The organism is Thalassospira sp. CH_XMU1420-2, from assembly GCF_037029325.1.
GTDB classification, from domain to species: Bacteria; Pseudomonadota; Alphaproteobacteria; order Rhodospirillales; family Thalassospiraceae; genus Thalassospira; species Thalassospira povalilytica.
In genome coordinates, this window is the sequence record NZ_JAYMEG010000004.1 from 288,357 (window position 1) to 343,123 (window position 54,767).

Sequence of the window (54,767 nt, forward strand, 5' to 3'; positions counted from 1 at the left end):
GTCCTATGCCAACGAACTGGTGGAAGCAGATCAGGCGATCTTTTCGATCGATGGCGTTGAAGTCACACGCAGCAGCAACACGGTTGATGATGTGATTGATGGTGTGACGCTTTATCTCTATGCCGAGGAAGAAGGCACGGAAATCACGCTTGAAATCGAAGAAGACGCCAGCTCTGCCTATAGCGCCATCGAGGCCTTTGTCGATGCCTATAACGAGCTGCGCAGCTTTGTCATTACCAACCAGGCCTATGAGGCCGGCGAAGGTGCGGACGAGGACGCGGTTCTGTTTGGTGACAGTCTTCTGAGTTCGGTTTCCTCGACCGTTTATGATGCCCTGTCCTTTACCAGTGACAGCGATACATATGCGTCATTGGCGTCAATCGGCATCACGCTTGATGACAGCAACTATCTGGTCATTGATTCAGAAGTGCTTGAAGAAGCGCTGGTGTCGGACTTTGACGCGGTGGCCGATCTGTTTTCCTATTCCGGGTCAACGGATTCTGATGACCTTCTGGTGTCGGAAGCTGACGGATCATACACCGGGACCTTTACGGTCGACATTGTTACCGACGCCGATGGCAATATCACGTCCGCCAGTGTGAATGGTGATGACAGCCTGTTTACCATCAATGGCAACAAACTGGTCGGGGTCGAAGGTGGTGCCTATGAGGGTGTCACGCTGTTCTTTGGCGGGGACAGTTCGCAAAGTGTCGAGGTGTCGATCACCAGCGGCCTTGCCTATGACCTGACCAATTCGCTCGACAAATATACCAACAGTTCCGATGGCCTGATTGCCAATCGCCTGGAACGGCTTGAAGAGCAGGTGGATGATCTTGAGGAAGAAGTCGAAGACATCACCGCCGATGCCGAAGAATATGCCGCCAAACTGACCGAACGATATTCCGCAATCGAAGCAGAGCTTTACCAGTTGCAGCTTTTGCGTGAACAACTTGATGCCTTGTGGGGTGATGATGACTAATAACAGTGCAACAGCCGCGCAGCAGGCATATCGTTATGCCGGGGCAAGTGCCCAGTATAACAACGCGTTGCGCACGACGTCACCGGTGGCAATGATGGCGATTGCCATCACGCGCACCCGTCAGCATTTGCGTTTGGCCGCGCAATATCGCAGCGAAAAGAAGTTTGATCTTGAAGGCCGCGAAAAGGCGGTGGTGGTGACCCGGCTCAAGGCGCTTCAGGCGTGTATCGCGCCAAAAAGTGCACCGGAACTGTCACGAGATCTCTTTGCCTTTTACGCAAGAATGATTAAATTGCTCGCACGTAATCGCAGGGACGCTTCCATGGAGGAACGTTACGAGGTCGTTGACCGCAACCTGCAAGAGCTTGCGCGCGAATGGGAAAAATTCTCGAAAGTCGATCCAAGTAGGACTGTTCAGGCCCAATCAGGGCAGACGATGATCGGAACAGTGTTGTGAGGGACATTTGAGTGTAGGTCTTCGCGGAGCAGTGCCGACAAGCTCTGATACGTCAGACATTCCAGCTGTCAGTGAGGTTCTGTCCGAACTTGATGACAACAGTCTTGTTGCCCGTATGGTTCAGGGCGACAAGCGGGCCTATCGCGTGGTGGTCGAACGGTATTACCGCGGGATTGTAGGCATCGCGCGTCGCATGGGCCTGACCGGCGGAGACGCCGAAGATGTGGCACAGGATGTCTTTGTACGTGTCTGGCTGCATCGGGAAAAGTGGCGGGCCGATGGCGGGGCGACTTTCAAGACCTGGCTTTACCGGGTTGCAGTGAACCGGGTTATCGACATCAAGCGCAAACCCCAGTTTGTCGATGGTGCCGAACTTGACGAGGTACCCGATGAAGCCATGTCGGCGGTTGACCGGCTTGCCCAGCATCAGGAATTCAAGCGTCTGCGACTTGCAATCAAGAAATTGTCCGACCAACAACAAATTGCCATTAATTTGTTTTACGACCGTGAATTATCCAATCAGGAAGCCGCGTCAATTATGGGGGTCTCGGTCAATGCTATGGAATCTCTGTTGAAACGGGCGCGCAAGCGTTTACGTGAAGAGTTGAAAACGATCTGATATACGATTAGTTTTACGTTCTGTTCGAACAGGTAAGTTCGTCCTATGAAAAAGCGGTGTGCTGTGAAAATCGAGCGTTTCGAAGAATTACTGGATCAGTACGGTTGGGATTTGGCGTCCTGGCCAGACGCGTTGCGTCGTGAAGCAAACGTTCTGATCGCACAGGATGCGCAAGCGGCAGAAATGCTGAAATCGCTGCGCTCTGTCGAAGATTTGCTGTCTGATGATCCGTTGCCGCTGGGCAAACACAAGGCCATTGACGATATTTTTGCCGCCATTGAGGCCCAAGAGGCCAAAAGTGGCGATGCCCGCGACAATTCGGAAACCGATCCCGCCCAATCCTTTGCGACAATTGATGATCGCCCGCGTTCGCGCGCCCATCTGAGTGCGGCAAGTGCTGCGCCCACCGGAGAAAGCCCGGCGCGCAAAACCTATCCCGCCAAGTCCGCAACATCGCCGGTTAATCAGGCGATCACAGGTGACGGTGCGCATTATGGCGGCCGGGCCAAGGGTACGCTTTATCAATTGGGGCGTGGTGTGTTTTCGGGTGTCGGGATGGTTGTCTGTGTGCTGGCCGGATTTGCATTCGGGGTCGCGATGACCGTACAGGAAGGTCAACAGGTCACCGCACAGGCTGACGAGGTCGAGATGATCGATCTTCTGGAAAACCATCTTTATGTGATTGATCAGATGACCAACCCCGATGACCTTCAAAAGCCGGAAATGACAAAATCCGATCAAGCACAAGGAGTGCAGCCGCAATGAGCTTTGCATTCCGCCGCGTGTCATCCATGCGCAAAGTGATGTGGGCGTCACTGGCGATCAATCTGTTTTTGGCTGGTGCGCTTGCCGGAAACCTGGTTAGCGGGTTTTCGATGTTTCATTTCTTCATGCCACCACCGCCCCCGCCTGCCTTTGAAAATGAGCCGCCCGGTGTGCGTATGCTCAAGAATGTGCGCAGTCGGCTTAGCCCGGAAGGCAAGGTTATTTTCGATGCTGAATTTGATGGTGTGATCAACGACATCAAAGGTCGGCCAAGCCCGTTCCTTTTGACGGTGGAACTGCGCGAGACGCTCGATCGTCCCGATGCCACCGAAGCCGAGATCAGGGAAGCCTATGCCGGGTTGCGCGAGGCGATTGGCGATGATTTGAGCGCGATCCTTGGTCATATGGCCAATGCGGCGATCAAGCTGTCGCCCAAAGATCGTCGGCAAATGATTTTGATGGGCCCTGGCGAATTGCCGCCGCCACCAAGACGGCAATAGAATACCGGTGAAAATCAAGGGATGCGATCGCATCCCTTTTTTTATTTCGTCAAAACGGAAACTTTCTGCGCCAGTTTTCGCGCCCCCCCCCCGTGCAATGAACATAGACGCCTTAAACTGTTCTTGCCCGGAGTTGGTGATGAGTTTTCTCAGTGGCCTGACATATGACAGCCTGACTTCCTCGACGTCATCGTCGGGCAGCAGCACGTCCAGCACGACGACGAGCGATGACTCGACGTATGAAACCTATATGACCTTGCTGCTGACGACGCTGCAGAATCAGGATCCTACCGACCCGGAAGACGTGTCGGATATCACAGATCAGCTTGCGACATTCGAACAGCTTGAACTGGCTGAACAGAATAACGCGCTTCTTTCCAATCTTTCTGAATCGCTGACGGCACTTCAGGGGGTTGTCGATGACAGTGCGGCACAGGCCTATCTCGGAACCGATGTTGTTGCCATTGGCGATACCGCCCCGCTCGAGGATGGCGAAGCCGAATGGTACTACGTCCTTGAAGATGACGCCCAAAGTGTCACGGTCACCGTGACCGACGAAGACGGCAATGTTGTCTATGAAACGACCGAAACCGGATCTGAAGGCAGCAACAACTTCATCTGGGATGGCACCACCGATGATGGCGCAACGCTGACATCGGGGACCTACACCCTGTCGGTCAGTGCCGTTGATTCCAATGGCAATTCCGTTGATTCCGAAATCCTTATGACCGGTGTGGTGTCGGCACTCGACCTGACCGGTGACGAAGCCGTTCTGTACGTAAACGGGGTCGATGTTTCGATCTCGGATGTACAGGGCACGCAAACAGTTTCCTGAAACAAAGGATCAAAACCATGAGCCTCAATAGCGCCCTGAATTCCGCCGTTTTAGGTCTGAATGCACAATCGACATCGCTTGGCATCATTTCTGGCAATATCTCAAACAGTGAAACTGTCGGGTACAAAGACAGCAGCGCGTCATTTTCATCGCTGGTGACGACACCGGGATCGACCACCCAGGGGTATTCCAACGGTGTAACGACCACGACCCTGACCAATGTTTCGTCGCAGGGCCTGATTGAATCGGATTCCACTGCAACCAGTCTTGCGATTTCGGGTGACGGCTTCTTTGTCGTGACCGATGGTAACGGGGATACCTATTACACCCGTGCCGGTGATTTTTCCGCGGACTCAAACGGCGATCTTGTGAATAGCTCGGGCTATTACCTGATGGGGTATGCGCTTAATTCCGATGGCGAGCCCGCATCGGGGACGGTGCCGACCAGTACTTCTGCCCTGACCACCATCAATCTTGAAAACCTGACCGGCACCGCCGAGGCTACGACAGAAACATCAATTGTCGCCAACCTGCCTGCGGATGCGGAAGTCGGTGACAGTTTCTCGATCGATGTTGAGGTCTTTGACAGCCTGGGTACCAGCCACACCATTACCTATGAATATACAAAGACTGCCGCGAACGAGTGGGAACTTGATTATTCCGATCCGGTGCTGACGTCAGACGGGACCACGGTTACGGGCACGACGTCTGGCGGGCCGCTGACCATTACGTTCAATTCCGATGGTGAACTGGAATCGATCGAAGATGGCGGTGGCAACGATGTGACCGACAGCGCCACACTGACCGTGACCGGCTGGACGACCGGTGCGTCTGACAGCACCATCGTTACCGACATGGGCACAGCCGGCAAAAATGACGGTTTGCAGCAATATGCGTCGGATGATGAAGACGGCGACATGACGCTTTATTCCGTCGATCAGAACGGATCGAACTATTCCGAGATTTCCGAAATCTCGATCTCTGACGATGGTGTGGTGTCGGTGACGTATGACAATGGTGTCAGCGAACCGGTCTATCAGATTGTGCTGGCCGACTTTGCCAATGCAGACGGTCTGACGGCTTATAGCGACACCGTTTACAAGGAAAGCAATACGTCGGGGACTTATGTTCTCAAGACGCCGGGCGATGGCGGTACCGGAACGATTGCGGACTATTCGCTGGAAAGTTCGACGGTTGATACGACATCCCAGTTTTCAAAGATGATTGTCGCACAGCAGGCCTATTCGGCCGCCGCCCAGGTCATTTCGACCACCAGCGACATGTATGACACCCTGATTTCTTCCGTGAACTAAGGCGAGGCCGAGATGACCGTACTTAACGCAAACCCGGCTGGCGATCTGTCGATGCCAAAGGATGATGACAAGATCACCAGCATAATGACCCGCCTTGGCGATCTTCTGGATGTGGAATGGCGGATCCTTGATCAGGCGCAATATAATCTTTTGCCTGATATCACGGCCGAAAAGACCCTTCTTGAAGAAGAATTGCACAGCGAACTTGCCAACCAGCGCACCGCCAAGGCAGGCCAGCCGCATGCCGGGGTGATCGTTGATTTTGAAATGGTCAAAGCGCTTCGCGAAAAGCTCAATCGCAATAACATTCGCCTTAAGGCAAAGCGCGAAGCGTGCCTGAAACGCATTCGTGCGGGCTGGGCGGCGACGGCCGGGGACGGGGCAACATCCTATGACCAGCAGGGGGACCTGCAGGGCAAGGCAACCCAGAAAATCTTCAGCATGAAAATGTAAGTCACCATTTTCGATCTTTTTATCAACCGATCAGATCCGATAGGTCACAGCCATGTCGATCCGTGCCGCACAATCAGCCGCGCTTAGTGCCCTGCAAACCAGTCAGGCCGGGATCAGTGTGTCTTCGGAAAATATCGCCAATGCGTCGGTCGACGGATACACAGCCAAGTCACTCAGCCTTTCCAGCAGTGTGACGACCGGTGCATCAACGGGTGTCACAGTGACGTCCGTCGGATCGACCGTGGACAGTTACCTTTTGAAATCGATCAGCGAAGCAGCATCTGAAAGCGGCTATGCATCGGTTTTTTCAGATCCGCTTAATATGGTGGCGAGCCAGTTCGGGGATGTCGGCGATGACGGGTCGATTTCGACCCTGATTGCGGACCTTGAAACCGCAATTGCGGCATTGGCCGTCAGTGCCGACAGCCAGTCCGAGAAATCAACCACGCTCAGCGAAGCCAACGCAATCGCAGACGAGCTGAACAACCTTTCACAGTCCGTGCAGGATCAGCGTGCGAGTGCCGACCAGTCGATTGAAGACACTGTCGATCAGATCAATGATCTGTTGAATGAAATTCATGCCTATAACAATCAGCTCAGCGGAACCGACGGCACCACGCTGACCACCAGCGAACTCGAAGATGCCCGCGCGCAGGCCATCAACGAGCTATCGGAACTGGTCGATATCAGCTACTACACCGACTCATCAAACACGACCCAGATCTATATCGGCGGGACGCTCGTGGTTGGCAGTCAGGTTCAGGAGCTGTCCTATAACGCGGTCGGAACCGTGACCTCGGACACGACATTTGCCGACATCACGGTAAATGGCACTTCGATCACCGACAGCATTTCAGGCGGCAGTCTGGGCGGTCTGATCGAGTTGCGTGATGAAACGCTTCCTGACATCCAGGAAGAGCTTGATAATCTTGCGACCACATTGATGGACAGCATCAACGCGGTTACCAATCTTGGCACAGCATATCCCGCGCCAAGCGAACTGGTCGGATCAGAAGAGGTTGATCTGACCGATGCGTTTTCGGGAACCGGTACGGTGCGCCTGGCAGCAACCGACGAGGACGGCAATGCCGTTGAAATCATCGAGATTGATCTGAGCACAATCACAACGGTTCAGGATCTGGTCGATGCGATCAACAGTTCGACCTATCTGGATGCGTCGGTCGGCAGTGACGGGACCCTTGAGATCGCGGCATCGGATGATGATTACGGTGTTTCGATTATCAATATGGATGCCAGTGTCGGTGCAGATGATCAGGGATTTTCGGATTATTTCGGACTGAACGACATGTTCACCGGAACCGATGCAGGCAATATTTCGGTCAATTCAGCCTGGCTTGACGATACCAGCAGGCTGCCGGTGGGGTCTGGATCGGACGATGCGACACTGGCAGTCGGTGACAGTGTCATTTCATCGGGCAGTTCCGATGTTGCCGAAGCACTGGCCGACCTTTTTGACGAGAATATCAGTTTTGACGCCGCAGGTAATCTTGGCTCGACCAAAACAACATTGTCAGATTATGCGGCTGAAATTCTGTCAGATGTCGCCCAACAGGCATCAAGTGCCGAGACCGAGGCCAGCGTTGCGACCAGTGCCTATGAGGAGCTGGTGGAAAGTTTTTCCAACCAGTACGGCGTCAACACCGATGAAGAGGCACTGACACTTAGCAATCTTCAAAGTGCATATGAGGCCGCCGCGGCGATTTTGGAAATTACCCAGTCGCTTATGGACACATTGCTTGAGGCGGTCAGTTAAGGGATCAGAAAATGCGCGTTTCCACAGCCGCAATGCAACAGAATATGCTAAGCCAGATCCGATCGGTACAGTCGCAACTGGCAGAGGCCACCGAACAATCCAGTTCGGGGGTCAAATCGGATTCCTATGCCGGGGTTGCGGATAATGCCTATGTTATTGCGACCCTGAGTGCGGAAATTTCCGAGGCCGCGGCCTATGCCGACATTGCCGAGGAAATCCAGACACGTGTTGAAGTCTATTATTCGACGTTAAATGACATGGTCGATCTTTTGACTGAAATGACGTCGGATTTGTCGGGTGCATTAAGTACCGGGACAGACAAAGCATACGGCATCAATGAGTCTGCTGGTGCCGCACTTGAGACATTTGCGTCGCTTTTGAACACCCAATATGAAGGTCGTTACATCTATGCCGGGTCGGCATCCGATACGGCGCCAGTTTCGGTTGATACCGCCGATTATGCGGTGATCACCAGCCCGTCGACCACAGATCTGAGCTATTATTCCGGTAACAGTGATATTGCATCGGCCAAGGTCGCGGACGGCACGACAATCGAATACGGGATTACCGCACAGGAAGATGCGTTCGAACAGGCATTGCGGGCCTTGAACCTTGCGGCAAATGCCAGCACCGATCCGGTGGATGAAGCCGCCCTGACCGAGGCGATGGAACTGATTGAATCAGCAGCAGCCGGTTTGTCAGAATTGCAAAATCAGGTGTCCTACACCCAGGATCAGCTTGAAGCGGTGGTCGATATGCATACCGATTTTCAACTGGCGGCCGAGGGAACGGTTTCCAATCTGGCCGATGTTGATCTGGCCGAAGCTGTTGTGACGCTTGAAACGCTTTCGATCCAGCTTGAAGCATCCTATTCGATCACAGCACAGATTACCGACATGTCGTTGTTCGAATACTTGCGTTAATTGGGGATTTCGGATTCTTGCACGGAATTCCGGATCAAATGTCGATTTTACTGCGATGCTTCGGACAATATCCCGTATTTCGCGAGGATTTTGTCATACAGGCCATTTTTGCGAATGGTGGAAAGCCCGACGTTAAGTTGGGCCAAAAGCAAACTGGCATGTTCGGTTGTACGCGAGATGCAGGAATAATACGGATCGTTTGACAGGATTTTGCTTTTGATTTTGTCGATATCCGTCGCACCACTTTTACCGACATTGAGCACATAATCCATTGGGGCCCGAAATGACAGGGCGGCGTCCAGTCGCTTGGACAGCAAAAGATTGACCAGTGTGGTTTCGCTGTTGGCCATGATGATATCAAGGCCGGCCTTGCGTGCCGCCGTTTCAAGGTTATAGCCGTTTACCACCCCGACGGTCATGTCGCGCGCATCGGCAAGGGTTTCAACAGATCCAAGAACCTCGTCCCGGGTGGAATAGATGGCAACGCGTACATGGCCAAGGATATCGGAAAACAGAAAGTCCGCTTCGCGTTCCGGCAGGTAGCTACAGGAACACAGTCCGTCGACCTGCCCCGTTCTGGCAAGGAAATAGGCGCGTTTCCAGGGGTAAAATGGCGTCAGCAACGTGATGTTGCGTGTGGCAAACGCGGCCCGAAGAATTTCAACGTCATAGCCGGGTTCGGTTGCCTTGTCGGCGATTTTGGCCGGTGGGAACGGATTGCAGGCAAGGGTGATGGTTTCGTGGTTGCCTGCCGGGGGGATTAGAGTGTTTTGCGCAGATGCAATGGTGCTGATCGATATCAGGGTCACGGCAAAAAGTGCAGTGATCGCATTGATCCAATTTTTAAGCCGGTCCTTGCCGGTGGCACAATCAGTGATCCGGTGACGTAAATTCTTGGGAAAATATGCTGCTATGCGCATGTAGATTCCGGTTTCAAAGATCTGCCATTCTTAAACAAGTTCAAGATGATATCACGCTTTGGGCGCAATGTATTATTTCTCTTGTCGGCAGGAATTGCGTTAGATCAGGCAGGTCAAATCAATCTGGAAATCAACATGGCAGATCGGCACGGAAATGAAAAAGGCCGGTGCAAAGACCGGCCTTTTTGCAATATGTCGACAGCGGATTATTCGGCTGCTTTGACTTCTGCGCTGCTGCGGATTGCGGCTTCGCGGACATCGTCGGTGACATGTTCTTCGAACTTCGCGAAGTTCTTTTCGAACAGACCGGTCAGGTTGGCAGCGGCCTTGTCGTAGGCTGCCTTGTCGCTCCAGCTTTCACGCGGGTTCAGAACTTCTGCCGGGATATCGCCACATGCGGTCGGATATGCCAGACCGAAATATGGATCGGTCGCAAATTCGGCATTTTCCAATTCGCCATTCAGGGCCGCATTCAGAAGACCACGGGTGTAACCGATCTTCATGCGCGAACCAACGCCATAGCCGCCACCGGACCAGCCGGTATTGACGAGCCAGCAATTGGCTTCGTGTTTTTCCATCAGTTCACCAAGCAGCTTGGCATAAACGGACGGATGACGCGGCATGAACGGTGCGCCAAAGCAGGCGGAAAACGCCGCGGTCGGTTCCTTGACACCTTTTTCGGTGCCGGCAACCTTGGCGGTGTAACCTGACAGGAAGTGATACATCGCCTGTGCCGAGGTCAGCTTTGCGATCGGCGGCAGAACGCCAAAGGCATCACAGGTCAGCATGATGATGTTTTTCGGATGACCACCACGACCGGTTTCCGAGGCATTCGGAATGAATTCGATCGGATAGGAAGAACGGGTATTTTCGGTGTGACGGGCATCGTCGAGGTCAAGCTCGCGCGATTGCTTGTTCATCACAACGTTTTCAAGAACGGTACCGAAACGCTCGGTGGTGGCAAAGATTTCCGGTTCCGCTTCACGCGAAAGCTTGATCACCTTTGCATAGCAACCGCCTTCGAAGTTGAAGACGCCGTCTTCGCCCCAACCATGTTCGTCATCACCGATCAGGGTGCGCGACGCATCCGCCGAAAGCGTGGTTTTGCCGGTGCCCGACAGGCCAAAGAAGATGGCGGTGTCGCCGTCTTTGCCCATGTTGGCCGAGCAATGCATCGGCATGACGCCTTTGGCCGGAAGGATGTGGTTGAGAACCGAGAAGATCGATTTCTTCATTTCGCCGGCATACCAGGTGCCGCCGATGATGACCATTTTGCGTTCGAAGCTGACCATCACGAAAACTTCGGAACGGGTGCCATCGACTTCCGGATCAGCCTGAAGGCCCGGAGCATGAAGGATGGTGAATTCCGGTGCGAAATCGCGAAGTTCTTCTTTCTGCGGCTGGATGAACATGTTGCGCGCAAAAAGGTTGTGCCATGCATTTTCGTTGATCACACGAACCGGAAGACGGAAACGCGGATCAGAACCGGCATAGCAATCCTGGACGAACAGTTCGGTACCCTGGAAATATGCGCGCACTTTCTGATAGAGGCGCTCAAATACTTCCGGGCTGACCGGGCGGTTTACATCGCCCCAATCGATATCTGCCTTGGTGCTTTCTTCTTCGACAACGAAACGGTCCTGTGGGGAACGGCCGGTATGTTCGCCGGTCAGTGCGACAAATGCACCACCCTTGGCGATCTTGCCTTCATTGCGACGGATCGCATGTTCGTAAAGGCCGGCAGCGTCGAGGTTCCAGTGAACGGCGCCAAGGTTTTTGAGGCCATGAGTTTCAAGGCCTACACGGCTGACAACGGGTCCTGATTGCAGCACGAATCTCTCCTGGTGGGAATTAAAAGAGCTGGGGGTTAATATCCTAATTTACACAACAATTTGTGGGAAATCGTTGTGTTGAGACATATTGTTACAAAGGTGTCTTAAAAGCAACCGGTCCTTTTGCCTAATACCTAGGAAAACGTAGCGACTTTTGCGTTTGCGAAAATTCCATGTTCAGGGTCGAAGCAATAAATTTTCGGAATACAAATGGTCCGACTTATGCGCGCGATTTTTTGCACATTTCGACCAAAATATCGCGCGCTTCGCCCGGTGAATGGATGGTGCGTGCGAAGTCGATTCTGATCGGTGGCTGTTCGGGTTTGTGACAGGCCAGAACCATGCCGTCACAATCAATCGAATGCATTGTCCAGCCGATTGAGGGATCGTGGGACGTGAAATGGGCAACAATGTCGGCAATAGCATCAAGATGGTCAGCATTCATGTGGCTGACAATGCCGTCATGGCCGGTGACGAGCGGGTGACAATCGGGAACGATGAACTGATCGCCTTTCAGGCGGCGCTGTTTGCCAAATCCCCCGACCCAATAAATTGCGTCGACCGCGATCCGGTAAAAGGCGAAATCGGCAAAGTCGGCATACTGACCGGCATCGGGCTGTTCGCGCAAATAGCGCGCACGGGTATGGGGGGCGGGATCAGCAACAGCTTTGCCAAAAAGTGTCAGCCGCGCGCTGTCTGTCTGGATCGCGCCGGTCTGCTGGTCCTGCGATTGCGCAGGTGGGGTGGGCGAAAACAACAGTGAGACCCGGTTATCTGCGCGGATATGACGCGTGTGATCGGCAAGATCGGAAATCAGCAGCAATGGTGTTCCGTCAATATCAATGACCGGGACAACCATCGAGGTCACGGGCCAGCCGTCAGTGACCTGTTTATGATCGTGGGCAATTGTCGCCAATGTTGCCTGATCAGCAATACGGCAAAGCTGGCGCAATGCACTGGCGGATGGTGGTGGCGGTGGTGTGATCTGGGACATGGAAATCTACCTTGTCACGGCGCATGAAACGGATGTGAAATTATCGCAGATTTCCGTCTTCGCGTACATGGCAGGGGCGCCCGAACGTCCAAGGACACATCAAAAACAGGTTTTGCTTCTTATCAGGAGCCTGTCTGTTTTTGGCGGATGTTTTGATGTGACTTTTTCCGTGTCTTTGATTTGGCAAGCACACGTTTTTTTTCGCCGTCGCTCAGCCCCATCCATGCGCCGATCTCGTCACCGGTGCGAAAGCAACCGGTGCAATAACCAGCCTTGGCATCAAGGACGCAAATACCGATACAGGGGGATTTGACGGGCATGAAATTCCTGGGTGGGATCGTTAATGATTGATTCCATAGAAAACAGTTTCGCCCGCAAGGATCAAGCCTGAAGCGATCCATGCGGGCGAATAAATCTGTGTGGCTTCAGACCGGTTTAAAGGCGCGAGAACCAGTTGCGGATCTGACGATCGGCTTCTTCACGTTCAATGCCATAGGCCTCCTGAATAAGGCCCACCAGTTTTTCACGCTGTCCATCAACGCGGTCGACATCATCTTCGGTCAGGCGGCCCCATTCGCGTTTGACGTGACCGCGTACCTGTTTCCAGCGACCAGCAATTTGATCCCAATTCATCGGGTTCTCCTGCTTTCGGGGTTGCTCGTAATAGTGGCAATTGCCGTATGACTTTAAGAACGAAATTGTGGGCGTGTTGTTCCATAAAACCACAAGATGGATGAAAACAGCGCGGTCGTCTGACGGGTTTATCGGGCGGTTTGCTTGCCTTATCTGGCGCATGGGGGTATAGCCCCGGTGGGGTATGGACCCCTTGTCTTGTCATGGAGTTGATTTCGCACCGGCCCGAATGCGGCGTGACGTGCGGCACGGAGGAAGATATGCGCGGCTATTTCGGGATTGGAATTGAAGGGGCAAGCAAGCCTTTGAATGTGGGCACCCTGTTTCGTTCCGCCCATGCCTTTGGCGCAAGCTTTGCGTTTACGGTTGATGCGGACTTCCGCGAGGAACGTTCAAACATCACCGATACATCAAAGTCGGGCGAACAGATGCCCTATTACCATTTTCCGGATCATGACAACCTGTTCCTGCCGCAAGGGTGCCGGATGGTCGGCATTGAACTGACCCCCGATGCGATCGAGCTGCCAAGCTTCAAGCATCCGTCACAGGCGGCCTATATCCTGGGTCCGGAACGCGGCAATCTGTCCGATGAAATGCAGGAAAAATGCGATTTCATCATCAAGATCCCGATGAGCTTCTGTGTGAATGTCGCGATTGCGGCAAATATCGTGATGTATGACCGCCTGATCAGTCTGGGCCGGTTTGCGCCGCGTCCGGTGCGTGCCGGTGCGCCGACCGAACCGAAACCCGAAGCCCATTATGGTGGCTGGATTTCGCGGACCCGTGACAAGCGCAAAGGGGACCCGGAAAAATTCCGTCAGGCACCGCCACCCGATTATTCGGTGATTGACGGCACACTCGATGATGATGACGCCTGATCCAAACACAGTCAGACATACAGATAAAAAAGCAACGGCCGCGAGGGAGGAGCACGGCCGTTGCGCTTTGTGATCTGCGCGATTGTGTCTTAAGGGGGGGGGTGACACAGCGCAGATCGGGTGCAGGAATCAAGCTGCCTTGATATCCGAAGTCATGGTGTCCGACGTTTCTTCTGCGCCGGGGCGGGTGCCATGCGGATTGCGCAACAGGTTGGCAATCATCCGCATTCCGACATCGCCCTGAAGGGTCAGAAGGCTTTCCGGATGGAATTGTACGGCACTGATCGGAAGGCTGCTGTGACGAATGCCCATGATCACGCCATCGTCACTTCGCGCCGTCACCTTCAGGTCCGCAGGTAGTTCAGCCGCCTTGGCAAACAGGGAATGATACCGGCCGACAACAATGTCTTCGGGCAATCCGTCAAACAGCGGATCGGTGGTATCGAGTTTCACCTTTGACGGTTTGCCATGCATCGGTGTGACAAGTTGACCAAGTGACCCGCCGAAAAATTCGACAATTCCCTGCAATCCAAGACATACACCAAAGACTGGCAAGCCGGCCGCAAGGGCGCGTTCGATGCTGTCGCGCAGATGGTAATCATCGGGACGGCCGGGACCTGGTGACAGGAACACAAGATCGGGTTTGAAATCATCAAATGCCTCGTCCGGGAAGCCGGGACGAAGTGTCAGTGTTTCGGCACCGGTTGTGCGGATATAGCTGGCAAGGTTTTGCACGAAGCTGTCTTCGTGATCGATCAAAAGAACGCGTTTGCCAATGCCCGAGCTTGCCGGGTCGATGGTGACTTCATCCTTGGCATCGCGGGTAACGGCATCAATCATTGCCGATGCCTTAAGGACGGTTTCGGCTTCTTCCGCGTCTGATTCACTATCATAGAGCAAGGTGGCACCGGCGCGAACTTCGGCGACACCTTGTTTCAGGCGTACCGTGCGCAAGGTCAATCCGGTATTGAGATCACCGTTACACAGAACCGCACCAATCGCCCCGCCATACCATGCGCGCGCACTGCGTTCGACGGCTTCGATATGCTGCATGGCTGCACGTTTGGGGGCACCGGTCACGGTAACGGCCCAGCAATGGGTCAGAAAGGCATCAAGCGCATCAAACCCGTCACGCAGGCGGCCTTCGACATGATCGACCGTGTGGATCAGGCGTGAATACATTTCGATCTGGCGGCGACCAAGAATGCGGATACTGCCCGGTTTGCAAACGCGGGCCTTATCATTGCGATCAACATCGGTGCACATCGTCAGTTCCGACTCATCCTTGGTCGAATTAAGCAATGTGCGAATGTTTTCGGCATCCTCGATCGCGTCACGACCGCGCGCAATCGTGCCGGAAATCGGACAGGTTTCAATGCGCTGCCCTTTGACCCGGACATACATTTCGGGCGATGCACCAATAAGATGTTCCCCGTCACCAAGATTGATCAGGAAGCCGTAAGGGGCCGGGTTGCGGCGTTTAAGACGGCGGAAAATTTCCGAAGGTGCGGTGGCACAAGGGGTTCTGAAAACGCGGCTGGGGACAACTTCGAACAGTTCGCCACGGGCAAAGCGGGGCTTGGTTTCATCGACGATGGCGGCATATTCGCCGGTTTTCATGTCATTTTCGACAATGGCATTGTTGCCGCGCGATGGTGGATGGGGCTGGGAATTGCGGGGCAGGCCGGCCGTGCTGTGCCCGTCAGGGGTGATGAATTCGTATTCGATCCGGGTGGCGATTTTTGACGCATGATCGACGGTGACCAAACGGTCGGGCAGGAACAGGTGGATGTCCTTGTGATCGGACGGGCGGTCCTGTGTCAGGTTGATCTGTTCGAAATGAAGCGCGATATCATAGCCGAACGCGCCATAAAGCCCCAGCCGTTCATCGCCCTTGTGACCAAACAGATCGCGCAGCGCGCGGACGACCGAAAACAGACTTGGTTGCTGACTGCGTTCTTCCTCGGCAAACCATGAGGCGGGCTTTTTGACTACGCCATAAAGGCCGTCTTCGCCATCGGTGATGCTGTCGACATGCGGATGGCTTCCCAGAATGTCGGAAATCACATCCAGCAGGACCTGACCGCGGTCATTCAAGGCCCGAACCGCGAAACCGCGTTCCCGCCCGACAATTTCAAGTGGCGGCGCATCAAACCCCATATCCCACCGTGAATAGCGACCCGGGAATTCATAGCTTGAAGACAGAAGCACGCCCTTGGTCTGATCAAGGGCATCAATCAGGCCTTCGGTGGCGTTCTCATAACCAATGGTGGTCATGCGACGAATGACCGAAACACCGCCATCAGTGGTATATCGGTATTCGGCCTGATCGTCGGAAATGCCGGTTTCCTGAATTGGGGTCGTCACGTTCAGATACTCCTTTTGGGGCCTTGTGCCGCAGGAGCCATGTGATGATCAGGAAAAAGGGAAGTCTGAAAACACAAAGCCGCCTGCAAGAATGAGGCGGCCGGTATGTTCAGGGCATGTGTATTGGCCGCCCGCTTAAGCGAGCCACCACCAACGATTGGAAATACGGATCGGGTTCATGCCATGTGTTTTCATGCCTCAAACCATGTGCGCAAAATTTCCCGGCGTCAAGGCTTTTGCGTCGAGCTGTTGCCTTCTGCCTCTTTGAGTTCCATGTGCAGGGGCTGATGGCAATGCGGACAGGTAAGAATCTCGTCACTTTCATTGCGGTGAACGTCGCGGATGTCATCAAGAACAGATTGGGCCTGTTCGTCACTGATCCCGAGTTCTTCCTGATGGGATTTCAGTTTGTGGCGAACGCGTTCGGTCAGACGTTTGCCCATCAGCTGACGGGTGGCCTGATGACGGTATTCATTTTCGCGGCGTCGCAATTCCGCGTTGAAAGCCGATGCCAGAATACCGGCCGGAACCGCAACAATCCCGATCCCGGTAAGGGAAATGACACTGGCCAGGAATTTGCCAAACGGTGTGATTGGCACAACGTCGCCATAACCGACCGTGGCAAGGGTAATGACGCTCCAATACAATGCCTTAAGCAGGTTGCCAAAGGCGTCCGGCTGGGCTTCGTGTTCGGCGACATAGATCGCACCGGCACTGAATACCAGCATACAGGCCAGTGCGGCGCTGGCGGCACCAAAAATGCCCAATTGCTGTCGAAACACCAGCAACATCAATTCCAGCCCGGTGGAATAGCGGGTGAATTTCAGTAAACGCAGCAACCGGATGATCCGCACAAATCGCAAATCGACGGATGTAAAGAACCACAGAAGGATCGGCAGGATCGCCAGAAGATCAATCAGCGCCATCGGCGTGAACATATAGCGCAGGCGTGCCCACGGGCGGCCGCTGAAACGTTCGTCATCGGGGGCGGACCAGACCCGCAATGCATATTCGACGGTGAAGATCAGGGTGCAAACGATCTCGATGATGGCGAATTGCAGATAGTATCTTTCGGCCAGTTCGTGGACCGAGTCAAAAATCACCGACACGACATTGATGACAATCGCACTGGCCAGAATCAGGTGAACGAATAGGGAAAGGCGCGAATGGCGTTCAACACCATGGAGCAATTTATGTGTCTTTGAACGAAGAGTCGCTGTCATGTCGCGCAAGCCCGATCCGGCAATAGAGTATTGATTGCCAGGTGAGTTTTGCGCCAATCGCTTCAGAAATGGTTAAATTATCAGGGCCTTATTTTCCGGCCCTGATCAATTCGGTGATCAATAGCCTTTTGCCGCGCGGACAAAATCGGCAATTTTCCGGGCGTCTTTTACACCCTTGGATTTTTCGACACCTGATGAGACGTCTACCCATGGCGCACCGGATATCTCGACGGCTTCGGCGACGTTATTGGGATCAAGACCACCGGCAAGCATCCAGTCACTTGTGAAGTTCTGACCGGTCAGCAACGTCCAGTCAAAAGACACGGCATTGCCACCGGGCAGAACGCTGTCTTTGGGTGGTTTGGCATCAAACAGCAGGAAATCGGCAACGCCGTCATAGTTGGATTTGGCATTTTCGATGTCATCGGCGGTACTTACGGAAATGGCTTTCATCACCTTGAGACCGAAACGTTCCTTGACCGCTGCGACGCGTTCGGGGCTTTCCTTGCCATGGAGCTGAATGACATCAAGGCTTCCGGCCGTGATCGCATTTTCAAGTGCCTCGTCACCGGCTTCGACGAACAGGCCGACTTTCAGGATGCTGTTGGGGACGCGTTCGGTCAGGGTTTTGGCACCCTTAAGCGATATGTGCCGCGGGCTTGGTGGAAAGAACACATATCCCAATGCATCTGCCCCGGCACTCATGGCCGCGATAAGGGCATCTTCGCTGTTGATTCCACAGATTTTGACCATGCAGCTCATCGGGGTATCCTGTCTTGTCGTCACTCTAATTCGCACGGCAAACAATTGGTGCGTCTGAGTCACTTAGCAGAAACTGCATCATATCGACAGGATATTTGCGATTTCCGATGGCTTTCCACTGGCAGGATAATCATTGCTGCGCTATTTTCCCGACCATGAGCAAGCATACAGACCCTGCCGCGGGCGAAAACGGCGAAAACACAACCCACTTCGGGTTTCGGGACGTTCCTGAAAGCCAGAAGGCATCCATGGTGCGCGAGGTTTTCGACACTGTCGCGTCCAAATATGATTTGATGAACGATCTGATGAGCGGCGGTATTCACCGTCTGTGGAAAGACACGTTCATCAACGAGCTTAAGCCGCGCCCGAACATGAAGCTTCTGGACGTGGCAGGTGGTACGGGGGATATCGCATTCCGCTTTTTGAAAAATGGCGGTGGTTCGGTCACGGTATGCGACATCAACTATGAAATGCTGCATGTCGGACGCGACCGGGCGGCTGACCACGGGATTTTGAAAAACATCAACTGGACCGTTGGCGATGCGCAGAAACTGCCGCTGCCCGATCATTCGGTTGATGCCTATACCATTGCATTTGGCATCCGCAACGTTACCCGCATCGAAGAAGCCCTTTCCGAGGCATTCCGTGTTTTGCGGCCCGGCGGAAAGTTCCAGTGTCTTGAATTTTCCAAGGTCGTCGTGCCGGGCTTCGATAAGCTTTACGATACCTATTCGTTCAAGCTTTTGCCGGAAATTGGTCGCTTTATCGCGGGGAACCGCGAAGCGTATCAGTATCTGGCCGAAAGCATTCGCAAGTTCCCGGATCAGGAAACCTTTGCGTCGATGATCCGTGCGGCCGGGTTCGAGCGGGTAAAATACCGCAACCTGTCGGGCGGGATTGCCGCCATTCATTCCGGTTGGCGGGTTTGAGGGTGCTTGGCGCATGATCCGGTTTGTCCGAAACAGCTTTCGCCTGCTTGCCATGGCGCGGACCCTGGCACGTCATGATGCCCTGTTTCCGCTGGCTCTTGTGCCGGGTGGAAAAATCCTGGCATTTTTTGCCCGTTTGACAGCCCCGTTTTCCGGGCGGTCCGGGTTGCCGCCGGGGCGGCGTCTGGCGCGCGCACTCGAAGAACTCGGACCGGCATTCATCAAGCTTGGGCAAACACTTGCGACGCGGTCCGATCTGATTGGTGATGATGTTGCTGCCGATCTGTCGTCGCTTCAGGACCGCTTGCCGCCCTTTTCGGCCAAAATTGCAAAACGGATCATTACCGAACAGCTGGCCGAACCGTTTGATGTTCTGTTTGCCGAGTTCGATGAAACGCCAGTTGCAGCAGCATCAATCGCGCAGGTTCATTTTGCCACCACAACAGATGGGCGTGAAGTCGCGGTCAAGGTGCTGCGTCCGGATATCAAGGTGCGGTTTGCCCGTGACCTTGATCTGTTTTACTGGGTTGCCGAAATTGTCGAATTGACGCAGCCGCGCTTGCGCCGCCTGAAACCGGTTGAAACCGTCAAGGCGCTTGAAGACAGTGTCCATCTTGAAATGGATTTGCGTTTCGAGGCGGCCGCGGCATCGGAATTCCGCGATAATTTCGAAGATGATCCGACCTATTACATTCCCCAGATCGATTGGGAACGAACGGCCGAACATGTGATGACCATGGAACGGGTCAAAGGCGTGCGTATCGACAATGTTGAGGCCCTTGATCGCATGGGAATTGATCGTTCAGCCCTTCTGGCCAAGGCAGCGGGCGCGTTTTTCCAGCAGGTTTTCCGCGACGGGTTTTTCCATGCCGACATGCATCCGGGCAACCTGTTTGTCGATGAAACCGGTCGGGTCAGCATTGTTGATTTCGGCATCATGGGACGTGTTGATAAACAGACACGTCTGTATCTGGCGGAAATGCTTCTGGGCTTCCTGACGCGCGATTACCATCGCGTGGCCGAGGTTCATTTTGAAGCGGGCTATGTTCCGCGCAACCAGTCGCTTGAAACGTTCCAGCAGGCATGCCGGTCAATTGGCGAGCCGATCCTGGGCAAGGAACTGGCCGATATTTCGGTCGGGCGCTTGTTGGGGCAGTTGTTCCAGATTACCGAACAGTTCGGGATGGAAACCCAGCCACAGCTTCTGATGCTTCAGAAAACCATGATCGTAGCCGAGGGACTTTCACGTATCCTCAGCCCGAATGAAAATATGTGGGAACTGTCGCGTCCGCTGATCGAAGACTGGATGCGTGAAAACCTTGGCCCGGAAGCCAAGGTCAAGGAAGCAGCCCTTCAGGCCGGATCGATGTTGCGACGTTTGCCGCGCGTGCTTGAAGCTGCGGAAAAAGCATCCTCGGTTCTGACCGATCAGGGGTTGCGACTGCATCCTGAAACGGTGGCAGCCATGCGCGGAAAATCGGGTAATGGCCAAAGCAAGTCGGCGGGCATTTCGCGCCAGACGCTTGTTCTGTGGGTGGCGATCATTGCGCTGGGTGTTGCGGTCTATTTGAAATAGCCGCATCTGGCATTCCGGGAGCTTGTCTTATGACCGACGATACTGATCCAGCCGACATCAAAGTCGAAATCAGTACGGACCGCGCGCGCATTGATCTTGCCTATTGTTATGGCTTTATCGCGTCATCCTATTGGTCGGGTGGGCGGACACGTGGCGAATTTGACCGGTCCGTCGAAATGTCATTTCCGGTCGGGGCCTTTTGCGACGGCCGGCAAGTCGGTTTTGCGCGGGTGGTCAGTGATCAGATTGCCATTGCTTATGTCGCCGACGTGTTTGTTGATCCCGACTTTCGCAGGCGCGGGATTGCTGCCCGGATGCTTGACGCCTTGCACACGCATCCCGAACTTCGTCGGGTGAAAAGATGGGTGCTTGCGACCGATGATATGCAACCGCTTTACCGACAGCACGGTTACGAGGATCTGGATGATCTGATGATGATGCGCGTTGATGAGAATGCCCAAAAGCGCGATCCGCTGCGCTGAAGAATTCCGGTAAAAGAAAACGCCGCCACGGATTGCCGGGCGGCGTTTTTTGGGTCAGTGGCAGATGGTCTAGCTTGCACGGACTTCGTCAAGGAAGTTGCCGACTTCACCGCGCAATGTGCCCGATTGGCTGTTAAGCTTGTCAGATGCACCAAGTACCTGATGGGCGGCCTCGCCGGTCTGGCGGGCGGCTTCACGCATTTCATGGATGTGATTGGTCACTTCCTGCGTACTTTGAACAGCCTGCTGGACCGAGTTGGAAATCTCGGTCGTGGCTTGGCCCTGTTCCTCGACCGCGGCTGCGACCTCGGTAGCGATTTCATTCAGATTGGCGATGATGCTGGTGATGCCTTCGATCGCACCGACAGCTTCCTGGGTTGATCCCTGAATACCGGAAATCTGGGCAGAAATATCTTCGGTCGCACGTGCGGTCTGATTGGCAAGGTTTTTGACCTCGTTGGCGACCACAGCAAAGCCCTTGCCGGCGTCACCGGCACGGGCGGCCTCGATCGTGGCGTTCAGGGCCAGAAGGTTGGTCTGTTCTGCGATGGCCTGAATGATCTGAACCACTTCGCCGACCTTCTGGGCGGAAACATCAAGCCCCTGGACCATTTCGTTGACGCGAACGGCCTCGGTGCTGGCATTGGCGGTGATATTGGATGTTTCATTGACGCGCGCACTGATGTCGCGGATCGAAACGGCCAGTTCTTCGGCGGCACTGGCGACGGTTTCCACACTGTGATTGGCCTGTTCGACGGCCGCAACCACGGCCTGGGAACCAGCTTCGTTCTGCTGGACTGCGGCAACCATTGTCTGGGCGACCTGCTGCATTTCACCGGATGCACCCGAGACACCATCAACCACGCCCATGACGGTCTGCTCAAAGCGTCCGGCAAGGCCAACCATGGCTTCACGGCGTTTGGCTTCGGCGCGTTCGCGTTCCTGTTCGCGTTCGCGATCAAGCTGGGCAACGCGTTTGGCATTTTCCTTGAAGATTTCAACAGACGATGCCATTTCGCCGATTTCGTCATTGCGCCCGACGCCCGGAACATCGACATCAAGATCGCCATCAACAAGTGATCGCATCGCACCATTGATCTTGACCATCGGGGTCAGGATTTGATTGCGCAACACAATCCAGGTCGCACCCAGAAGGACCACAAGGATCGCAGCAGCTAGGGCGACCTGGATGATGACCGCCTGTTTGACTTCGGCATTTACCCGATCAAGAGACCAGGCTGTCACCAGCATGCCACGATACTGGTCTTCATCGCGGCGTTTGGAATACTTGGTGATGGGGGCTGCGACAATGACCGCATCTTCGGAAATAAAGCTGACGACTTCCTTGTTTTCGATCTGTTCAAGATAGGGCTCGACCAAGGCAGGAAGATCATGTTGGCGCAGGGTTTCTGACTGATAGGTGCCAATGGCGTCACCACCGGGATTGGCCGCGATCAGGCTGGCAAGCTGTGAACCTTCCTTGTCGGTGATTTTGCGAAATTCTTTTTCGACGGACGCACCATCCATCGCAATGAAACCTGGCTGGACTGCAGTCGACAGCATTTCGGTTTTTTCGACCGATTCATTATACATGATTTCGAGCATGGCTTCGTGCTGCGAAACAGTCTGAATGGTCATCATGGAGCCAAAGCCCACGACCAGAAGTGCGACGATAACGAAGATAACTTTTCGTCCGACAGAAGCACCGGATCTTTTTGGTTCAGCCATTTATGGTCTCCCACTCCTTCAAAGGCTTTAAGTCGCTTCCCTAGATATACTGTCGCGCAGTTCGCCATTGATCTGGTACGAAGCCTGACAGGTCTTGGCAGACTGTTTTCCTGAATCTTAAGGAATCAGGATCATTCTGCGTTTTTATATTTTATCCACTTTACCGTGTGGGGACGTAGAAGTTGAGTAAAACCTTCTCTTCCTGCGATTGAGGCTACCCCATACAGTCACATTCCCGAAACAAGAAACGACGGGTTTGGCGAATATTCGGTTTCTGTGAATTGAAACGACAAATACGGCTATTGGTTAGGTAATTTTTGGTAAAATATACTAATGTGCTTATGTGAAGATGTGCCGCCGACTCGATAGGGCCATGGCGTGCAGTCAGATGTCCGTGTCATCGCGCACGGGTTTGCTCCGATCAGGAAACATGCGGGGCACAAGGGGATCAGGATGGCTAAATCTGCGACAACGGCGAAAAAGCGACAGGCCAAAAAAGGCACCAAATCGTCAGCGACCAAAAAGACAGTTAAGGCAGTTCCGGCAGATGATTCTGCTGTTTCCCAGAAAAGTCAGGAAGCCGAAAGCAATACCGACACGCGCGATGCATCCCCGAGCGGTGATACCAAATCCAAACCTGCAACCGGGACAACGGGAACCAATGGTGGGGCCGAAAACGCGGCCGCCATTCAGCGGCGCCGTGTGATCAATGATCTGTTCCAGCGTGGACTGGCGGCCCATCAGGCCGGCCAGATTGACGATGCGATCCGTCTTTACAGCGCCACCTTGCGGCAAAACCCGCAACAGCCCGACGTGTGGAACAATCTTGGCGTTGCGTTACGGCGCAGCAAGAAATTCGAAGCGGCCCTTCTGGCGTATCGCCGGGCTGGGGAACTGCGTCCGGACAATGCCGGACTGTGGTCGAATATGGGAAATTGCCTGCGTGAAATGATGCGTTTTGACGAGGCCATTGTCGCGCATAAAAAGGCCATCGAACTTGATGACAGCATCAAGTCGCACACGTTCAATGCCGGTCTTGTCTATCGCGATCTCAACCGGTTTGAGCAGGCGCTGGAATATTTCGACCGCGCGCTTGCGATTGATCCCGATTATGTCGACGCCAACTGGGACAAGGCGTTGGCGCATCTGGCGTTGGGCAATTATGCCGATGGCTGGGCCGGGTATGAAACCCGGCGCAAGTTGGCGGACAATCCGATTCGGCCCCTTGATACTGCACCGGAATGGGATGGCAAATCCGATCTTCGGGGCAAACGGGTTTTGCTGCGCGCCGAGCAGGGCTTTGGCGACATGATCCAGTTTGCCCGATTTGTGCCGCTGGTCGCCAAAAAGGCGGGGCACGTCATTCTTGAATGTCGCAAGGAACTGATGCCGATCATGCGTACTGTGGCCGGTGTCGGGACATTGATTGAAAAAGGCCGCCCGTTACCGGAATTCGATGTGCATGTCCCGCTTCTGAGCTTGCCGCATGTGATGGGGATCGGGGCTGCGGAACTGCAAAAGATCTCGGCTGACCCTTATCTTTCGCCGCCGCCTGGCAAACAGGTCCGGCTGGCGCCGACCCCGGGTACGGTTCTCAAGGTCGGGTTGATCTGGGCCGGGAAACTCAATCCCCGTGACCGGTCTTGTCCGCTTGATATGCTGCTGCCGATCCTGTCGGTCAAAGGGGCCGCCTTTTACAGTTTCCAGATCGATGATCGTCGCGGCGACATCGAAAAGATCGGTCTTCAGGCCTTTGTGACCGACCTTGGCGACCATATTCATGATTTCGGGGACAGTGCGGCCCTGATGCAGGCAATGGATCTTGTGATCACCATTGACAGTTCGCCGGCCCATCTTGCCGGTGCGCTGGGCGTTCCGGTCTGGATGCTGCAACTGTTCACAACCGACTGGCGGTGGATGGTCGATCGCGCCGACAGTCCATGGTATCCGACCATGCGGATCTATCGGCAACAGGACCCCAACGACTGGACAGCACCGGTCAAAAAGCTGACAGGCGACTTTTTGACGCTGCTGCAGGCACGCCAAAGAAACGAAGCTGCAATTTAGAAGTGATAAGTTCGGCAAGGTAAGTTGATGTTTTTCGGGTTTATGTGAAATCCGAAAGACCTCTAACTATCTGATCGGATAGCATAAGTTCCCCTTCGAACAGTTACATCATCTTTTTCGAAGATGCATGATGCTTCACATGTGCCGGTTGTATCCGGGATACATGATGGGGGGACTTCGGGTGACAGCTCTAATTCGGTCTGGTTTTGTGGCCGCAGTTCTATGTGTGCTTGGCACTGGCAGTGCTTTTGCACAAAACGAAGAAATTCGAGGGGTCACTGTTACCCATCCCGCGTTCCCCGTTGTCATGTGTGATTCTGGTGGCGAATCCCGAAAATGTGAGCGAATGGTCCTGGGGGAAAATTTTCCCGCTCAGGTCGTTTTCTATTCGCACGACAGCAAGAATTTCGGGGCGTACCAAGTCCGTTTTCTCGATGAACAGAAAATCTACTGGATTCCTGACGACATGATTGTCGTGCAGGGCAAAGAAGTCGCACGTAGCCCGGTCGTCTGCGGAGGAGACATCGGGACACTCGGCGGTAAGGGGACGCGGGGCGCGGGTGCTGACTGCGTCTCGGCTAAGGGGAAATAAAAATGAAAAAGCTGGGTTTGATCCTGGTCGTTGGCGCGATGACGCTGACCGGTTGCGTCAAAGATATGCAATTTCTTTCGGATTCAATTCCGGAAAAAGGAAAGTTGATCGATACGGTTTCTATTCCGGAAGCAAAGAAATATACGATTGAGGAAATCCATTCGGCGAAAGCTATGGTCATGGCCCAGTCAATCGGTGAGGCCCCGATCAACGAGCTTCAGGACTATGCCCAAGGGGTACTGGATAAGATCATTGCCGTTGCACCAGTCGGGGCACCGAAAGCCGAGGTCGTTTTGATCGGCAATTCCGGACCGGGCGCACATGCTGCACGTGAAGGTGTAGTGTTTCTTTATCATTCGGCATTCGAATATCTGCGCAGCGAGGACGAACTGGCCTTTTTGATTGGCCATGAATACAGCCACGTCTTGATGCAGCATACCCCGGAAAACCTGTTTTCCATGCTGCGTCCGTATCTTTTGACAGCTGCGGATATTGCGCTTGGGAATGAAAATAACCAAAGCGACCTGCTTCGCAAGGCCGGGCAGATGTATGGAAGTGATTTGATCTTGCGTGATCTTTTGTTGCCCAACTGGGATCGGAGCCAGGAGCGGGTTGCAGATTATCTTGGACTGGATTTGATGGTGAAAGCCGGTTACCAGCCGAAAGGAGCATCTGGCTATTTTGAAGTGGCCAAAGAAGCAGAAGAAAAGTTCGGTGCAAATTACCAGGTCACCAGAAACCAGCTTGAGCTGTTTCTTCAGATGCAATTCCAGCCGAAAGGCGAGGACAATGTCCTGCTGAACCAGTTCCTTTCCGAGCTCGGAAACGCGGTCAGCACAATTCAGCAAAATCTTGCAGCAAAGCATGATGACGCAGCAGAACGTGCCGAGGAAATATTTGCTTATGGTATGCGGGAATACATGCCGGAGCGTGCCAGCAGGATGGTTCACAAAGACGCGTTTGATTCTGTCGTGAAGCGCAACAAACGCACTTTGGAAAATTACCGGGTAGCCGCCGAAATCTTGCAGACCTTGGAAAGTGACGACGGTGAAATTGATCTGAGAGTTCTTGAAGCTGATGCCCGCCAGGCCGTAAGCGGACCGACGGCAAGTCATCCATACACACGCTGGGCCTTCGCCAAAGTTCGCGAACGTCAGGGGAACCTCAAGAAAGCAGCCCAGAATATTGACCTTATCGGCAATGGCGAGATTCTTGCGTTACCGGTTGAAATGAAGCGGGCCGAGATTCTTAAATCGCTAGGGAATACCGAAACGGCGTTCAACCGGGTTGAAGAGGTTGCGACCTACTATGACTGGCCACTTGAAACTTACCGGTTTTTGTATCCACTTGTAAAAGCAAGCGGCAACAAAGTACGTGAAAACGAACTGCTGATCGGATGTGTTACCCGGTATCCGCAACAGCGTGCCATGTGCGCGGGAAATTCCCCCGCCGGACAAATGGCCGGTATGTAAATGGGGCAAGAAAGTTTTCGTAGCGACGGGCAACAAAAAGAACTCAAAGTTGCCCGTCTCAAGCCAGTGTGGTGGGGGGTAATCAACGTCGCCCTGGCCGCGATTATTTTGCTGATCGAGCCGGATTCCATTGGGGATGCGGTTGATGAATACAGCTATGCTGTCTTCAGCCAGACAGTTGGGGCACCGCTATATCCAGCCAGCCGAGTGGATGATATTGGCGTTATTCTTCTTGATGACGAATCCCTGGCGGGGCTGAAATCAAGCTGGCCCGCGGTATATGGATTGCATGCCAAGGTTTTGCGCAAGTTGCTGACAGCAAAGCCAAAGGCACTGTTCATCGATTTTACCTTCCGCGACCGGCGCGCGGCAGCACCGCAAGGTGTTCTTGCTGACGAATGGATGCCCGAGCTTTATGTCCATGACGACAGCCTGACGATGCTGGTCAGTACGTTGCAGATGTACCAGATGATGGATATTCCGGTATATTTGCAGGCTGGGGCGCTTAACTTTTATCAGCATCACGCTGTTCTGTCAGAGCTTGCGCCATACGTAACACTGGTATCGGGCTGGGGTGATTTGCGAGGCCAGGCTGATATCAGGGCACTTTCATATCAATTGGCCCCTGAATTACGCAACGCCGGGCGCGTTGCAAATCTCCAGGATGATGATTTGCCGCTTTGTGATGATGCAGTCATGCGCCGGACGGGGAACGGCAACCTCCTTGGATGTGACGTTTCCGGAATTACCGCAGCAGCAACAACGATCTATCAGCATTTTTGTTCTGGCAAAGAGCGTGCACAATCCATAAGGCGTGGTTGGAACTGTGACCAGGCATTGATTATGCCGCCCAAAGCAGACAAATCGGAATGGCTGGCATGGCGGGACGATTTGTTGGTCCGTCCGATGTGGCTGTCATGGCCGGACCGGCAAGCGGACTATTCGGCCTGGACAAAGGCATATGATCAATCCGGGAATGTCATTCCACCCTATGAATGCGGTCCGCAATATAGCGACCCGAATGTTGCCAAACGAATAACTGGCAATTTGGCGACACTGTTTGGGATCGGCGCGCGCGCCGACGTCAACTGTGCACCGTTTCACACAATTTCTGCAGAACAGGTTTATCGTGACACCCCCTCAGCAGGGCGATGGGTGGAAAATTTCAAAGATCGCATTGTGATGTATGGCCAGAACCTCCAGGGGTTTCAGGATGTGGTTCGACCACCAACGCTTGATACGGATATTCCGGGCGTCTTCCTGCATGCAATGGCGTTGGAAAACCTTCTGAGCAACGGGTCAGCATATCTTTCTGACAAGGCAACATACAGTTCCTGGCTGACAGCGGACCTGATTGAAATCATGACACTGGCGATCATTGTCTTTTTACGTTTTGGACTGGCCGGGCTTGCGCGGCGGTCGTTTCCTGCGTTGCCACACGCCAGCAATGCCCAAGACAGGGAGTGCAATCCTCTTGAATATTTCGGCCTGATTTTGGCGAACAAACTTTCAATGTTTTTGTCGATGATGAAGTTTGTCCCAAAGATCCCGAAACTTCTTCGGGTTTGGTCAGGGAATCGCAATGCAGAACACCATTGGACGGAACAACTTGACCTGCGTGACCGCCAACTCGCGCGCAACTGGTTCATGGTTTTGATTTGTTTGCTCGATTTGGTTCTGAGTGTTGCGATCGTGACGTTCGGCGCAATTGTGCTGGAGCTGTCTGTGCTGTCTATTGCCCCGGTCAATTGGCTGGCGGTAATCGGTTTGGGCATGCTGAGTTACATACCGTTTGTGCGCTCGCTGTTTGCCCAGGACAATGAATTGGCAGAAGGTGCAGAACACGACCGCCAAGAAAATTCAGCCGAAGCTATTGAAAAATCTGCAACTGTTTAATTTTGCGCTATTGTCCGAAGGTGGATTGGATGCGGTAAATGACGGCTGCCCTTGCCTTTGCTGCAAACAAGGCGTAGTTAAGCGCCTTAAATTTTTATGAGTTGCGGTCCTTGACGGTTTGGTATCGTTCACGATGTGAAGACCACCCGTTTTGGCGAACTGATCTGGCGCAGGAGAATTCTTGTGAGCGAAGCTCCGTATAACAAAGGTTTCCCGGTATCCTGGGAACAGATGCATCGCGACGCACGTGCATTGGCATGGCGTCTTTTGGAAAAAGGCCCGTATAAAGGCATTATCGCGATTACCCGCGGTGGGCTGGTTCCTGCGGCGATCATTGCACGTGAGCTTGATATTCGCCTGATTGATACGGTTTGTGTGCGCAGCTATTCCGACAAAAGCCGTGGCGAACTGGAATGGCTCAAAGGCATCGAAGGTGACGGCACCGATATGCTGATCATCGATGATCTGGTCGATACCGGCAAAACCGCAAAGGCCGTTCGTGAAAAGCTTCCGAATGCGCATTTCGCCACTGTATATGCCAAGCCGCTTGGCCGTGAAATCGTCGACAGTTTTGTCACCGAAGTGTCCCAGGACACCTGGATTTACTTCCCGTGGGATATGGAATTGTCAGTGAATGCACCGATTTCCGAACGCGCACGCTAAGTGACGATCCCACGTATCTGATTTTTGTCAGAATGACGGAATTATCGCCCGGACTTCCATCAGGGAACTGTTGATGTTTCCAGATGCAACTCCGGGCGATTTTTTTGTGCGAAGGTGCCCCGGCGTGAAGGGCCGATTTAAGGAAATAAATTTCCAAGCTGTCTTTTGATCTGCTTGCACACCTCGACAAAGCGGGCTATAAAACGCGCGCTTTGCGGGTGTAGTTCAATGGTAGAACGGCAGCTTCCCAAGCTGCATACGAGGGTTCGATTCCCTTCACCCGCTCCAATCTTTCCGACATATCCGACAATTGATCTGGTAGTATGCCAGCGGCAAGCCGTGCCCTTTTTTCAGGGGGCGGGGGCAAGGTAGTCGTAGTCAAGGCTGCGAGCTTCTTCGTCGCTGCAAATTTCTGGGGATTTGACGCCCTCGATCTTACCAAAGCGCGGATCAAGTGTGCCGATATAGTGGTGGTCTGCTGTCGCGACGAACAGGCATCGACCTGTTTCACCTTCAAGGCGCTTTCCGTCCCGCCAGTCGGCCGGGGCAATCATGTCACCGCCATGAATGCCGATTTCGGCGTTGTCGGCTTCTGCGGACAAACGATCATAGCGATGTGAATAGCCGCTTATCGGAAGTGCTTCGCCATCGCTGATCATTGCAGCGGCAACGTCACGTTCCCCAATTCCGCATTCCACGATGGGGAAATCACCCGGTTTGGACGAGCGTTCCTGATCCCCGGGCCAGCACTGCACCGGGAACGGTGCCATGGCAAAATATTTGCGAAGCTGCATCGCCGAAGACATGCCGCAATCCCAGAAACTGCCATTGTGAAGGCATTGCTGGCCCAATTCGGGGGCGTCAATGCCGGCGATATCGGCAACAACATTGTCGATGATGATGGTATCGCCATCAATGACGACAACATCGCGTCCTTCGGCTTCCAGCCCGGCGAGCTTGTCCCTGTGCTGGGTTTTGTCTGCTGCATGTACCGGCCCGCCCTGCGCATAGACCGCCAGGACAAACAGAAGGGGAACTGCGAACAGAATGAGAAGGTGGACAAAACGCTGCAACGGGACCTCGATGGTTGGGCGACGGATCGGTCTTTGACAAATGACACATCGGATAGATCAAAAGAACAAGGGAAAAGAACGGCAAAATGATGACCGGCTTTGATTTTAAGGTCTGAAACCGCATGCGGTGTGGCAGGTGCCATGCGCAATAACAGGATGCATTGATCCGGATTTGGCGCTACAAGCGGGTTTGTCTTTTGCTGACAGGGAAGCTTCTTTGTTTCGTCTGCAACCCATCTTTTTCGTTGTCGGGATTATGGTCATTATCATCGGGATTTCGATGATGGTGCCGGCTGCCGTGGATCTTTATTACGGTAATCCTGACTGGAAAATCTTTGCCCAAGCATCGATCACGACCATCGGACTTGGCGGGATGGCGTGCCTTGCCTGCCGATCGGATATCGGGCCGCGTGTTACTGCCCGGCAGGGATATGTCCTGACCGTTGTGTCCTGGATTGCTGTCAGTGTGACCGGGGCATTGCCGCTTTGGTATTCGTCGCTGGATATCAGTTTTTGCGATGCCGTGTTCGAAACGGTTTCGGGTCTGACGACAACGGGTTCGACCATTCTGTCCGGGCTTGACCAGTTGCCACCGGGGTTGCTGTTGTGGCGGTCCATCATGCAGTGGCTGGGCGGGATCGGGATCATCGTTACCGCGCTGGCATTGTTGCCGATGATGCGGGTTGGCGGGATGCAGCTTTTCCAGATGGAAAGTTCCGATCGTTCAGAAAAGCTCAGCCCGCGCATGCGCGACATGTGTTTGCAGATCGTACTGATCTATAGCAGCCTGACTTTCGTGTGCCTTGTTTTGTACCGCGTATTTGGCATGAACTGGTTTGACGCCATCAACTATGCGATGACGACATTGTCGACCGGTGGCTATGCCACGTCGGATTTGTCCTTTGCCAAGTTTGACAGCAGTCTGTCGCTGCACTGGATCGCCATTCTGTTCATGTTTGCCGGTGGATTGCCGTTTACTGCCTATGCCGTGGTGCTGCGCAAACGCAATATCCAGGCCGTAATCGGCAATCAGCAGATCAAGCTGTTCTGTCTGATCATCGCGGGCTTTACCGTGTTGCTGACGATTCGTTTGGCCCAGATTTCAGATGACAGCCTGTTCCGGTCTTTGACCATGGCGGCATTTAACCTTGTCTCGGTCATAACGACCACCGGGTTTGCGTCGGGGGACTATCTTTTGTGGGGACCGGCAGCAGTAATGCTGTTTTTCTTTGCGACCTTCATTGGTGGATGTTCCGGATCCACATCAGGCGGTTTCAAGATGTTCCGTCTTTATGTCGTGTTTACCGGGTTGCGTGCCCATTTCATGCGGCTGCGCAGTCCGTCGGCTGTCGTGGTCAGTCGTATTGACCGGCATGAAATCACGTCTGACATCTATAATGCCGTGACGGTTTATGTGTTCCTGCTGACTGTCAGCTATATCGCGGTGACCATCGCGCTTGGCATGACGGGGCTTGATCTGATCACGTCGATGAGTGCCGCGGCAACGTCACTTGCCAATGTGGGGCCGGGTCTTGGTAACATCATCGGACCGGCGGGCAATTTCCAGTCCTTGCCGGATTCTGCGAAATGGATTCTTGATATCGCAATGGTTCTTGGGCGGCTTGAATTCGAAACCCTTCTGGTGCTTTTGATGCCGTCATTCTGGCGGGATTAACCCGGTCATCCCTTGTTTCGGGAAATATCGAACGGCTGTGACGGACGCCACAGACGGCGCGCCGGGTTTGATACAGGTTTGTGCAATGTTGTGAAGGCAACAAACAAAAACCAACGAACAAACAAACTTGGACACGGACATGATGCTGCAGAACAAATTCACGCGCAAAATGGCCACCGTTTTTTCGGTGCTGATGATTGCCGGTGTGGTTTCGGCCTGTTCACCGGAAGTCGGCAGCGAGGAATGGTGTGCCGATCTTAAGGAAAAGCCCAAAGGCGACTGGACTGCCAATGAGGCCGCAGATTTCGCCAAACATTGTCTTTTCTGATCGTGTGAATGTCTGACCGGCACGGTCTGTGCTGGTCGATTCTTTGCTGATGTCTGGAAATGCCGTCTTCATGACGGTTAAATCCGCCCTTCGACACCTGCTTGGCGGTGGTACTGTCGAAGGGCGGATTTTTGCGTCTGGCTTATGAAAAACGACATGGAACAAACTGTTGTCAGGGGCGTTAAAGACAGAACATTTCCGCGCATAAGTGCGATGCAGCAAGGTACATTTGCGTTACCTTGATAAATCCCTATAATGCGCGGCCCGCGAATGATCGCGGTAGTCGAATACGACAACAATTTTTATACGAGGTTAGACAAGTATTATGAGTGCCGAAAATCTCCATGTCGGTGTGATCGGCGCAACCGGTGCGGTTGGCGTCGAGCTGATCAACGTTATGTTTGATCGTAACTTCCCTGTGGGTGAACTCACCCTGTTCGCATCCGAGCGTTCAGCAGGCAAGACCGTGGAGACTAAGTTTGGCACTAAGACCGTCGCGCTGTTCTCTGTCGAAGAAGCAAAGCAGTGCGACATTGTCTTCCTTGCTGTTTCGGGTGATTTCGCCAAGGAATATGCGCCGAAGATCGCCGAAGGTGCGCTGGTGATTGATAACTCGTCGGCATTCCGTCTGAATGACGACGTTCCGCTGATCGTGCCGGAAATCAATGGTGACCTTGCCAAGACCGCGAAACTGATCGCAAACCCGAACTGCACCACGGCGATTGCCGCGGTTGCACTTTGGCCGCTGCATCAGGCGTTTGGCCTTAAGAAAGTCATCGTGTCGACCTATCAGGCGGCATCGGGTGCGGGTCAGCCGGGCATGAACGAACTGCGCGAAGGTCTGGCTTCGGGTCTTGAAGGCAAGCCGGTTCCGGCAGAAGTCTTTGCCCATCCGCTGGCATTCAACGTTATCCCGCATATCGACAGCTTCCAGGACAATGGTTACACCCGCGAAGAGATGAAGGTGACCTGGGAAACGCGCAAGATCTTTGGCGCGCCGGATCTGCCGGTATCGTGCACCGCGGTTCGTATCCCGACCGAGCGTACCCATTCCGAAGCGATCGTCGTGGAAACCGAAAAGGCCGTTACCCCGGCGCAGGCCCGCGAAGTTCTGTCCAAGGCCAAGGGTGTCAAACTTGTCGATGATCCGGCAAACAACAAATATCCGATGCCGTTGACCGCGACCAAACAGTATGACGTCGAAGTCGGTCGTATCCGTTCTAACCTTATCTTTGGGGATCATGGTCTGGAACTGTTTGTTGCCGGTGACCAGCTTCTCAAAGGTGCGGCCCTTAACGCGGTCCAGATTGCAGAAGCATCGATCGCCGACTAAACCCGGCTTTGATCCTGATATGAAAATGGCCCCGCCAGATCATCTGGCGGGGCCATTTGTTTTGACAGGGTTTTGTCGGCGCCGTGTCGGGCCGGTCAGGCCATTCACGCCAGTGAAATATGATCGCGTCCGGATGCCTTGGCGGTGTATAGCGCGTTATCAACGCGCGCCATCAGGGTTTCAAGGTCTTCGCCGTCGCGATACTCGGTCACACCGGCGCTGATCGTAATCAGGATCTGGTCACGGCCAAATCGCACAGGTGCTTCACGGATGTTATCCGCGAGTTCGCGGGCCTTGATCATGGCGTCCTGGCGGCCGGTTTCGGGGAATATCACCACGAATTCGTCCCCGCCCCAACGGCAAATCAGATCAGATTCACGTACATTGGTGCGGATCGATGTCAGAACTTCGCGCAAAACTGCGTCGCCACCCGGATGGCCATAGGTGTCATTGATGCTTTTGAACCCGTCGAGATCAAAACACATGACAGACAATGGTGTCTTTTGACGACGGGCGGTTTTGGTTGTCTGGTCAAAGACCATGTCAAAGACCTGACGATTGAGGCTTCCGGTCAGCTTGTCCCGTGATGCCAGTTCTTCGAGCCGGTTCTGGTAATTGCGAACCGTCAGATAGGCAACAAGACCGACGATGACGGTGATCAGAAGCGAAATACCGATATTGGCAAACAGGGTGTTTTGCAGTCGGCCATTTGAGGAATAATCGCTTTGTTCAACGATCAGAAGCCATCCGAATTCCGGTACAAGGCGGCTGTTGACGAAATATGTATGGCCATCTTCCTCATACGACATCGAGGCACCCGGCGATGTCAGGATCTGTGTGGCAAGATGGCGCATGCCCTGGCGTTCGTGCAGATTTTGGGCATCGCCAAAGCCGCTGCCGCGCAATGTCACATGACCCTGGGTATCGACAAAATAGATCGTTCGGCCATACCGGTTCTGATAGGTTTCAATCAGGTTGGTGACCGAACTGACCGACAAGCCAACGCCTGTTATGCCAATGACATTCCCGTTATAGTCGAGCACCTGATAATTGACGAAGATCGACATGCGGGACCGATCGACCGTGTCATGGTCGATATTGATTTCATAAGGCTTTTTGGCATCGCGTGCCCGGAAGTACCATGCATCGGCAGGGTCATCTTCGCTGATCTGCTTGATCACGCCGCTTGGATGATAATAGTTCCGGGTTTTATCCGAGATAAAATAGGACGTGATGGTGTCGTAGCGTGACTGGATTTCGGTCAGATATTTGATGATGCGTTTTTCATCGGTCTCGCCGGACAAGGCCCAGTCGCGCACAAAGGTATCATGGGCCATCAGCGACGAAATGAAGATCGGCTGAAGCAGGTCACGCTGGATTTCGGAATAGATATTGTCGCTGGTTAGCGGAAGTGTGGTTTCGGAAATCTGTTCTTCAAGCGAATCCCGTGCGACATAAAAGCTTACAAAACTTGTGGTCAGAAAACCAACCGCAAGAAGAACGCATAAAACGATAGCGAAATATAATTTCTTCCCGTGCACGGAAAGCTCCCCAAAGATAAAACCTTATATCGCTGACTATTTTATGCTCAGCACTTCCGGTTTGGTAATCTACGGGAAAGAACGGATCATTGCACGGGCCAAAATGGCACAGGGTGCCAAATGCAGTCGGCGATTAATTTGGTCTGAATCAAAAGAAACCGCCAATCAGGTGACTGGCGGTTTCGTGAAACTTTTGCGTGTGCAAGCCCGGAACTAGCGGCGGAATACGATGGTTTTGTGATCGTTGCGGAACACGCGATGTTCGCAATGCATCTGAATGGCGCGGGAAAATACGACCGATTCAATATCACGACCGATTTCGACCATGTCATCAGCGGTCATGGTATGATCAACGCGTTCGACAGCCTGATGAATGATCGGACCTTCGTCGAGGTCTGCTGTCACGTAATGCGCCGTTGCGCCGATCAGTTTCACGCCGCGCGCATGGGCCTGGTGATAAGGTTTCGCACCCTTGAAGCTTGGCAGGAACGAGTGATGGATGTTGATGCAACGCCCTTCGAGTTCCTGGCAAAGGTCGGTTGAAAGCACCTGCATATAGCGGGCAAGTCCAACCAGATCAGCCTCATATTCCCCGACCAGATCAAGGAGCTTCTGTTCCTGGGTTGCCTTGGTCTCTTTGCTGACCGGCAGGTGATAATAGGGGATGCCGTACCATTCGACGATGCCGCGCATGTCTTCATGGTTTGAAACGATGGCCGGAATTTCGATATGCAGGTTGTTGGATGCAACACGGTGCAGAATATCGTTCAGGCAATGGCCGAATTTCGATACCATCAGCAACACTTTGGGTTTGCGATGGAAGTCGTGCAGTTTCCACTGCATCGAGAATTTTTCGGCAACCGGTGCAAATTTTTCTGCAAATTCGGAATCCGTGCGCAAGGCGCGACCAGCTTCAAATTTGACACGCATAAAGAAGCGTTTGCTAATGGGGTCACCAAACTGTTCAAGTTTGGTCACGAACGCGCCTTCGTCGGCAAGGAAGCTTGAAACGCTTGCGACAATCCCGAAGGTATCGGGGCATGTGATGGTCAGAATAAAGGTTTTGGCGAGTTCGGACATTTCCGCGGCTGCTTTCTTTCTTGAATTTGTTTACCCCGCCGATATAGCGGCGATCAAACGTCCTGCCAACCCGGAAATGGCGGATTTCCGCCTATGCCAAACCTGCCAGAACAAAAACGCATAGCCGATAAAGGACTGGACTTTATCAACGCTTGTGCCAAGAATTCCGCTGCTTGTCATGAATGGGGTACATGTTGTCCGCAATTTCGGTTATGCAGTGCCCTTTGGGGCTGCCCCTGAAACCAGAACAGCAAATGCATCATGCCGCAGCATCCGGGGGGAGATGCGGCACTATATGCCAAGAGGCGTTTCATTGATTGATTTCCGTCCTATTCTTTTCATTGTCGGCATTTTGTTGTGCACGCTTTCCATAGGCATGTTCGTGCCGGCACTGGTTGACCTTTATTACGGTCAGTCGGACTGGATCGTGTTTTCCGCGGCATCATTCGTTTCGCTGTTTGTCGGCGGTGCATTGATCATGATGAACCGGATGGACAATCTGAAGATCAATTCGCGTCAGGCTTTCATCCTGACGACCTTGAGCTGGGTGGTTCTGACGGCGGCATCTGCGCTGCCCTTTGCCTTTTCCGACCTTGATATGTCCTATACCGATGCTTTTTTCGAAGCGATGTCGGGAATCTCGACCACCGGGTCGACAGTTATTGTCGGGCTTGATACGGCCCCGCCGGGAATTTTGTTGTGGCGCGCATTGTTGCAGTGGCTTGGCGGGATCGGGATCATTGTGATGGCGATTGCCGTCATGCCGATGCTGCGCGTTGGCGGGATGCAGCTTTTCCGGATGGAAAACTCCGACAAGTCGGACAAGGCATTCCCACGCGCGACCCAGATCGCCATGGGCATCGCCATGCTGTATCTGAGTTTCACCGCACTTTGGGCGATCCTGTTGTGGTGGGCCGGCATGACGCCGTTTGATGCGATTGCCCATGCCATGACCACGATTGCCACAGGCGGTTTTTCGACCAAGGATGCATCGGTCGGGCATTTCGACAGTGCAGCAATTGACGTCATCATCACGCTTGGCATGGCGACGGGTGCATTGCCATTCATTCTGTATTTGCAGATGTTGCGCGGGCAGGGCAATGCGCTTTTCCGCGACAGTCAGGTCCGTTGGTTTTTGACCATTGCCGTTTCGATCATTGTCGGATTGGCGTTCTGGCATTCGGAAACCAATGGTGTGCCGTTCCTTCATGCGTTGCGCTATACATCATTCAACATCGTGTCGGTGATGACCGGAACGGGTTATGCGACGACCGATTACGGCCTGTGGGGGCCATTCGCGGTAACGGTGTTCTTTTTTGTGATGTTTGTCGGGGGCTGTGCAGGGTCGACGACCTGTGGGGTCAAGATCTTCCGTCTTCAGGTGCTTTATGAGATCGCCAAAATTCAGTTGTCGCACATGTTGCGGCCGCACGGGGTGTTCATTGCCTATTACAACCGCAAACCGCTTTCAGAAGATGTTACAGAATCTGTATTGAGCTTCTTCTTCCTGTTTGTGTTCTGCTTTGTTGTGCTGGCAGCGGCCCTTGGTGCGATGGGGCTGGACTTCATTACAGCGGTTTCCAGTGCCGGCACGGCCATTGCCAATGTCGGTCCGGGTCTTGGCCCGATTGTCGGGCCATCGGGGAACTTTGCGACCCTGCCGGACGGGGCAAAATGGTTGATGTCGATCGGGATGCTGATCGGGCGCCTGGAAGTCTTTACGGTCTTGGTTCTGTTGTTCCCGGCCTTTTGGCGCGACTGATCGATCGTTCTTTGTTCGATGATTTTAAACACCCGCAGGTATCGCGCCTGCGGGTGTTTTGATTCGGGCCTGTTGACGAATTAGGACAATTGACCTAATCTATCGAAATAGGACATATGTCCTAGTCATTCAAAAGCAGGGAAAGTAATGTCAACGCGCGACCGGATCATCGAGACAGCAGATCGTCTTTTTTATCAGCAAGGGTTCGAAGCAACGTCCTTTGCCGATATCGCAAGTGCGGTTGGTATTTCACGGGGCAATTTTTACCATCACTTCAAAACCAAGGATGACATCCTTGATGCGGTGATCAATCAGCGCCTGGCGAATACCGAACAGATGCTTGACCACTGGGAAGTCACGGGCAACGATCCGGCTGAGCGTATCCGAAGCTTTATCCATATCCTGATCGTCAATGGTGAGAAGATCCGAAAGTTCGGCTGCCCGGTTGGCACCCTGTCATCGGAGTTGGCAAAGCTTAACCATTCGGCGCAAAGCGATGCCGCCGGGTTATTTACCCTGTTTCGGACCTGGTTGGGCCGGCAGTTTTCGGCCCTTGGCTTTGGTGCCAAATCCGATGGATTGGCAATGCATATTCTTGGGCGCAGTCAAGGTGTCGCCACCCTTGCAAACGCCTTTGACGACAATGGGTTTCTTCAAAGTGAAGTGACGCTGATGTGTGACTGGCTTGATGGCCAGATCGCCGATCTCAACAGATCTGCTCAATCGTGAACAGGGAATGCAAAGATGTTTGTCGTATTGCTTAAATTTGCGGAAAACCGCAGTCGTGCCGGACAATTTATGGACGGTCATAAATCTTGGATCCAGAAGGGATTGGCGGACGGTGTGTTTCTGGTTGTCGGAAGTTTACAGCCCAATTTGGGTGGCGCGGTTCTTGCCCATGGCGTCACGCGTGAAGATCTCCAGGCCCGGGTCGATCAGGATCCGTTTGTGATTGAAGGCATCGTATTGGCAGAAATCATTGAAATTGCGCCCGGGCAGACCGACCCGCGGCTTGAATTTTTAAAGGCGTGAGCAATGGACAGGATTGTGATCGGGCCGGACGGGAAATTCCGGTGTTCATGGTGTGATGCAGCGCCGGAATTCAACGCATATCATGACACCGAATGGGGATTTCCGGTTACGGATGATCGACGTCTGTTCGAAAAGATCTGTCTGGAGGGTTTCCAGTCGGGTCTGAGTTGGCGCACCATTTTGTCAAAGCGCGAAAATTTCAGAGCCGCCTTTGCGGACTTTGATTTTCATCGTGTTGCGCAGTTTGATGAAACTGACATAGCGCGTCTTTTGCAAGATGCAGGGATCATTCGGCATCGCGGCAAGATCGAGGCCACGATCAATAACGCACAGCGTGCCTGTGAAATGGTCGAACGCGAAGGATCGCTTGCCGCCTATTTCTGGCGATTTGAACCGGACCCGACGGAAATCGCGACGCCGCAGACAATGTCGACATCTCCGACATCGGTGGCCTTGTCAAAAGACTTGAAAAAACGGGGTTGGAAATTTGTCGGACCGACAACCGTTTTTGCCTTCATGCAGGCAATGGGGTTGGTCAATGACCATGCAAAGGGCTGCTTTTTGAGGCCGAAAATCGAAGACATCCGCAAATCATTCGTGCGTCCGCTTTAGGATGGAACACTGATCAGGCAGACCCAGAAATCTGTTCCGATAAAAAGACACCCCTTGCCCGGGGGGAGCAAGGGGTTGAGGGTCAGGGACCGTTTGAATGGTCCCTCGATGATAATCCGGCAAGGATTATTCGGCTGTCTGATCGTTTCTATCAACCGTAAGGCGCGTCTGTTTCCAAAATCAACGCTTTTGAGATCTTCTTGCAGGTGATTGACCGATCAGGGAAATCAATCAGGCGATACCGAGCCTTGGGTCAGGAGCGGATCGGGGATCGGGATTTCGGCCCGGCATCGCCTTGAAGACAAGGTGCCAAAGATCATTCCCAAGATAAAATTGAATATTAAAAATGTTTTGATAGATTTAAACTATCAATATGACGCATTGCGATAGGGCAATGCAGCAAAATCAGGTGATTGTCGGCAGTTTTACACCGAAAACAGCGCCGTCCGGGCCTGTTGCAACGAGGCGAAGTTCGCCATTATGCGTGCTTATCAACTCGCGCGCGATGGCAAGCCCCAAGCCGGTGCCGCCTTTGCGACCACTTCCGGCAAAGGGAACGAACAGATTTTTGATCGCCTTTTCGGGCAATCCGGGGCCATTATCCTTGATCAGAACATCAATGAAACTGCGCGACTGATCCGATTCGTCGCTTGTTTTTCCGGCAATCGGATTTGACCATGTGACAGTGACGATGTCTGCCCCCGCTTCGAGCGGGTTGCGGATCAGGTTGCTGAAGGCGCGAAACAGCATGTCATAATCTGCCTCAAGCATAACATCGTCGGGCAAATCGATGTCGATGCGCGCGGTGCAGGGTTCGGCTTTATCGCCAAGATCACGACCAGCGGCCCCATCCATCAGGTTTTCCGATTTCTGCAACAGAATCTGATCGCGGATCTCCTCGATCAGTTCAATCAGCGTGAATTTCGCCAGATCACGAGGTGCCGGGGTTTCTCGGGCAAAGGACAATGTTTGTTCGCTGATATAAACCGCGCGCTCCATCGAAGACAGCAGTCGGGGCACGACCGCGCGGACTTCGTCATCCTGACTTTTGGCGAGCTGTTCGGTCATCAGCATTGATGTCGCCAGTGCATTGCGCAAATCATGACTGATTTTGGTGGCCGCCGTTCCCAAAGCAGCCAGACGTCGGCGCTGATTGAGCATCGCCTGGATATCTTGCTGCATGATGGCCAGTTCTTGACGGGCGACACCGATTTCATCATCGCGCAGACCCGGTGTGATCAGGGATGATTTGTCCTGGGGGTTTTCGCGAAACCGGATCATGTCATGTGTCAGTGTGCGCATTGGACGCACGAGCAACCGATTGAGCGCAAAATAGACCAGACCAGCCGTAAAGAACGAAATCATCAGCGACAGGCCAAACACCCGCCAGCCAAAATTGCGCATTGCCTTGGTCAGTGCTTTTTCATGAACCAGAATTTCAATTTCGAAATCCGGTGCCATTGACGGCATGCCGATGACACGCAGCATGCGGTCTTCGGTTTGTGCCAAGGTTGCCAGGCCCTCCATCACTGCCATCGGGATGGAAAAGTTGGTCAGATTGACATTCTTGTCGACCTTGGCGGGCATGTCATCGCGTTGCAAAAGAAGCTTGCGGTCTTCGCGGCGCAGAATGACGGCCTCAATCCCGGCATTTGACAGCAGTTCCTTTTCAAGATCATCGGGGATCATCTGATCGGGGGTTGCTTCAAGCGCCAGGGCCGCGAGATAGCCGGAATCAAGATGTGCCTTAAGCCAGTCGACCCTGAACCGCGCAACGGACGGGGCAAAGACAAAGATCTCTGCAAGCATCACAAAACTGACCGTCAGCACCAGCAGGCGTGCGGAAAGCGATTTGGCCCATGGGGGCAATTTAAGATGCGGCCGTTCCATAAGGAGATGTTAGTCAGAGACCGTCAAAAAAGTACAGCGCTACAGAAGCTTGTTTGTTCTGAGGACACCGGGCCGTTAGCCAAGTTTGAGGAGGAAACGAACAATTTTTCGGGTTTTTTCGCTAAACAGGCTGGGAGTGTACCAGGCACCGGCAACCCGTTTGGACAATTCACCAAGGGTCGGATAAGGCGCGATCATGCCGGCAATCGCCCCGATTTTCATTTTCTGTGAAATCGCGAGTGACCAGAGCCCGATCAGCTCGCCGGCCTGACGGCCAACGATCCCGGCACCCAGAATGCGGCCTTTTGCGGTTGTGACGACCTTGATGAAACCGGTTGTATCTGCCTCGGCCCGGGCGCGATCATTTTCGGCATAATTCCATCGGACAACCCGGATACTGTCACCATATTTGGCACGCGCCACGGTTTCGTTCATGCCAGCCTGGGCAAGTTCGGGCTGGGTATAGGTCACCCAGGGAACCGCATTGTAATTGACCTTGGCCGGGAGTTTGAACAAGGCATTTCGAATGACAATTCCGGCGTCATATCCCGCCATATGGGTAAATTGCAGACCACCGGTTACGTCGCCAATCGCAAAAATCTTGCGGTTCGAGCTTCGCAGGCGTTCATCAACGATGATACCGGTTCGTTCATATTCAACACCTGCCTGCTCAAGGCCCAGATTTTCAACATTCGGCTTGCGTCCGGTGGCAAGCAGAAGGTGGCTGCCCTCAAGCGTGATTTCGATGCCGTCATGCTCAATGATGACACGAACATTGTTACCGTTTGACTGAACTTCCTTGGTTTTACTGCCTTCATAAAGGGTGATGCCGCTGGATTTGATATTGTCGCGGACCACAGACACCATGTCTGCATCGTCTTTTGGCAGAATGGACATCATTTCAATGACGGTCACCTTGGCGCCAAGTTGCTGGTGGGCCTGTGCCATTTCAAGTCCGATCGGACCGCCACCAATGACAATCAGATGTTCCGGGCAAACACGGTTTTCAAAAATGTTCTCGTTGGTGAAATAGGGAACGGCATCAAGACCCGGGATCGGGGGCACTGCTGCGCGCGATCCGGTTGCGATGACAAAACGCTTCGCCTTGATTGTGCTGTCACCGGCAACAAGGGTGTCGGGGGCTGTGAATTTGCCTTCTGCCTGTATGACGTCGCAGCCCAGTTCTTCAAATCGTTCAACCGAATCATGGGGCGCAATGCCCGAAATTACCGAATGAACATGATCGATTGCCTGATCGAAATTGACGCTTACCGGGCCGGTTGAAATGCCAAACCGCGAAGCTTTACGTGCATTTTCGGCAGCATGACCCGCCGCCAGAAGTGCCTTTGAGGGCACGCAACCGGTATTCAGGCAGTCACCGCCCATTTTGCCCTTTTCAACCAGGACAACCTTGGCCCCCACCTGAACGGCCCCTGCCGCAACCGAAAGACCGCCAGACCCGGCACCAATGACGCAGATGTCGGTTTTGATCAATTTACTCATCTGAGCTGGCCTCATTTTTGGATTTGCGAAGTTTCTTATAGGCAACCGGCAGCATCGCCAGAACAGCCAGGCCAATAATCGGGGTCAGAATTCGGGGTTCGAAAATGACGCCAAGATCGGGTGTCTTGCCCTGATCAAACAGGGCACCAAGACCGTCGCCGATGGATGCGTAAACAAAGGTGCCCGGAATGATGCCAAGCAGGGTGCCCATGGCAAAGGAGCGCAATTTCACTCCGAGCAATGCCGGCACCAGATTGACAAGCCAGAACGGGAATATCGGGATCAGGCGCAAGACCATCAGATAGCTGAAGGCATTTTCGGAAAAGCCTTTTTCCATTTTCCGAATTGCACTGCCTGCCTTCTCATGCATGACATCGTAAAACGCGTATCGCGCGGCAAGATAAACGATGACAGCGCCAAGGGTCGCGGCAGTGACGACATATGTGGTCCCGAGCACGGCACCAAACAAAAAGCCCCCGGAAATGGTCAGAACAGATCCAAGCGGCAAGGACAGGGCAACCGCAATCACGTAAATCGCCATAAAGCCCAGAATGCTGAGCACAGGTTTGCTGGCAACGAGTTCCTGCAACTGGTCGCGATTGTCACGTAACGTGTCAAAGGACAGCAAATCCAGAAGGCCGCTGCTCCAGGCGGCAAGCAGGCCGCAAATCAGAACCAAAAGTGGCAGCAACCGGCGCCAAAGCGGTTTGCGCGCAGCCTGATTCTGATCTGTATGTTCTGTTTTGTGGTCGGACACTGTTGGCGCCGCTGAACTGGTTTTGGTCATATAATTCACGCTCTTGCATGGATCTGGTGACGGGATGAAGAGCAAAACCCGATAAACAGGATTGCATTAATTTCGGCAAGATTAGAGCGAATTTTCCAAAGAAGCTTATGAACTGCTTTCACCATTGCGTGAGGAAATCGCGATCACCGGCAAAGCATCAATCCAGACAAAGCTGCGCAGAAATCCTGATGGTCTGGTGCTTGACGTCGGGGAAATCTGGACGTATCGTCTGCCAATCGTGGGATTTGTCGACCGGCTTGCGGCCACGTAAAAAATCGCTAAAGAGGGGTAAAATGGCTTCGGCCCTGACCCATTCATGCCGGTCAGGGTTTTTTTGTGCCCGGAACGCACCAATATCTTCGGGCATATTAGGAGCAAGACGATGACGACCGAAAAAAAGGCTTCCGATAACTGGCGTGCCGCGACCCGTTCCGTTCGTGGTGGTACCGCGCGCACCGGTTTCTCCGAGACGTCCGAAGCCATCTTTATGAATTCCGGATATGTGTATGAAACCGCCGCCGAGGCCGAAGCCTCCTTTGATGGCAGTGGTCCGGAACGCTATGTCTATTCACGTTTTGCCAATCCGACCGTGAACATGTTCGAGGAACGCCTTGCGTTGCTCGAAGGCGCGAAATACTGCCGGGCGACCGCATCTGGCATGTCGGCGGTGTGGAATGCGCTTGCGGCCTGTACCAAGGCCGGCGGGCGTGTTGTGGGGTCGCGCGCATTGTTCGGGTCTTGTGAATTCATCCTGACCACGCTTTTGCCGCGCTTTGGTGTTGAAACCGAACTGGTCGATGGTACGGATCACGCCGCATGGGAAGCAGCCCTTTCCAAGCCGGCCGATGCGGTCTTTCTTGAAACGCCGTCCAACCCGACCCTGGAAGTTCTTGATATCGCCTTTATCGCCGATCTGGCGCACAAGGCAGGTGCGAAAGTCGTGGTCGATAACGTTTTCGCGACCCCGATCCTGCAAAAACCGATGGAACTGGGGGTTGATATTGTTGTCTATTCCGCGACCAAGCATATTGATGGTCAGGGGCGCTGTCTTGGCGGGGCCATCCTGTTTAACGACAAGGAATGGCATGACGAACACCTGACGACATTCCTGCGTCATACCGGGCCGAGCATGAGCCCGTTCAACGCTTGGGTGCTGCTCAAAGGTCTTGAAACACTTAGCCTGCGTGTGGACCAGCATATCCGCAACGCATCGGCATTGGCGGAATTCCTGTCGGAACAGCCGCAAGTGTCACGCGTTATCTATCCGGGACTGAAAAGTCACCCGCAGCATGAACTGGCAATGAAACAGATGTCTGGTCGGGGCGGTGGATTGATCGCGATTGAGCTTGCCGGGGGCAAGAAAGCAGCCTTTTCGTTGCTTGATAACCTCAATCTGATTGATATCTCCAACAATCTCGGCGATGCCAAAAGTCTGGCCACCCATCCCTGGACGACAACGCATCAGCGTGTCCCGGCCGAGGACAAGATCACGATGGGCATTACCGAGGGCATGCTGCGTTTGTCTGTTGGTCTGGAAGACATTGATGATCTGAAAGAAGATCTGCTGGCGGCCCTTTCCGTATAACGGATGGTGATACGGTAATCCTGATATCGGAACGGCCCGTACAATGTGCGGGCCGTTGCTTTTAGAAGGGTGTTCTGGCGGCCTGGCAGTAGCGGCGAAACTGTTTCGCAACTATTGTGACAGGCCACTGGTACTTCTTATGCAGACTGTCTACATATGGCTCATCAATTGTGATCTTGGCTGACAGAAGATGAATGGAACACATTTGGCCTGGAGACGTGCATGTATTCGACCGTAACCCACGACATCAAGGTTTCGGTGCAACCCGTATTCCTTGAGGATGAATCCGATCCTGATACCCATCGCTATGTTTGGGCCTATCGGATCGAGATTGAAAACCTCGGATCCAAAACCGTCCAGTTGCTTAGTCGCTACTGGCGAATTACGGATTCACGCGGGGAAACCCAGGAGGTCAAAGGCCCGGGTGTTGTCGGCGAACAGCCCGTCCTCGCAGGTGGGGAACGTTTCAACTATACCAGTGGGGCGCCATTGGCGACGCCAAGTGGCTTTATGGTTGGGACCTATGAGATGATGGACATGGACGGCAATCATTTTGATATTGCCATTCCTGCCTTTTCTCTGGACAGTCCCCATGGGCAACATACTGTGAACTGATATAAAAGCGGGTCAGGAGCCCCACCAAGCCGGGATTTATCCCGCACGGAAATGACAAAAGGATTTAGTATGTGCAGCGAACATAGCGCCGTGAAACGTCCAACACGCGAAGAAGCAGAAGATGCGGTGCGGACCCTTCTTCGCTGGGCGGGGGACGATCCCGACCGCGAAGGATTGCGTGGGACGCCCGATCGTGTGGTGCGTTCTTATGGCGAATTCTTTGCGGGCTACCAGCAGGACCCGGCCGAGATTCTGCGACGGACTTTTGAAGAAACCGACGGCTATGACGAAATGGTTGTCCTGCGTGACATCCGCGTTGAGTCATATTGCGAACACCACATGGTGCCGATCATCGGTGTCGCACATGTCGCCTATCTGCCGCGTAAGCGCGTTGTTGGCATTTCCAAACTCGCCCGTGTTGTCGAAGTCTATTCCAAACGGTTGCAGATTCAGGAAAAAATGACGGCACAGGTCGCCAACACCATTCAGGAAGAGCTTGATCCGCTTGGTGTTGCTGTGGTGATTGATGCCAACCACCAGTGCATGAGCACCCGCGGCGTGCACAAAACCGGCGTATCTATGGTCACCAGCCGGATGCTCGGTGCATTCCGCGATGATCCGATTACCCGTCGTGAATTTTTCGCGATGATCGGTCGCTAATCGCGCCGATAGCATATTGAATGACAAAGGCCGCAGCATTTCGGGTGCTGCGGCCTTTTTATTGGCAGTGTCTTGCGACAGGCCCGTTGCCTATTCGCGGAAACTGCTGTGGCAGGATTTGCAGGTCCGCAATACCGAGCCCAGCGCGCCCTTGAAGGCATCTTCCGAGCCGTTATTGGCTGCAACCGTTTTGAGTTCCGATGCACTGGTTTCAAGCTCGATGGCAAGGTCGTTGAATTTTGACCACTCCGACCAGATATCGGCATGGGCTTCTGATGGCTTTCCGTCGCTGCCTTCCGGGAACAGGCTGGTGAAGTTTTCACCGGCGTGACGTTCAATGATTTCGGCTGATTGGGCGACCTTGGCCGGATCATAAGGCAATGTGCCTTTCATCATCGGTACCATGATCTTGACCTGCTGGCCGATGGCTTTCATGCCATCCATGCGTTCTTTGACAACGCCGCTCGCACCTTCATGGGCGATGGCGGCAATGCTGACCGTCATGGAAAGTGCCAGGGCGGCTCCTGCTAGAAATTTCAACTCTCTCGTCCCCTGTATTTCGACAATTGTTTTGGATAAAGGCGGTCTCTCTTATACGCCAAATCGCTCAAGGATGTTTTCAACCGATCTGACATATGGCGCACCAAACAGGCGCACATGCACCAGTAACGGATAAAGATTATACAAATCCCTGCGTTCTTCAAAGAACCCTGGGGCGATTGGCAAAATTTCATGATATTGCCCAAAAAAATCCGGTCCCAGATCGCCAAACAGTGTCCCGAAGGCCAGCTCGATTTCGCGGTCACCATAATAAATTGCCGGATCAATCAGGGCCGCAACCCGCCCATCCTGACACAGGATATTTCCACCCCAAAGGTCCCCATGCAGAAGCGAACTTTGTGGTTTGTCATCAATGAAATGATCGAGCCGCTGGATAAGGTGATCAATCCGCACAGTCAGCGATGCGGGCAATTGCCCTTCGCGATGTGCGGCCTGCGCCATGTGTCGCAGGCGATTCTCCCCGAAAAAGGTTACCCAGCTTTGCTCAAACCCGTTGGGCTGGTGCAATCCCCCGATCAGGGTGTCAAACGCAAGACCGAATTTCGGGGCAGTGACCTGATGCTGTGCGGCAAGCTGGACGGCCAGATCACGCTGAGCGCTTTGTGACATCCGGTTGTCATTGGCGACATAGGTCATCACCAGACAGTCTTGGTCAGCATGAATGACATCAGGACAGGCAATTGGGGAATGTTTCGCGAAATAGCGCAACATTTCTGCCTCTGTTTCAAGGTCGCCTTTGCCGCTGCTTGCAATCTTTGCGACAACTGATCGGCCATCGCTCAGATCCAGCCGGATGACCTCGGCAAAGGAACCGCCAGACATGTGGGTAATCTGTTTGACCGGGCAGCCGGTCAAACGTTCAATCAGTGATGTTGCGGCATTTCTGTCCATCTTTGGTGGCTGTGTTACAAGCCGTGCTGTTTACGGATATGGGACAACAGATTGTTTGACGTTTCTTCGATCATGTCGAACACGCGGACAAACCCGTTGCTGCCACCATAATACGGATCAGGGACACTTTGCCCGGCCATTTCGGGGTGGTAATCGAGAAACAGTTCGATGCGATGTTGATGTTCTGACGGGGCCTGACGACGCATGTCGCGCAAATGGCCATCATCCATCGCCAGAATGTAGTCGAACTGTATATAATCGCTTGGCTTGATTTTGCGGGACCGGATATCGTTCAGATCATAGCCGCGGCTTTCGGCCATTTCACGTGATCGGGGATCTGGTAATTCACCAACGTGATAGGCAGACAGCCCGCAGCTATCAATGCCGATTTGGTCGGAAAGTCCCGCCTGGTCAACAATTTTACGGAAAACCCCGTCTGCGGTGGGGGACCGACAAATGTTGCCGGTACAGACAAAAAGAACCTTGATCACGCCATATGTCCGTTAAATGTGAATTCGGAATGGCCCAGACTGACATGCACGGGCGGTTCGGGCAATATGTGGCGTTCCGCCATATGCTCATCCTCTGTCCGTCATCTGTCCATTATCTGTCTGGTGGATTGGAAGTCCTGATGAAGATGCCGTTATGTAACAGCTTCGTGACATTTTGGATCGTGCGCTGACAGTGTGGTCAATAGTTTGTATGATCGCGCCAAACTTGGAATTTTGGCGTGTTTCGATGCAGGAATTTGTTTCTTTCGGATTGCATGTTGCCCTGATCCGGCAATTGGCCTGGTTGCCGCGCGGGTATGATCTGGTCCCGGCGGGCACCGTTGTCACATCTGCCAAGTTGCGCAGCATCATGCTCGCGCTCGAAGAATCAAATGGTCCGGCGGTTCTGGTGCGCCTTGGTCGGCATCTCGCTGCCAAGGAACAGGAACCGATCCTGACAATGTTGCGTCATTCGGCAACACCGGCGGTCATTGCCGATCGTTGGCGCCGTCTGGAAGGTTATTCCCACGCCCGTGCACGCAGCGAATTTTCAATTACCGGAAAATCCATGAGCATCCATCGCGGTGTTGTGCGCGGACAGCCGCCTGCACGGGTTGAAAACCTTCTTCTTCAGGGATTTTTAATCGGCCTTCTCGAAGCTGTCGGTGCCGAAAATATCGACAGCACGATTTTGCCAAGCCACGGCCCCGCCATCCATGTCATGCGCAAGGGCCGTATGAATAACAAGCTCGACTTTACCGGTCGCGGGCTTCGTTTCCGCATCAACTGGAACAGTTTTGAGCCGGTCTCTTCGTCCTATCCTTTCTTGGCCAATATGCCCGGAACCGCGCCGGCAATTGGTGCGCAACGACCAATTGTCAGGCAACTTTTTGCAATCCTTGAACAGGATATCGGACGCAGCTGGACAATCGACGAAGTCGCTGCGGCACTTGAAACATCCGGGCGCACGTTGCAGCGACGCCTGCAACAGGCCAGCAGCCGGTTTTCTGATATTTTGCGTTTGGTCCGCGTGCGCGAAGCATGCCGTCTTTTGTGTGGTACGACCCTGTCGGTTGGGGAAATCGGCTTTTGGTGCGGCTTTACAGACAATGCGCATTTTTCCCGGGATTTCAGACGCTTGATGGCAATGCCGCCATCTGTTTATCGCGAAGCAAGCATCGGCCATGCCGGGCTCACACGGGCATAGGAACAGCACAAACCTGTCGATTGCAGGGATCTGGTTGTACCGCTGTGGCGCGCGCATCTCATTGACCTGACTGATCGCGTTGGGTATCAGCACCAAACAGACGGCGCGAACCTTATCCCGCTTGTATTTACGAGGCTGCCATGACCGACGCACTGAGTTCTGCCAACCAATATGCCGGCTTTTTGCCGCCGCGTTTTCATGACCGGCCCGATGCCGATGACGTAACGGTCAAGACCTGGGTGGTTGGGGATGCATTGTCTGACCATCTGGTTCCCGACATTCCATCCGCACTATCCCTTTTCTTTGATCTGGTTGCGCCATCTGGCGAACGTGCCGGGGCATCGGGATTTGCCATGCTTTGGCTTGATCGCCACCCCCATGAACAACCGGGATGGCGGCTTTCGATCGGTCATGTTGGCGATGTGGATGTACTGGAACAGGCGGTGGCAAAACCGTTGGCCCGCCTTGTTGGCATGATTCCGCTTGCCGAATTTGAAACGGAAAACTGGCATTTGACCCGCCCGCTTTGGCGCAAGCGTGCCGAACCGGTCCGACTGGTTTTCTGGGGAAAGTTTGCCAAACATGCACGCACGGTTCTTGCCCATGGTGATGGTGCGGCTTTTTATCAGCCGCTCGGTGCCGGGCTTCGTGCCGATCACGTTGCAACAAGCCTGCCGCTCCTCGAAGACATGCTGGGGGATCCGTTGCTTGTCGGGGGCATGGGGTTTGAAGACGCATTGCGTCTGGGTATTTGTCTTGGCCGCGCGCATTTGATCGAAAGCTGGATCGATGCTGGCGGGTCTGAAAAAGAGCCTTTCTTCAGACCGATGCGAATCTGGCATCAGGCGTGGCTTGCCAATGCCCTGATTGATCCGGCGGTGGCAAGTCTTGCCATGTCGGGGAAGCCGCCGATGCCGGCTCTTGATTTTACTGCTGATGGCACACCGGAAAGCCGGCGTACGTCACTTGATGAACTGTCAGGCTGGCTGACGACGGTCTTTTTCACCGACGAATATCCGGCTTTGCGCAATGCTTTTATTGCCGGTGTGCAAAATGCGGTGTGGCTTGACAGTGATCTGCAACAATATCTTCAACCACAACAACGTGCCGAAATCCTTCAGGGATTGATGCCTTATTGTCGCTGGTTCCTGGCCATGGCGTTTTATAACCATCTTGGCAATCTTGCTTCGGGGACGGCCAGGGCCGACCAGATCGAATTTTATACGACCCTTGTTGATGCGCTGCCCGAATTGGCCCCGCTTGGTGAATTGGCGACACAGCGCGATATCGAACAGCACATTATTCGCATTGATGCCGCACGGGCTGCTTCGGCTTTTGATACGCTGGTCCTGCCATTTTGCGATCTGTTGATGCCGCGGCGCAAGTTTGATGCGACGCGCTCCTAAGCATCAAAAACCCAAGTCTGCGCATAAATCACAAAGGCCCGCCTGTGTGTTCAGGCGGGCCTTTTCATTGCAGGGATTTGCGTTTGAACAGGTGGCGGATCAACCGCGTGCCACATAGGCCGGGATTGCGCGGCGCGAAACAATGGCAAACCGTATCGCCAGACCGCAAACCGCCACCAGACTTGCGATCACGATGCCCCAGAACAGGCCACGTACCCCCATATCGCGCTCGAATGTCAGGTAATATCCAGCCGGGATCATCACAAAGATATAAGACACCAGATGCAGGACGGTCGGCGCCCATTTGTCACCAGCACCACGTAATGCACTAATCGCGGCATTTTGCCCGCCATCGGTCGGGAAAATAATCGGCATCAGAACCAGAACCGAAACTGTGGTTGCAATGACATTGATATCTTGTGTGAACAGATGAGAAACCCCGCCCGGGAACAGATAAAGCGGGATGCTTAACCCGAACATGACAATCATTGTGGTCAACAATCCGATCCAGCCAGCCAGTGCCATATCCGGCCGGTCCCGACGGCCATAGGCTATCCCGACCCTGACAGATGTTGCAGACGCCAGTCCAAGTGCCACCATGAACATAAGTGCCAGCATGGTCATCGCGATGCCATAACTTGCGGCGGCGATAACGCCAAGGCGGCCGGCAAAAAGTTGCATCGCGGCAAAGGCACTCGTCTCCATGCCCTGGCTTGCGCCAGCGGCATAGCCAAGATGTCTGGCATCTCGCGATCCGCGCCACCATCCGGCAAATCCGTTCCTGATGCCATACAGATCATGCCCCTTCATCACCAGAACATAACCAAGCAGGATCAGGGCCATGGTCCAGCGAATAACGCTTGATGTCCAGGCAGCACCCTCAGCCCCAAGTTCGGGCAAGCCGAATGCGCCATAGACCAATCCGTAATCAAGAACCAGATTGATAAGATTGGCGATGATCATGACGATCATGCCCGGCAGGGGGCGTTGCAACCCTTCAAGGAAAAAGGCGCAGGTCGTGTAGATCAGCGCCGCCGGCATCCCGATTGACAGAATGATCGCAAGGTGACCGGCTTCGGTCGCAATATCATCGGGCTGGCCCGTTACCACAAACAGCCATTCGGCCTGCCATGTCAGGAAGGTAAACAAAAGACCGATCAGAATGGTATAGGGCATGGCATAACGCCATACCGATCCGGCTTCCTGCCAGTCTTCCCGCCCCTTGGCATGGGATGTCAGGATCATCACCCCGGTCAACAGGCCAATACCGGTTACCATCAATGACGTAAATGGTGCATGTGCAACGTTAAGATAGGCAAGCCCCGCACTGTCATAATTGCCAACCACAATGGTATCGACAACGGACATGATCAGCATGCCCAACCGTGCAATGGTCACAGGAAGGGCAAGCCGGAAAAGCTCACTTAGATGGCGCTTGACCCGGTTGTTGGGATAAAGCGGTGTGGGGGATGCCGCGGGATCCGGCGGTGGTGGTGCCACGGTCCCGTCTTGTGGGGCGATTGTCATATATACGTTTCCTTTTTGCGCCCGGTGGCGCAGGCAATGGGGTGGCGCTGCCTGCTGCACGGATCCGGATGCTCTTATTATGGTCCGGTACGGACACTGTTATCTGTATTATCTGTGAGCGGCAAAAGGACGCCGCGGGATTGCCAACAGCAACTTGGCCGGGTCGTCGGTAATGACCGATGTGACCCCCCACGAAAACAGCTCCTTCGCCCGGTCGACATCATTGATGGTATAGCAAACCAACGGAACACCGGCATCGACAATCTCGGCTGCGCTGACCGGGGTCAGGGCAGCATGGTCAATATGAATGGCCGATGCGCCAAGTCGATCATATTCTGCCTTCCATTCCTTGGGCAGGGTCTCAAGCAGCCAGCCACAGGGAATCTCCGGTGCATGCTTGCGCATTTCGGCAACCGCTACATCGTCAAAGCTAGAAATCAGGATCGGCAATGCCTTTGCGCGCTTCAGTTCGGCGATCACTTCGTGACACAGGCGCACCGGATCACATCCCGACGGCTTGATTTCAAGATTGGCCCCCATATCCATGAAATAAAGGGTCTCAAGCGTATCGGTAAGGGTCGGGATGCGCTCCCCCTTATATATGTCCGAAAACCAGCCGCCGGCATCAAGCTCGCGCAGGGCGGCAAGATTGCTGGCATGGATCGGTCCTGTTCCGTTGCTGGTCCGTTCAAGTGTGTCGTCATGAATAAGGACGCATTTGTCATCGGAACTCAGCGTCACATCGCACTCGACCCATTTGGCGCCGCGGGCACCGGCAACCCGGAATGCGGCAATGGTGTTTTCCGGTGCTTCAATTGATGCACCACGGTGGGCGACAATGTGCGGGATATCGATCACGGTTTTTGGCCTTTTAACAGCAAGGGGCGCAATGCAGCTTCGTGGGGTATGGGGATGGTCCGGTCATCTCCCTGCATTGCCAATGCGGACTGATGATTCTCTTACGCCAGTTGGTTTCCATGAAAAAGCGAAAATCTTGTTGCGATTTGAACGCCTTCTTTGGGGGGCTGGGGACGAAGTCATTGGACTCCATATTCTAATTGGCGCGTCAGAGTCGAATAAATCGGCAGTTTCTGGTGTTATGCGCGCATGTGGATCAAGCTATGCATATAGATGTGCACTCAGTGAAAACCCCGAAAGCCAAGGGTTTGCGCGGACCGTTTCGGGGATGGAAAAAACAATCTCTGAAAATCTCGATGAATCTTCAAAAAAGGTATTTACAGGTCAGCGTTGGGGCCCTATAACCCGCCTCCACCGACGGGGTGCGGCGCTAGCGAATGCGGCGACGCGGACTGGATGGTTAAGGGCTTCGGTCCTTAAGTTCTTTGACATTGTTGATAAGCAGGAAGGGATGCGCGGGCAGCGTTATGGCGTTTAGTCTGTGCATCCTGGAGACGACGGATCGATTTGGTCTTTGATCAGATTGATTTGTGGTAACCACCAAAATGTGCAGACGTTAATTTTGAAGAGTTTGTCTATGAGACAAGCTTGGATTGAACATGAGAGTTTGATCCTGGCTCAGAACGAACGCTGGCGGCAGGCCTAACACATGCAAGTC

Annotated in this window: 51 protein-coding genes, 1 tRNA gene, 1 rRNA gene and 1 riboswitch (1 of these 54 only partly in view); of the genes, 33 read left to right on the plus strand and 20 right to left on the minus strand. The window is 53.6% G+C overall.

Annotated features, from left to right (window positions below):
• The 10 genes from fliD to WA429_RS15105 all read left to right on the plus strand — a co-directional run.
• A protein-coding gene (gene fliD, locus WA429_RS15060) for a flagellar filament capping protein FliD (protein WP_101246953.1) crosses the window boundary here: on the plus strand, positions 1-979 show its 3' portion. It extends 710 nt beyond the left edge of the window; the window shows 979 of its 1,689 coding nt (coding positions 711-1,689); the start codon falls outside the window, past its left edge; it ends in the stop codon at positions 977-979.
• Positions 972-1,436: a flagellar protein FliS gene (locus tag WA429_RS15065; RefSeq protein WP_170310198.1), complete on the plus strand. Its 465-nt coding sequence runs from the start codon at positions 972-974 to the stop codon at positions 1,434-1,436. The genes fliD and WA429_RS15065 overlap by 8 nt, the downstream gene beginning before the upstream one ends.
• 7 nt (positions 1,437-1,443) lie before the next feature.
• A complete protein-coding gene (locus WA429_RS15070; RefSeq protein ID WP_170310199.1) occupies positions 1,444-2,055 on the plus strand; it encodes a sigma-70 family RNA polymerase sigma factor in 612 nt (203 codons plus the stop codon).
• Positions 2,056-2,118: 63 nt separating this feature from the next.
• Positions 2,119-2,820 carry a hypothetical protein gene (locus tag WA429_RS15075; protein ID WP_068517817.1) on the plus strand — a complete coding sequence of 234 codons (702 nt, stop codon included), beginning with the start codon at positions 2,119-2,121 and terminating at the stop codon, positions 2,818-2,820.
• Positions 2,817-3,320 carry a hypothetical protein gene (locus WA429_RS15080; protein ID WP_101246956.1) on the plus strand — a complete coding sequence of 168 codons (504 nt, stop codon included), beginning with the start codon at positions 2,817-2,819 and terminating at the stop codon, positions 3,318-3,320. Before WA429_RS15075 ends, WA429_RS15080 begins: the two co-directional genes overlap by 4 nt.
• Before the next feature lie 139 nt (positions 3,321-3,459).
• Positions 3,460-4,155 carry a flagellar hook assembly protein FlgD gene (locus tag WA429_RS15085; RefSeq protein ID WP_206926308.1) on the plus strand — a complete coding sequence of 232 codons (696 nt, stop codon included), beginning with the start codon at positions 3,460-3,462 and terminating at the stop codon, positions 4,153-4,155.
• Positions 4,156-4,172: 17 nt separating this feature from the next.
• Positions 4,173-5,468, plus strand: coding sequence for a flagellar hook protein FlgE (gene flgE, locus WA429_RS15090; RefSeq protein WP_287464762.1), 1,296 nt, complete (start codon positions 4,173-4,175; stop codon positions 5,466-5,468).
• Between the two features lie 12 nt (positions 5,469-5,480).
• Positions 5,481-5,921: a hypothetical protein gene (locus WA429_RS15095; RefSeq protein ID WP_206926307.1), complete on the plus strand. Its 441-nt coding sequence runs from the start codon at positions 5,481-5,483 to the stop codon at positions 5,919-5,921.
• 52 nt (positions 5,922-5,973) lie between these two features.
• Positions 5,974-7,695, plus strand: a complete 1,722-nt coding sequence (flgK, locus tag WA429_RS15100) for a flagellar hook-associated protein FlgK (protein ID WP_287464764.1) — start codon at positions 5,974-5,976, stop codon at positions 7,693-7,695.
• Between the two features lie 11 nt (positions 7,696-7,706).
• Positions 7,707-8,618, plus strand: a complete 912-nt coding sequence (locus tag WA429_RS15105; RefSeq protein WP_068517808.1) for a flagellin — start codon at positions 7,707-7,709, stop codon at positions 8,616-8,618.
• 47 nt (positions 8,619-8,665) lie between these two features.
• On the opposite strand, the gene WA429_RS15110 is transcribed toward WA429_RS15105, so the two are convergent.
• From WA429_RS15110 to WA429_RS15130, 5 genes are all read right to left on the minus strand, one after another.
• Positions 8,666-9,538: a substrate-binding periplasmic protein gene (locus WA429_RS15110; protein ID WP_287464765.1), complete on the minus strand. Its 873-nt coding sequence runs from the start codon at positions 9,536-9,538 to the stop codon at positions 8,666-8,668.
• A 206-nt stretch (positions 9,539-9,744) separates the two neighbouring features.
• Entirely contained in the window at positions 9,745-11,370 is a 1,626-nt protein-coding gene (locus WA429_RS15115; RefSeq protein ID WP_068517805.1) for a phosphoenolpyruvate carboxykinase, read from the minus strand.
• A gap of 220 nt (positions 11,371-11,590) precedes the next feature.
• Positions 11,591-12,364 (minus strand): HugZ family pyridoxamine 5'-phosphate oxidase, encoded by a 774-nt coding sequence (locus tag WA429_RS15120; RefSeq protein WP_287464766.1) that lies wholly within the window; start codon positions 12,362-12,364, stop codon positions 11,591-11,593.
• Positions 12,365-12,486: 122 nt separating this feature from the next.
• A complete protein-coding gene (locus WA429_RS15125; RefSeq protein WP_336107581.1) occupies positions 12,487-12,765 on the minus strand; it encodes a DUF1289 domain-containing protein in 279 nt (92 codons plus the stop codon).
• Between the two features lie 34 nt (positions 12,766-12,799).
• A complete protein-coding gene (locus WA429_RS15130) occupies positions 12,800-12,997 on the minus strand; it encodes a CsbD family protein (protein ID WP_101246965.1) in 198 nt (65 codons plus the stop codon).
• Between the two features lie 260 nt (positions 12,998-13,257).
• Between WA429_RS15130 and WA429_RS15135 the strand changes: the two genes are divergently transcribed.
• Complete coding sequence (locus WA429_RS15135; RefSeq protein WP_114112395.1) at positions 13,258-13,875, plus strand: RNA methyltransferase; 618 nt, start codon at positions 13,258-13,260, stop codon at positions 13,873-13,875.
• Between the two features lie 129 nt (positions 13,876-14,004).
• On the opposite strand, the gene WA429_RS15140 is transcribed toward WA429_RS15135, so the two are convergent.
• The 3 genes from WA429_RS15140 to WA429_RS15150 form a co-directional block, all read right to left on the minus strand.
• The gene (locus WA429_RS15140; RefSeq protein ID WP_287464767.1) at positions 14,005-16,242 is read right to left on the minus strand and encodes an anthranilate synthase component I; all 2,238 of its coding nucleotides are present in this window, start codon (positions 16,240-16,242) and stop codon (positions 14,005-14,007) included.
• 227 nt (positions 16,243-16,469) lie between these two features.
• Positions 16,470-17,465, minus strand: a complete 996-nt coding sequence (locus tag WA429_RS15145; RefSeq protein WP_206926301.1) for an ion transporter — start codon at positions 17,463-17,465, stop codon at positions 16,470-16,472.
• Positions 17,466-17,582: 117 nt separating this feature from the next.
• On the minus strand, positions 17,583-18,227 hold the full coding sequence (locus WA429_RS15150) for a phosphoribosylanthranilate isomerase (protein ID WP_287464768.1): 645 nt from the start codon (positions 18,225-18,227) through the stop codon (positions 17,583-17,585).
• Between the two features lie 155 nt (positions 18,228-18,382).
• On the opposite strand from WA429_RS15150, the gene ubiE reads away from it, so the two are divergent.
• From ubiE to WA429_RS15165, 3 genes are read left to right on the plus strand one after another with little or no spacing between them, the layout of a single operon-like run.
• A complete protein-coding gene (gene ubiE / locus WA429_RS15155; RefSeq protein WP_068517793.1) occupies positions 18,383-19,156 on the plus strand; it encodes a bifunctional demethylmenaquinone methyltransferase/2-methoxy-6-polyprenyl-1,4-benzoquinol methylase UbiE in 774 nt (257 codons plus the stop codon).
• Between the two features lie 13 nt (positions 19,157-19,169).
• Positions 19,170-20,732, plus strand: a complete 1,563-nt coding sequence (gene ubiB, locus WA429_RS15160) for a 2-polyprenylphenol 6-hydroxylase (RefSeq protein ID WP_287464769.1) — start codon at positions 19,170-19,172, stop codon at positions 20,730-20,732.
• A gap of 29 nt (positions 20,733-20,761) precedes the next feature.
• Positions 20,762-21,214, plus strand: a complete 453-nt coding sequence (locus WA429_RS15165; protein WP_287464770.1) for a GNAT family N-acetyltransferase — start codon at positions 20,762-20,764, stop codon at positions 21,212-21,214.
• A gap of 69 nt (positions 21,215-21,283) precedes the next feature.
• Here the strand turns inward: WA429_RS15165 and WA429_RS15170 are convergent, their stop codons facing one another.
• Positions 21,284-22,942 carry a methyl-accepting chemotaxis protein gene (locus tag WA429_RS15170; RefSeq protein WP_068517790.1) on the minus strand — a complete coding sequence of 553 codons (1,659 nt, stop codon included), beginning with the start codon at positions 22,940-22,942 and terminating at the stop codon, positions 21,284-21,286.
• A 453-nt stretch (positions 22,943-23,395) separates the two neighbouring features.
• Between WA429_RS15170 and WA429_RS15175 the strand changes: the two genes are divergently transcribed.
• From WA429_RS15175 to WA429_RS15200, 6 genes are all read left to right on the plus strand, one after another.
• Complete coding sequence (locus WA429_RS15175; protein ID WP_287464771.1) at positions 23,396-25,009, plus strand: tetratricopeptide repeat protein; 1,614 nt, start codon at positions 23,396-23,398, stop codon at positions 25,007-25,009.
• 181 nt (positions 25,010-25,190) lie between these two features.
• Positions 25,191-25,601, plus strand: a complete 411-nt coding sequence (locus WA429_RS15180) for a hypothetical protein (protein ID WP_287464773.1) — start codon at positions 25,191-25,193, stop codon at positions 25,599-25,601.
• A 2-nt stretch (positions 25,602-25,603) separates the two neighbouring features.
• A complete protein-coding gene (locus WA429_RS15185; protein WP_287464775.1) occupies positions 25,604-27,073 on the plus strand; it encodes a M48 family metalloprotease in 1,470 nt (489 codons plus the stop codon).
• Positions 27,074-28,969, plus strand: a complete 1,896-nt coding sequence (locus WA429_RS15190) for a CHASE2 domain-containing protein (RefSeq protein WP_287464776.1) — start codon at positions 27,074-27,076, stop codon at positions 28,967-28,969.
• Between the two features lie 183 nt (positions 28,970-29,152).
• Positions 29,153-29,632, plus strand: a complete 480-nt coding sequence (gene gpt, locus WA429_RS15195) for a xanthine phosphoribosyltransferase (protein WP_068517785.1) — start codon at positions 29,153-29,155, stop codon at positions 29,630-29,632.
• 214 nt (positions 29,633-29,846) lie between these two features.
• Positions 29,847-29,920: transfer RNA gene (locus WA429_RS15200), tRNA-Gly, on the plus strand.
• 62 nt (positions 29,921-29,982) lie between these two features.
• Here the strand turns inward: WA429_RS15200 and WA429_RS15205 are convergent.
• A complete protein-coding gene (locus tag WA429_RS15205; RefSeq protein ID WP_287464778.1) occupies positions 29,983-30,705 on the minus strand; it encodes a thermonuclease family protein in 723 nt (240 codons plus the stop codon).
• A gap of 217 nt (positions 30,706-30,922) precedes the next feature.
• On the opposite strand from WA429_RS15205, the gene WA429_RS15210 reads away from it, so the two are divergent.
• From WA429_RS15210 to WA429_RS15220, 3 genes are all read left to right on the plus strand, one after another.
• Entirely contained in the window at positions 30,923-32,380 is a 1,458-nt protein-coding gene (locus tag WA429_RS15210; protein WP_287464779.1) for a TrkH family potassium uptake protein, read from the plus strand.
• A gap of 139 nt (positions 32,381-32,519) precedes the next feature.
• Positions 32,520-32,708 (plus strand): DUF3012 domain-containing protein, encoded by a 189-nt coding sequence (locus WA429_RS15215; RefSeq protein ID WP_197460776.1) that lies wholly within the window; start codon positions 32,520-32,522, stop codon positions 32,706-32,708.
• Between the two features lie 325 nt (positions 32,709-33,033).
• Positions 33,034-34,041, plus strand: coding sequence for an aspartate-semialdehyde dehydrogenase (locus tag WA429_RS15220; protein ID WP_114112322.1), 1,008 nt, complete (start codon positions 33,034-33,036; stop codon positions 34,039-34,041).
• A gap of 104 nt (positions 34,042-34,145) precedes the next feature.
• Here WA429_RS15220 and WA429_RS15225 read toward each other — a convergent pair whose 3' ends face one another.
• Entirely contained in the window at positions 34,146-35,582 is a 1,437-nt protein-coding gene (locus WA429_RS15225) for a sensor domain-containing diguanylate cyclase (RefSeq protein WP_068517780.1), read from the minus strand.
• A 213-nt stretch (positions 35,583-35,795) separates the two neighbouring features.
• On the minus strand, positions 35,796-36,662 hold the full coding sequence (purU, locus tag WA429_RS15230) for a formyltetrahydrofolate deformylase (RefSeq protein WP_068517777.1): 867 nt from the start codon (positions 36,660-36,662) through the stop codon (positions 35,796-35,798).
• Positions 36,663-36,957: 295 nt separating this feature from the next.
• Between purU and WA429_RS15235 the strand changes: the two genes are divergently transcribed.
• The 4 genes from WA429_RS15235 to WA429_RS15250 all read left to right on the plus strand — a co-directional run bounded on the left by WA429_RS15235 (position 36,958) and on the right by WA429_RS15250 (position 40,068).
• Positions 36,958-38,424: a TrkH family potassium uptake protein gene (locus WA429_RS15235; protein WP_228195114.1), complete on the plus strand. Its 1,467-nt coding sequence runs from the start codon at positions 36,958-36,960 to the stop codon at positions 38,422-38,424.
• Positions 38,425-38,571: 147 nt separating this feature from the next.
• Complete coding sequence (locus tag WA429_RS15240) at positions 38,572-39,153, plus strand: TetR/AcrR family transcriptional regulator (RefSeq protein ID WP_114112324.1); 582 nt, start codon at positions 38,572-38,574, stop codon at positions 39,151-39,153.
• Positions 39,154-39,222: 69 nt separating this feature from the next.
• Entirely contained in the window at positions 39,223-39,456 is a 234-nt protein-coding gene (locus WA429_RS15245) for a YciI family protein (protein ID WP_287464782.1), read from the plus strand.
• A gap of 3 nt (positions 39,457-39,459) precedes the next feature.
• Entirely contained in the window at positions 39,460-40,068 is a 609-nt protein-coding gene (locus WA429_RS15250; RefSeq protein ID WP_287464784.1) for a DNA-3-methyladenine glycosylase I, read from the plus strand.
• Positions 40,069-40,473: 405 nt separating this feature from the next.
• Here the strand turns inward: WA429_RS15250 and WA429_RS15255 are convergent, their stop codons facing one another.
• From WA429_RS15255 to WA429_RS15265, 3 genes are all read right to left on the minus strand, one after another.
• Positions 40,474-41,958 (minus strand): HAMP domain-containing sensor histidine kinase, encoded by a 1,485-nt coding sequence (locus WA429_RS15255; RefSeq protein WP_287464786.1) that lies wholly within the window; start codon positions 41,956-41,958, stop codon positions 40,474-40,476.
• Positions 41,959-42,033: 75 nt separating this feature from the next.
• Positions 42,034-43,461 (minus strand): dihydrolipoyl dehydrogenase family protein, encoded by a 1,428-nt coding sequence (locus WA429_RS15260; RefSeq protein ID WP_287464788.1) that lies wholly within the window; start codon positions 43,459-43,461, stop codon positions 42,034-42,036.
• Positions 43,454-44,248 carry a TVP38/TMEM64 family protein gene (locus WA429_RS15265; RefSeq protein ID WP_287464789.1) on the minus strand — a complete coding sequence of 265 codons (795 nt, stop codon included), beginning with the start codon at positions 44,246-44,248 and terminating at the stop codon, positions 43,454-43,456. Before WA429_RS15265 ends, WA429_RS15260 begins: the two co-directional genes overlap by 8 nt.
• A gap of 228 nt (positions 44,249-44,476) precedes the next feature.
• Positions 44,477-44,548, plus strand: a riboswitch (SAM riboswitch).
• Between the two features lie 82 nt (positions 44,549-44,630).
• Here WA429_RS15265 and metZ point away from each other — a divergent pair.
• From metZ to folE, 3 genes are all read left to right on the plus strand, one after another.
• Positions 44,631-45,833 (plus strand): O-succinylhomoserine sulfhydrylase, encoded by a 1,203-nt coding sequence (metZ, locus tag WA429_RS15270; protein ID WP_287464790.1) that lies wholly within the window; start codon positions 44,631-44,633, stop codon positions 45,831-45,833.
• 222 nt (positions 45,834-46,055) lie between these two features.
• Positions 46,056-46,448 carry a Co2+/Mg2+ efflux protein ApaG gene (gene apaG, locus WA429_RS15275; protein WP_068517760.1) on the plus strand — a complete coding sequence of 131 codons (393 nt, stop codon included), beginning with the start codon at positions 46,056-46,058 and terminating at the stop codon, positions 46,446-46,448.
• A gap of 69 nt (positions 46,449-46,517) precedes the next feature.
• On the plus strand, positions 46,518-47,108 hold the full coding sequence (folE, locus tag WA429_RS15280; protein WP_068517759.1) for a GTP cyclohydrolase I FolE: 591 nt from the start codon (positions 46,518-46,520) through the stop codon (positions 47,106-47,108).
• A 90-nt stretch (positions 47,109-47,198) separates the two neighbouring features.
• Here folE and WA429_RS15285 read toward each other — a convergent pair whose 3' ends face one another.
• Genes WA429_RS15285 through WA429_RS15295 form a run of 3 tightly spaced genes read right to left on the minus strand, consistent with a single transcriptional unit; the run spans position 47,199 to position 49,051 of the window.
• Positions 47,199-47,648 (minus strand): c-type cytochrome, encoded by a 450-nt coding sequence (locus WA429_RS15285; protein WP_287464792.1) that lies wholly within the window; start codon positions 47,646-47,648, stop codon positions 47,199-47,201.
• A gap of 51 nt (positions 47,649-47,699) precedes the next feature.
• The gene (locus WA429_RS15290) at positions 47,700-48,560 is read right to left on the minus strand and encodes a fructosamine kinase family protein (RefSeq protein WP_287464794.1); all 861 of its coding nucleotides are present in this window, start codon (positions 48,558-48,560) and stop codon (positions 47,700-47,702) included.
• A 14-nt stretch (positions 48,561-48,574) separates the two neighbouring features.
• A complete protein-coding gene (locus WA429_RS15295; RefSeq protein ID WP_114112332.1) occupies positions 48,575-49,051 on the minus strand; it encodes a low molecular weight protein-tyrosine-phosphatase in 477 nt (158 codons plus the stop codon).
• A 247-nt stretch (positions 49,052-49,298) separates the two neighbouring features.
• On the opposite strand from WA429_RS15295, the gene WA429_RS15300 reads away from it, so the two are divergent.
• Both WA429_RS15300 and WA429_RS15305 read left to right on the plus strand, forming a co-directional pair.
• Entirely contained in the window at positions 49,299-50,258 is a 960-nt protein-coding gene (locus WA429_RS15300) for a helix-turn-helix transcriptional regulator (RefSeq protein ID WP_287464795.1), read from the plus strand.
• Positions 50,259-50,398: 140 nt separating this feature from the next.
• Positions 50,399-51,664, plus strand: coding sequence for a hypothetical protein (locus tag WA429_RS15305; RefSeq protein ID WP_287464797.1), 1,266 nt, complete (start codon positions 50,399-50,401; stop codon positions 51,662-51,664).
• Positions 51,665-51,763: 99 nt separating this feature from the next.
• On the opposite strand, the gene WA429_RS15310 is transcribed toward WA429_RS15305, so the two are convergent.
• Entirely contained in the window at positions 51,764-53,191 is a 1,428-nt protein-coding gene (locus WA429_RS15310) for an MATE family efflux transporter (RefSeq protein ID WP_287464798.1), read from the minus strand.
• A gap of 108 nt (positions 53,192-53,299) precedes the next feature.
• A complete protein-coding gene (locus WA429_RS15315) occupies positions 53,300-54,049 on the minus strand; it encodes a glycerophosphodiester phosphodiesterase family protein (protein ID WP_068517748.1) in 750 nt (249 codons plus the stop codon).
• A gap of 655 nt (positions 54,050-54,704) precedes the next feature.
• Between WA429_RS15315 and WA429_RS15320 the strand changes: the two genes are divergently transcribed.
• Positions 54,705-54,767: ribosomal RNA gene (locus WA429_RS15320) — 16S ribosomal RNA — on the plus strand; the annotation flags it as partial.

Bases quoted from the DNA above. Each gene is read 5' to 3' on its own strand.
- WA429_RS15065 (WP_170310198.1), top strand. From the start codon at position 972: ATGACTAATAACAGTGCAACAGCCGCGCAGCAGGCATATCGTTATGCC.
- WA429_RS15080 (WP_101246956.1), top strand. From the start codon at position 2,817: ATGAGCTTTGCATTCCGCCGCGTGTCATCCATGCGCAAAGTGATGTGG.
- WA429_RS15085 (WP_206926308.1), top strand. From the start codon at position 3,460: ATGAGTTTTCTCAGTGGCCTGACATATGACAGCCTGACTTCCTCGACG.
- flgE (WP_287464762.1), top strand. From the start codon at position 4,173: ATGAGCCTCAATAGCGCCCTGAATTCCGCCGTTTTAGGTCTGAATGCA.
- WA429_RS15095 (WP_206926307.1), top strand. From the start codon at position 5,481: ATGACCGTACTTAACGCAAACCCGGCTGGCGATCTGTCGATGCCAAAG.
- flgK (WP_287464764.1), top strand. From the start codon at position 5,974: ATGTCGATCCGTGCCGCACAATCAGCCGCGCTTAGTGCCCTGCAAACC.
- WA429_RS15105 (WP_068517808.1), top strand. From the start codon at position 7,707: ATGCGCGTTTCCACAGCCGCAATGCAACAGAATATGCTAAGCCAGATC.
- WA429_RS15110 (WP_287464765.1), bottom strand. From the start codon at position 9,538: ATGCGCATAGCAGCATATTTTCCCAAGAATTTACGTCACCGGATCACT.
- WA429_RS15120 (WP_287464766.1), bottom strand. From the start codon at position 12,364: ATGTCCCAGATCACACCACCGCCACCACCATCCGCCAGTGCATTGCGC.
- WA429_RS15125 (WP_336107581.1), bottom strand. From the start codon at position 12,765: ATGGATCGCTTCAGGCTTGATCCTTGCGGGCGAAACTGTTTTCTATGG.
- WA429_RS15130 (WP_101246965.1), bottom strand. From the start codon at position 12,997: ATGAATTGGGATCAAATTGCTGGTCGCTGGAAACAGGTACGCGGTCAC.
- WA429_RS15135 (WP_114112395.1), top strand. From the start codon at position 13,258: ATGCGCGGCTATTTCGGGATTGGAATTGAAGGGGCAAGCAAGCCTTTG.
- WA429_RS15145 (WP_206926301.1), bottom strand. From the start codon at position 17,465: ATGACAGCGACTCTTCGTTCAAAGACACATAAATTGCTCCATGGTGTT.
- WA429_RS15150 (WP_287464768.1), bottom strand. From the start codon at position 18,227: ATGAGCTGCATGGTCAAAATCTGTGGAATCAACAGCGAAGATGCCCTT.
- ubiE (WP_068517793.1), top strand. From the start codon at position 18,383: ATGAGCAAGCATACAGACCCTGCCGCGGGCGAAAACGGCGAAAACACA.
- ubiB (WP_287464769.1), top strand. From the start codon at position 19,170: ATGATCCGGTTTGTCCGAAACAGCTTTCGCCTGCTTGCCATGGCGCGG.
- WA429_RS15165 (WP_287464770.1), top strand. From the start codon at position 20,762: ATGACCGACGATACTGATCCAGCCGACATCAAAGTCGAAATCAGTACG.
- WA429_RS15170 (WP_068517790.1), bottom strand. From the start codon at position 22,942: ATGGCTGAACCAAAAAGATCCGGTGCTTCTGTCGGACGAAAAGTTATC.
- WA429_RS15175 (WP_287464771.1), top strand. From the start codon at position 23,396: ATGGCTAAATCTGCGACAACGGCGAAAAAGCGACAGGCCAAAAAAGGC.
- WA429_RS15185 (WP_287464775.1), top strand. From the start codon at position 25,604: ATGAAAAAGCTGGGTTTGATCCTGGTCGTTGGCGCGATGACGCTGACC.
- WA429_RS15190 (WP_287464776.1), top strand. From the start codon at position 27,074: ATGGGGCAAGAAAGTTTTCGTAGCGACGGGCAACAAAAAGAACTCAAA.
- WA429_RS15215 (WP_197460776.1), top strand. From the start codon at position 32,520: ATGATGCTGCAGAACAAATTCACGCGCAAAATGGCCACCGTTTTTTCG.
- WA429_RS15220 (WP_114112322.1), top strand. From the start codon at position 33,034: ATGAGTGCCGAAAATCTCCATGTCGGTGTGATCGGCGCAACCGGTGCG.
- purU (WP_068517777.1), bottom strand. From the start codon at position 36,662: ATGTCCGAACTCGCCAAAACCTTTATTCTGACCATCACATGCCCCGAT.
- WA429_RS15235 (WP_228195114.1), top strand. From the start codon at position 36,958: ATGCCAAGAGGCGTTTCATTGATTGATTTCCGTCCTATTCTTTTCATT.
- WA429_RS15240 (WP_114112324.1), top strand. From the start codon at position 38,572: ATGTCAACGCGCGACCGGATCATCGAGACAGCAGATCGTCTTTTTTAT.
- WA429_RS15245 (WP_287464782.1), top strand. From the start codon at position 39,223: ATGGACGGTCATAAATCTTGGATCCAGAAGGGATTGGCGGACGGTGTG.
- WA429_RS15250 (WP_287464784.1), top strand. From the start codon at position 39,460: ATGGACAGGATTGTGATCGGGCCGGACGGGAAATTCCGGTGTTCATGG.
- WA429_RS15255 (WP_287464786.1), bottom strand. From the start codon at position 41,958: ATGGAACGGCCGCATCTTAAATTGCCCCCATGGGCCAAATCGCTTTCC.
- WA429_RS15260 (WP_287464788.1), bottom strand. From the start codon at position 43,461: ATGAGTAAATTGATCAAAACCGACATCTGCGTCATTGGTGCCGGGTCT.
- WA429_RS15265 (WP_287464789.1), bottom strand. From the start codon at position 44,248: ATGACCAAAACCAGTTCAGCGGCGCCAACAGTGTCCGACCACAAAACA.
- metZ (WP_287464790.1), top strand. From the start codon at position 44,631: ATGACGACCGAAAAAAAGGCTTCCGATAACTGGCGTGCCGCGACCCGT.
- apaG (WP_068517760.1), top strand. From the start codon at position 46,056: ATGTATTCGACCGTAACCCACGACATCAAGGTTTCGGTGCAACCCGTA.
- folE (WP_068517759.1), top strand. From the start codon at position 46,518: ATGTGCAGCGAACATAGCGCCGTGAAACGTCCAACACGCGAAGAAGCA.
- WA429_RS15290 (WP_287464794.1), bottom strand. From the start codon at position 48,560: ATGGACAGAAATGCCGCAACATCACTGATTGAACGTTTGACCGGCTGC.
- WA429_RS15300 (WP_287464795.1), top strand. From the start codon at position 49,299: ATGCAGGAATTTGTTTCTTTCGGATTGCATGTTGCCCTGATCCGGCAA.
- WA429_RS15305 (WP_287464797.1), top strand. From the start codon at position 50,399: ATGACCGACGCACTGAGTTCTGCCAACCAATATGCCGGCTTTTTGCCG.
- WA429_RS15310 (WP_287464798.1), bottom strand. From the start codon at position 53,191: ATGACAATCGCCCCACAAGACGGGACCGTGGCACCACCACCGCCGGAT.